Origin of the sequence: Macrococcoides goetzii (genome assembly GCF_002742385.2) — a bacterium.
Taxonomy (GTDB): Bacteria; Bacillota; Bacilli; order Staphylococcales; family Staphylococcaceae; genus Macrococcoides; species Macrococcoides goetzii.
The window spans coordinates 115,343-173,013 of the sequence record NZ_MJBI02000003.1; the positions used below are offsets into that span (position 1 = coordinate 115,343).

Below are 57,671 nucleotides of genomic sequence, written 5' to 3' on the forward strand. Positions count from 1 at the left end.
AATCCTGTGTGTGTAATCCGATTAACGGCATACCATCATCTGCCTGATGCGTATCTAGCCCTGTTAAACCTGCAAGTGCATGATTAAACGTGTACTTCTCATCTTCAGTTAGTTCTTTCCAGCTTGCAATATCTTTTGATACTTTAAATTCAGATTCTACCCACATTTGTGAGATATTTTGACGCCAGAACATATTCGTCATATCTTCTTGTGTATTCCAGTTAACAGCTTTCATTTTGTCAGTCCTTTGTATAATTGATTTTAAAAGCAGTAATAAGAGACCTTGCGGCCTCTTTATAATTTAATTATTCATTATAGTATTCGTTTATTATTAATACAAATATTACACTGCACAGCTCGTACATTCTTCTACACTTAATAATTTATTACGTGTATAGTAAAGAGATTTTAACCCTTTATGATGGGCATAGACATAAAGTCTAGATAATTCTCTTGTAGAAATATCAGAGTTTACAAATAAAATTGTTGATATCCCTTGATCGACGTGTTCCTGAATTGTTGCGATTAAATCAATCAATTTCATTTGGTTCGTATTGAATGCTGATTTATAGAACCACATAGACTCAGGAGATAAGAATGGCATTGGATAGAATGTCTCTGCATTACCATATGTTCTACGTTCAATCTGATCAACTATCGGCATTACTGAACTTGTTGCATTTTGAACATATGAGATACTTTGCGTTGGTGCAATCGCTAAACGATATGCATGGAATAATCCATTTTTCATCACAGCTTCTTTTAATGTCGTCCAGTCTGCTTGTGTCGGTACATCCATACCTTCAAATAAAGCTTTCACTTTATCTGATTTCGGTGCATAATCAGTCGTTTCATATTTCACGAAGTACTCACCTGTTGCATAGTTTGATTTTTCAAAATCCGCATAACATTCGTTGCGTTCCATCGCAATCTGCATTGAACGTTCAATTGAATAATAGTTCATCATCATAAAAAATGTTGCAGCAAATTCCTTCGCTTCTTCACTTTCATAGCCGATCTTATTTTTTGCTAAGTAACCGTGTAAGTTCATCACACCTAGCCCTACAGAATGTAGTTCACGGTTTGCTTTTGCAACACCAGGAGCGTTCTTAATATCAGCAGCATCACTAACTGTCGTTAATGCGTCCATACCGATATGTACTGAATCCTGGAATTTCTTAGATTCCATAACATTAACGATATTAAGTGAGCCCAAGTTACATGAAATATCACGTTTAATTTCATCTTCTATACCATAATCATTAATCACTGAAGTTTCTTGTAACTGGAAGATTTCAGTACATAAGTTACTCATCTTAATTTGACCGATATTAGAATTTGCGTGAACTTTATTCGCGTTATCTTTAAACATTAAGTAAGGATACCCTGATTGTAATTGTGTTTGGGCGATTAAGTTTAACATCTCACGTGCGTCTTTTGATTTCTTCATCACATTCGGATTTTTAACAAGCTCTTCGTACATTACTTCGATATCTAAATCGTCTAATGTTTGCCCATATTCACGCTCTACAGTATGCGGTGCAAACATAAAGAATTCTTTTCCTTCTTTAGCGAGTTCAAAGAATTTCGATGGAACGATTAATCCAGTAGAAATTGTTGATAATCTTAAATCTTCATCCGCATTTACTTTCTTAGTGTCCAAAAATTCTAATACATCATAATGGAAGATATTTAAATATACAGCACCAGCACCCGGGCGTTGTCCTAATTGATCAGCATAGCTAAATCCACCTTCTAAAGCTTTCGCTACAGGTAACACACCTTTTGCTACACCTTTAATACCTTTAATTGCTTCACCACGTGCACGTAACTTTGATAAGTTAATTGCTACACCGCCACCAATTTTAGATAATTGTTTCGCTGTTGAATCAATATAGTTAATTGAATTTAGACTGTCATCTACTTCAAGTAAGAAACAAGACACTAGCTCACCACGACGCGCACGACCTGCATTTAAAAATGTCGGTGTAGCCGGCTGATAACGCTGTTCAATCATTGCAGAAACTAATGCTTTTGCTTTTTCTTTATCGCCTTTTGCTAAGTATAATGCAACGATAATAACGTGTTGTTTATAGTCCTCTAAATATTGTTTCTTATCGTTTGTCTTTAATGCATAATCTTTAAAGAATTTACTTGCAGACATGTAGCTTGCAAACTGGAAAGGAATGTTCTCAGCATATTTAATGATTTCCATTAAATCTAATTCCGAATATTCTTCAAACAAATTATAGTAAAAATCCTGATCTACTAAAAAACGTAAACGCTCTAATGGCGTGTCAAAATGGATTGTAAAGTCATGAATTTCTTCTAAATAAACAGCTAATGCCTCCTGATCTTTCTCTAGATCAAAGAAACCATCTTCACGGCGCTTTGTAACCTGGTTATTTAATTCAATATGATTGTATTGTTTCTCTTCTACTGTTTTCATAACATTCTTCCACCTTTTTATTAAATAATTCTACGTCTCGATTATTTCCATGAAGTTCAAACTTCATAAGAAGCGGAACGTGGTATGTTTCACTAATCGTATCACCAGCTTTGGCGAAGTTTTGTCCCCAATTACGGTTTCCACTTCCTACTACTGCCGTTAAATGATGATGATATCTTTCTAAAAATTGCGATACTGCATCTGGAACTTGTCCAAAACCAATAGTACCAGTGACTATGATAAATGGTTCTGACACACCTTCTTCCATCGCAGTTTCAAGAGGTATCACACGAGGTTGTCCTGACTTTTGAATAAAACGACGCACATTCCCTGTTAATGAATAATATACAATTAACATTGGCCTCACTCCTAACTGTAAGGAATGTTACTAAAAAATACATGAAACATTTCAAACCGATATGTATGTATTATGAAACGTAATTTTCTATTTTTAGTTTAATATTATCTTGTGTCGTTTTTCTTTTTTAACACAAGATATAGTGGTGCGTTCGAAACACACACACAAGATATACGATTAATTATAGCACTTAAAAATTGCTTTTCAATCTTAACAACTCCAAAAAAAATTAATTTTAATGTTGACTTTTTATCAAATTTTTTAATCCATTGATACGTCTATATTTAAATGACTTGAACATTTGTAAGGTTAATAATGAAATTTAATTCTTTAATATCTTATTGAAATTTCACTAAAAAAATGATAATCAATAATAACTTCTATTTCATCATGGGGTATATATGTTTTTTTACATATAACGCGATATCTATTATAATAGAACAATCAAAAATATCGGAGGCAGAAAATGACTGGCAGACAAAAAGAAGAACTTCAAGATATCACATTACTCGGTAACCAAAACAATAAATATCTTTATGAATACGATCCATCAATTTTAGAATCGTTCGATAACAAACACCAGGGCAGAGATTATTTCGTTAAATTCAATTGTCCTGAGTTTACAAGCCTTTGCCCTATTACAGGTCAACCTGATTTTGCAGCTATCTATATCAGTTACATTCCTAATATTAAGATGGTTGAATCTAAATCTCTTAAACTTTATTTATTCAGCTTTAGAAATCATGGGGACTTTCATGAAGACTGTATGAATATTATCATGAATGATTTAATCGAACTTATGGATCCACACTACATCGAAGTTTGGGGAAAATTCACGCCACGTGGCGGCATTTCAATTGATCCTTATACAAATTATGGACGTCCAGGGACGAAATATGAAGAAATCGCGAATTATAGATTAATGAACCATGATCTATATCCTGAAACAATTACGAATAGATAAATATCCTTTATAATATGAACTGAGGTTACTTCTAATATGGAAGTAACCTTAGTTTATTTTTTGTTATTAATACAAAAATCCTTGTTATCTATTTGCTATTTTGACTAATGATTAATCGTTTTAATAACTTATTATCTATCTAGAAGATTTATATTCAAAAAGTGAATTGTCTTAAAATTAAAATAAGTGTATTATATATAAATAGTTTATTTATTATATGTATAAACTATTCGTCTTTTATTTTTACAATTTTATTTGAAACAAGGGGGAAATGGTATGGCGCAACACACGCGCGATGAAGTGGTCAACAGTATGCCGAGAACTGGTTTCTTCGGTCATCCAAAAGGTTTATTCACTTTAATGCTAACTGAGTTCTGGGAAAGATTCAGTTATTATGGAATGAAAGCTATTCTTTTATTTTATCTTTATTATTCTGTTAATAAAGGTGGATTTGGATTAGATGAAGGATTTGCAATGCAAATCGTATCTATCTACGGTGCTTTAATTTATATGAGTGGGGTCATCGGTGGTTGGTTAGCCGATAGATTTATCGGAACACGTAAAGCGATTCTATATGGAGCAATACTTATCATGATTGGTCATATACTATTCTCTTTACCTAATAACTTCACTTTATTACTTATCGCATTGTTATTCATCATTTTAGGTACAGGATTATTAAAACCAAATATTTCAACGAACGTTGGAGAATTATACGAAAAAAATGATCCAAAAGTAGATGCAGCATTTACTTTATTCGTTATGTCAATTAACATGGGTGCATTAATTTCGCCATTACTTGTTGGCTGGTTACAAGATAATGTAGGCTTCCATTATGGATTTGCAGTTGCAGCGATTGGTATGTTCTTCGGATTAATCGTCTTTATGTTACGTTCTAAACAAACTTTAGGACTTTCAGGATTAGATGTTCCTAATCCAGTAACCGAAGCTGATAAAAAGAAAACCATTACAATCACTGGTATCGTTATCGCTGCATTCCTGCTTTATTTCTTAGTAACAGGACTTATGGGTAAATTATCACTTGAAAGTTTTATGAATTTTGTAACAGTACTTGGGATGGCTTTACCATTCTATTACTTTATTACAATGATTGTTTCTAAAAAAACAACAAAAGATGAAAAAGCACGTGTATTTGCTTATGTGCCACTTTTCTTAGCATCTGTTACATTCTGGTCGATTCAGGAACAAGGTTCAACAGTACTCGCGCATTTTGCTGATAAAAATACGCAACTTAATATAGGTATTTTAACTAATAATGCAATAGATTTCAAAATCCCAGCTGCATGGTTCCAGTCACTGAATCCATTATTCATCGTAACTTTAGCACCTATATTTGCCTGGTTATGGGTGAAGCTCGGGCGCTTTAATCCACCGACAGTCATTAAATTTAGTATCGCATTATTTTTAGCTGCAATGAGCTATTTAGTAATGGTTTATCCGTTAACTCATAATGGCGATCAATTAATGAATCCAGGTTGGTTGATCCTTAGCTATCTTCTAGTAACTATGGCTGAACTTTGCTTATCACCTACTGGTTTATCTGTAACAACGAAACTAGCCCCTCAAGCATATACATCACAAATGATGAGTGTCTGGTTCCTGGCAAATACAGTTGCTCAACTCGTAAACAGTAAACTTGTACTTTATTACGAAGCTGTAGAAAATCATCAGTACTTTAACAACATCGGCCTGGTAACACTCGGTATAGCCGTTGTACTACTACTCGTGAGTCCATTTATGAAAAAATTCATGCGTGGTATCCATTAATCAATACAAAATATTATTGAAGTATACTAATTGGTATACTTCTTTTTTATTAGAATATTATTATTTTTAAAATTATTCAGTTATTTAAAAGATAATTAAAAAATAATAAAAAGAAATTCAATCGTTATTTACCCAATTAAATTCTATGTTTGTTACAAAAATTCGAACAAATCTTATTTAGAAAATTTCGACTATTAGATGAATGATTGAAAGTAGTAATATTAATGGTAAAATAATATTCTAAAATAATATAAATTTTCGAAATATTTATAAATCGAAAGGGATGAAAAAATGAAGTATACAAGAGAACAGATGGTTGAAAGTGTGCCTCAAACCGGTTTCTTCGGCCATCCGAAGGGGTTAGGAATTCTTTTCTTCGTAGAATTCTGGGAACGATTTAGTTATTATGGGATGAGAGCGATATTAGTTTACTACATGTATGATACTGTCGCTAACGGCGGTTTAGGAATGAGTGAAACTACCGCTGCGAGTATTGGATCAATGTATGGTGCTTTAATCTTTATGACTGGTATATTAGGTGGATGGCTTGCTGACCGAATATTAGGTTCAAGACGTGCTTTACTATACGGTGCGACACTTATTATGCTGGGTCATATTGCTATGAGTTTACCATTTGGGATTCCTGCATTTTTAGCTTCAATGTTTTTAATTATTGTAGGATCAGGATTAATGAAACCTAATATTTCAAATGTACTAGGTGGTTTGTATCATAAAAATGATAACCGCATGGATGCTGGTTTCGTAATTTTCTATATGTCTGTGAATATGGGGGCATTCTTATCTCCATTAATTGTTGGTGAATTACAAAAGCAATATAACTATCATATCGGATTTTTAGCTGCTGCAATCGGTATGGCATTAGCTTTGATCGCCTATGTTGTATTTAACCGTAAATCTTTAGGTTTAGTTGGTGTTGAACCGACACATATTCTTGAAGGTGAAGAAAAATCAAAATATAAAAAAGTATTTTCAATTGCATTTTTAGTGATAGTTTTACTCGTTGCTATCGGTATTTATAGTGGGTTCCTTACTTTCAATACTTTCTCAATTATAGTAACGATTCTTGGTGTGGTACTCCCAATCATTTACTGGACAACAATGTATCGTAGTAAAGATGTAGATGACATCGAGCGCTCTCGACTAGTTGCATATGTACCATTATTCTTAGCGAGCGTAATGTTCTGGTCTATTCAGGAGCAAGGTGCTAATACGTTAGCAATATTTGCTGCGAAATTTACTCAACTCGACCTTAATAAAGTTTCAGGAATTGATTACTTAGTACCTGCAGCATGGTTCCAGTCACTGAATCCATTATTTGTAGTCGCTTTAGCACCAGTCATTTCTGCTTTATGGTCTAAATTAGGTAAATATAATCCTTCTACACCGATTAAATTTGCGATTGGGATATTAATGGCAGGTATCAGCTTCTTAATCATGGTTATCCCTGCACAAAGTGCAAGTGCAACGAATTTAATCAATCCAATGTGGTTAGTTGCTTCATTCTTTATATGTGTAATTGGTGAACTTTGTTTATCACCAACAGGTTCTTCAACTTCGGTTAAATTAGCACCTATTGCGTTTAACTCTCAAATGTTAAGCTTGTGGTTCTTATCAAACGCGACAGCACAAGGTATTAACGCTCAATTAGTTAAATTAATCGAGCCACTTGGATATGCGAACTACTTCTTATTTATCGGAAGTTTAGCCGTAGCATTGTTTGTTATTATTTTCTTATTAAGTAGATTTATCTCTAGAAAGATGCAAGGTATACACTAGTTAAATCATTATAAAAAGCAGAAATGATCAATCATTTCTGCTTTTTATTTACCATCTATTTTCTTAAATCTTTTATTGCTTTATTCTCTTCCATGTCTAATGGTTTATGATAATGTTCACAGTTCTCCCACTCCAGGTAATCTTTAAATGAATCATAAGAAGCAGTGAAGAACTGTTTTAGTGTTTGAGCATGCTCTGTTGATAAATCGTTTATCGGCAAAATAAATTCTGCCATATCCTCATCGTAGTAACTTCCTTCTGGGAAGTGATGTGTACATTCAAAATTTCTATTTGAAAAAGGATAAGGCAATACAAAGAATGTCGGCCCAGCGAACTTATCGTCTCCGAACCAGAATCCAAACTCAATCATCGATTCATCAAAGGCAGCACGTTCTATTACTTTTTTCGGATCAGGGAAAGGGATATGTTCATTATATAGTAATATACATGTGACATCGAACGTCCCCCAGAATAAACCTGGTTTCACTTTTCTAGCACGCAAAGGATTAATAAATGCTGATTCTGCACGGAATGCAATCTGCATAAGACGTAAAGCTTCCTTTGAACGTTCTTCGTTATAATGGTGATGCACTTCATCTTCTTCAAATGGTATTGTCGTCGACATTTCCTGAGGTTTTGTATTAATTTCCGGATGTACATTAAATTCATTTAGGAATTGCTTTATCTGTAAATAATAATCTTTAATAGATGTGCCATCCTGCAAAGGTATTTCATGTACTTCTTCTTCTACGACTACTACAATTTTGTGTTGTAGCAAATTAACGTCAATCTGGTAATGCTTATCTTCAAAATGCAAAAGTCCTGTTGAAAATCCTTGAGCAGTGATGTCTAAGACAACATGCGCCCATTGAGGCTCCTGGAAAGCTGTTGCTAACTTATGTTTGCCTAAAATTTGTGATATCAGTTGCAATGTTTCTTTCTCTTCTATCCAATCCTTCAATAACATAAAAAACACTCCTTTTATAATATTAACTTCACATGAAAACAGTTATAAATATTGTATTCCATGTTACATCTAGTATAATAAATATATCACAAATTAGAAAATTGGAGGAACAATATGAAAGAACAAAATATTCCAGGTGTCGGAAAACGTTATTCAATGATAAGTAGTGATGGTTCTCGTGCTGATATCATCATGCGCTATAATGGTAAACGTGACATTTATATAACGGATGCCGATGAAGCGCATGAAGCAAGTATCTCATTATCTTCTGATGAAGCTAAAAATTTTGCATTAACCTTAATGGATGTAGACAATAATACAATTGATGAAGATGAATTTAATCGTTTTAATGTCATTCGAAAGAAGATGCTTGTTGACTGGTTAAAAGTAAGCAGTGCTTCCAGTTTAAAAGAAACACCAGTCGGTCTAGCAGAGCAATATGTACCAGATGGTGTTCAAATTGTCGGGATTAATCGTGGAGATGAGATTATCGCTAAGCCAGCTCAAGATTTTTTAATACAAGAAAATGATATATTGCTAGTAATCGGACATTATGAATCAATCAATGCTTTCGATGCTGCATGTAAATTTAACAAAGGATAGACATTATGATTCCTGAACTTTTACACGTAGGTTTGTTGTTACTTATGCTTTTTATCGGTGGATATATCGGTCATAAATTAAATATTCCTGATGTAATCATCTTCTTAGCAATTGGATTAGTATTGAGTTTCTTTATCAAACCTTCTGAAGTGATGTCTTTCGCTGCAGAACTCGGTATTGTCCTAATGTTCTTTATGCTTGGAATGGAATTCCCCTTCCATCAGTTAAAACGTATGGCATTAGATGTTTATAAACCAGGACTTCTTGATTTATTATTATCTTTTGGTATTACACTGATTATTTGCTTATTGCTAAAGTTTGATTTGCCACAATCATTACTTATTGGAGCGGTAGTATATGCAACAAGCTCATCAATCACCGTGAAATTGCTGGAGAAAAGTAAGCGTATGGTTAAACGTGACTCAGACTATCTGCTTGGATTACTCATCTTTGAGGACATTATTTCTCCAATACTAGTAGTCGTTGTTGCAAGCATTTATCTTAAAGGTAACGTCTCCATAACAGAACTTGGTATAACCGGATTAGAAATCATTCTCCTTATTGCAGGTGCATTGATTATCGGCAAGTTCATCTTCAGCAAAGCAGAAGACTTTATTAAACAATATATCGATGAAGATTTCTTTGTATTATTTATCGTCGGAGTGGGCATACTTTACGGTGGAATTGCTGTTGTTATGAACCTCTCAGAAGTATTTGGCGCATTCCTAGCTGGTATCATGCTTGCAGAATCTAAACAAGCACATATTTTACAAAATATGGTGCGTAATTTACGTGATTTGCTCATGCCTATCTTCTTTATTCAATTCGGCATGAATATCGATATCACTCAAATAACGATGTTACCAATATTACTTATCATCCTACTTTGGTCTGTTATCTCAAAAGTTGCGACTGGATATATTGGAGGTAGACAATATGGTTTAACTCGACTCGAGTCATGGCGTGCAGGTTTCTCTTTTACACAACGTGGTGAGTTCTCCATCATTGTTGCCTCAATAGGTGCTGAACAAATTCAGACATTCAGTGGAATATTCATTTTATGTTCTGCAGTCATCGGTGTAATACTATTTCAATTATCACCAAATCTCGCAAAAAAATTAAAATAAAAGCCCGAAAGATGCAGTATTATTAATTTGCATCTTCCGGGTTTATTTATTTTATAGTGATTGATACCACTTTGCAGCATGCTGAACCTCTTCTTGTGTTAAAGAATGTCCTGATTGATGCCAGAAAATCTCAACTTCTGCACCGGCTTCTGTTAACGCTTGTGCAAGTTCTTCAGTTTCTTGTCTCGGTGATATCGGATCATTTACTCCAGCACCGATAAATACTTTCTTGCCTGTTAAATCAGGTAATTCAATATTACGAAGTGGTACCATCGGGTGGAATAGAATTGCTGCATGTAATGCATCTTTATCATGATACATTAAACTTGCTGCAATATTTGCACCATTAGAGTATCCTACTGCTACAACCTTTTCACGGTTTAAATCATTCTCCTGAGCAGCCGTTGTAATAAAATCATTAAGTTCGTGTGTACGTTTCACTAAATCCTCTTCATCGAATACACCTTCAGCGATTCTGCGAAAGAAACGCGGCATACCATGCTCACTTACATTCCCTCTTACACTTAATACATTTGCATCGTTATCAATTAAACCACTAAGTGGTAACATATCTTGTTCATTACCACCCGTTCCATGTAGTAATAATAATGTTGTATCATTATTCCCTTTGTTTACAATATGTTTCATTGTCATATACATCTCCCTCTCATCTTCATTAAAGCAATGTTCTTATTTGATATTATTCCCCTACTTTTGCAAGAATATCATCATATTTACTATCATTTGTCATAACCTTTTTCGCAAACGGACAAACCGGAACCACTTTCAAGTTATTTTCTCTCGCATAATCTGCTGCAAAGTCTACTAATGATTGACCAACATGCTGTCCCTGAAGTTCACTTGAAACTTCAGTATGGTTGATTATCATATGACCTTCTTTTGATTGAAAATAAGTCATTAACGCCTTAGGTGCTTGAATATCACCGATATAAAACTTGCCAGGTGCTGTATTAATATCCATCGTATCACTCCTTATGATTTGTAGTATGCAGTTTTATCTTCACGATCTGCTAAAGATTTCGTATAAAATAATTGATTGCCTTGTGGTTTCAGAGCTGCTCTATTCAAATACAGCATTTCACCATTATGGTGTAATTCAATATTACCTTTAACATACAATTCATCATCCGGTCCGGTTCTAATCACTGTTGTTGGATAACTTTCCATAAAATGATCTTCTCTTGTAAATGTTAATGCACCACTAGGACAACGCATTATTACTTCTGTAATATCTTCTTTCGATGCATTATCAACATTAATCCATGGTCGTTTATCAACATCGAATACTTGCGGCAAACCTCTTACACACTCAGTTGCATGTATACATCTAGAAGCTTCGAAATGAACAGTAATGTCTTTATTACGATATGATTTACTCATCAGGAACCCTCTCAATCATTTTTTGACATTCAATTATTACTTTCTATATGAATCAAATAATGTAACCATATTTAAAGCAAAGTATTTCCCGGCAGCACCGATTGATTTAACACCATGTCCTGCTTTTAAATGATTATACATCGCACCAAGCATAATGACATTGATTAATATTGCTCCGATACGTGCGAATTTTTTATTAAATACAGATAGCATTAAGAATATTGAACCGATAAATTCAAAGTATCCTGCAATCTTCATCATTTCAGGAGATAAATTAAATCCTTCTTTAAATTGTTGCGCCATCGCTTCATCGTTTTTCACTTTCGGTAAGCTACTTTTAAGAATGTCTTTTGCTACGTAACCATTAATAATATGTTTATGCATTTTTATTCCTCCATTAATTTGATATATAAAATATATCACAGTATAATTTTTATATCAACCATTTAATTTTTATTTTATATCTTTCATTATTAGATGATATTTCTAATCTTGATTAATCACTTACAAAACGGGAATAGTACGTTATGAAAAAAATTGAGAATGGGGTGAAACTTTATGCAAAAATTTAAAACAGGTATATTATTCTATCATGATCATGCAGGACAAGGAGATGTTCATCAAATCATTGGTGAAGTATCTAAAAGTTTAACAAGATTTATCGATCATTTAACAATTTATCGCAGTGCAGAACAAGGTGAAATATATACTTACTTAAAAGAAGGTAAATCAGATTTTGATATTTATCTTATACTAGGTGGGGATGGTACTGTACATGAACTCATCAATGGTATTATCGATGGAAATCATCATGTACCTATCGGCATACTACCTGGCGGTACATTTAATGACTTTACAAAAACTTTAAATCTCCATCCAAACCCAGTAAGAGCGGTAGAGCAATTATTAACTGCAGAAGTGAAATATTATGACGTCATGCAAACGAATGAGCGATATGCACTCAACTTTGCAGGAATGGGTCTTATCGTTGAAAATTCAAATAGTGTTAATCCTGATGCTAAAAGTAAAATCGGGAAATTCAGCTATCTTTTTTCAACGATAAAAAATGTTACGAATCCAACTTTCTTTAAATATGTTATCGAGATTGATGGTACAAGATATCATGGAGCATCTTCTATGATTGTTGTAGCCAACGGTGCTTTCGTCGGTGGTAATAAAATACCTTTAATTGAACTATCACCTAATGACGGCAAGCTAAATGTATTTATTTTCAAAGAAAGTGGTTTGAAGCTATTTACTGAAATGATTGCTATGAAGTCAGAAATTAACTGGAATGAAATCAGCCAGAATATCGAACATTATTCGGGAGAAAAAATTACGATCAATACAAATAAAGAGATGGATGTCGATGTGGATGGCGAAATAGACCTTGAGACACCACTTTCAATTAAAGTAATACCTAGTAAACTTAAAATACTCACGGCAACAGATCGTGTTGTTATCAATGAATAATATTTGAGGCAAGTGACTTTTGTCACCTGCCTTTTATTTTTATATTAGATGAACGCATTAATCTTCAAAGAAATACTTCTCTACGTCAAGCCAGCTCTTCATTCTGTCGTATTCCTTTATACTTTGGTTATGCACAGCGTCAAAGATTAAACCCGTACCTTTAAAAGCTGCCAGTTGTCTTGGGTTATCATCAATTAAATAATCTGTTCCTACAACACCTTTATTACCACAGAAAATGAAATGCTGAGGATCTAAAAATGGAAAGTGTTCGCGTAACCATTCATACTTCGCATCAAATGAAGTTGGAACATCCATCGCTGCTGTCGCAATATAAACATCAAAATGCTCATTTAATTTTTCAACGACACGAATTGCATCAGGTAAAACTTCTAAATCTCTAAAAAATGCACGATCAAGTAATAATTCATCTAGTTTATCGACATGCTCTGGATATTCAGTACGCAATTTTTTCTCATATAAATCTTCTTTCGTTAAAGACATACCCGTACTTTCATTAAATTGAAAGATTACTTTCTTCAACGTATCAGCTAATACTTCATCCATATCAATTGCAATTGACTTTTTCATTCTTACACCTCATTTATATTTTTAAAGAAATTTATCGCTTAATTTCTATTATAAATCAATACATCAAAAAAGCTAAACGATACGTTTACCATATCGTTTAGCTTAGTATTATTCACCAAAGAATGCTGTTAAGGCAGCATCAATCTTTTTATTATCCTCAACTTGTCCAATGGTTACGCGAACACCAATTGGCATAGGACGAGATATGACACCATGTTGGATGAAAGTATCAAACAACGCTTGAGGTTGATCTGTCTTAATAAAAATAAAGTTCGTCTGACTCGGCAGAAAATGTTTGCTGTATGGTTTTGCAAATAATTGCTCGCGTTGTGCTTTATTAAATGCAACATATGACTTTAAATGGGCTTGATCTTCTAATGCAGTAATAGCAGCAAGTAATGACAAAGTAGTAACATTAAAAGGTAGTTTTACCTTATTAAATTCACTTACGTATGCTTTTGAAGTCATTGCGTAACCTACACGCATTGCTGCTAATCCATACGCTTTAGAAAATGTACGTAATATAATTAAATTTGGAAATTCTTTTAATAACTTGACGCCATCCGGATAATCTTCTGCATCTACAAATTCAAAGTAAGCTTCATCTAACACAACAGTAATTGATTGAGGTACTTTACTTAAGAATGTTCTTAACTCAGTTTCAGATACATACGTTCCAGTAGGATTATTCGGATTACAGATCCATATTATATTCGTATTATCTGTTATCGCTTCTGCCATTGCATCTAGATCAAAGCAACCATCATTTAACGGAACTGTTTTTAAATGTGTACCTTCAATTAATGCATGTGTAGCGTACTGTACAAAAGTTCCTTCACTTGTTAAAACGTCGCCTTCAGGAACTAGTACTGCTCGAGATATCGACATAATGACTTCATCAAGACCTGCACCGACAAAAATCTGTTCCGCGGGTACATCATAAAATGCAGATAATTTTTCTTTTAATGTATTTGCTTCTGGATCCGGATAATAATTTAAACCTGACAGAGACTTTGCTAACACTTCTTTTACTTTAGGCGTTGGGCCAATTGGATTCTCATTTGAAGCAAGTCTGCTAAATTCACCTTCATAACCGGTCTTACGTTTTAACGCTTCATCAGATAATCCAGCCGAATACACTTGTAACGATTTTAATTGTGGTTTCAAAAATATCCCTACCTTCTCTAATATATAAAAGTATATTAGTATTATGATATATGAAATGACAATTTGATACAAATATTTTGATGGTCTGACCTTTATTACTTAATCAGTTTTTCTTTCTTTAAGTACGTACGCGCTATACTTTCCGGTGATTTATTCTGATAAGTTACAGCATAGTTCATCGTCTGCATTTCTTCATCAGTTATCTTACCGGCTAATTGATTGAGTGCCTTCACGACTTCCGGATGTTCTTTAATCGTTTCAACTTTTAATAATGGTGCCCCTTGATAAGGAGGGAATAGATGTTTATCATCTTTTAATACGACCATGCCATATTTTTTTAATTCAGCATCGGTAGAATATGCATCAATCAAATCAATTTTTCCTTGCTCGATTGCCTGATAACGAATTTTTGGTTCCATCGTTCTTACATTATCAAACTTAATCCCATATTTCTTCTGAATCCCTTTATAACCATCCATACGATCGTTAAATTCTAAAGTAAACCCTGCACGGATTGTGGATTCTACTTTTTGTAGATCACTGATTGTTTTCAATTGATATTTATCAGCATATTCTTTTTTCACAGCCAGTGCATACGTATTATTATATTGCATCGGTTTTAGAAGAGACATCTGATACTTTTTATTGATACTGTCATTTGCCTGTTGATATACTTCTTTTTCAGTCGTAAATTTTGCATCTTCTTTTGTAATCTCACCTAAAACAGTACCAGTAAATTCTAAGTACCCATCAATATCGTCAGATTTTAAAGCATTGAATAGGAATGTTGTCTTGCCCATGCCTGGTTCAATTTCTACATTTACATCAGTTTTGTCTTCAATAATTAATTTATACATATTGGTAATGATTTCTGGTTCAGTACCTAATTTACCTGCAAATTTCATTTGATTATCCTTCTGGAAGAATAATGGCCAAATCGCGACTAATAAAAATGATAATAAAAGTAAACCTGTAACAATCATCATCTTACGATAACTTAATTTCTCCATACGTTTTAGTACAAAATCAAATAACAGCGCAAGTAAGGCTGCAGGTATTGCACCGAGCAATAATATATTCATATTATTTCTATCGATACCCAGTAAAATTAAATCTCCCAGACCACCTGCACCGATAAATGCTGCAAGTGTTGCTGTACCTATGATCAGCACCATAGCAGTTCTTATACCAGCCATAATAACAGGCATAGCAAGTGGAGTTTCTACATTCTTTAACTGTCGGTATGTATTCATACCAATACCTTGTGCAGCTTCTTTTAATGATGGGTCTACTTCCTTTATACCTGTGTATGTATTACGTAGGATTGGAAGTAACGCATAGATTACTAAAGCGATAATTGCCGGCACACGACCAATTCCAAAGAGCGGAATCATTAGACCGAGCAGTGCTAATGAAGGTATTGTCTGCATGATTGCAGCGATATTAATAATCGGTTCAGCGATCTTTGTATGTCTTGTTAGCCATATACCAATCGGAATAGCGATTAAAGTTGCAATCAGTAAAGCAATAAATGATATTTGAATATGCTCAAATAATGTTTGTAGCAATTCCCATTTACGTTCTTGAAAAGTATTAATAAACGCCTTCATTATTTCGCCTCCTGACTTAATTGTTTAAATACATTGTCACGCGAAATAACACCGATTGTTTGTCCCGCTTCAGTAACTGTCAAATATTCATGCTGACTTAATAGTATAAACATTTCTTTAGCAGGTGCATTGGCGTCAATTACAGCAGTAGTAACAACATTTCTATCAGATTCAATATAATTGCGTACGTATGTAACATGATTGGCATTATCACCGATAAATGATTTTACGAATTCATTGTTTGGATGATTGATAAAAGATTCTGGTGTACCAATCTGCTCAATATGTCCTTCGTTCATTAAACAAATACGATCTCCTAATTTCAATGCTTCACTAATATCATGTGTAACAAAAACGATTGTCTTATGTATTTCTGATTGCAGGCGAATTAAATCATCCTGTAACTTCTCTCTTGATAATGGATCAAGTGCGCTAAAGGGTTCATCCATCAGTATAACAGGTGGATCAGCCATTAAAGCACGGACTACACCTACGCGTTGTTGTTGTCCTCCTGACAGTTCACTTGGATATCTGTTTTTAAATTCAGCAGCAGGCAAACCAACCATATCAAGCAGTCGGTCAGCTTGAGCATCTATTTTATCCTTTGACCATTTCTTCATCAATGGCACCTGACTAATATTTTCTTTAATCGTCATATGCGGAAATAATGCAATTTGCTGTAGCACATAACCAATATCCCAACGCATTTCATCCAGCTTATAATCACTTATCGGTTGCTCTTTAAAGTAGATATAACCTTTTGACAATGGAATCAATCGATTGATCATCTTTAACGTCGTTGTCTTACCACTACCAGAAGGTCCTATTAATACAAAAAACTCTCCTTCAGCAATATCAAAAGAAATATTATCAACAGCAATTTTATCATTATACTGCTTTGTCACATTTTCAAAACGTATCATATGCCACCTCTTAAAAAGTTTAATGTTTAACTTATAGCCTATTATATTGAATTAAAACACATATTTTAAAAAAAGACATGACAATTGCTTGTCATGCCGAATATGTCTTGATTGCGTCAATAAATTCTGGACAATAATGTTTTAATTTATATGATCCTACACCTTCAATAAGAATCATTTCATCTTTTGACACTGGTTTTTTCGTGGCAAATAACTGTAGCGTATGATCTGAAAATATCGTAAATGGCGGCACAGATAAATCATCAGATAAACGTTTACGCACATCTTTTAATGTTTTCAGTAATATTTCATCCACTGTTTCAATCGTTGTGATTTTTACACGTTCATTATAAGATGCGTGCTTGTAATATGTCATCACCTGCTTATCTCCGGTTAATATTTCTCTGGCACTTTCGTGACAAAATAGTTTACCTTGCTGTTCAATGATATATCCATTGAATAATAACGTTTCGATAAAAGACTGAATTGCATTTGTAGGATAATCTTTCAATAATCCAAATGTACTGAGCTGATGATATCCCGGATGCGTCACTGAATCATCTTCCTCACCATGCAATACTTTAGTAATCAATAATTTATGAACCGGTTGCTTTATACGAATCATACAGCTTAATATTTTCTTTGCTTCAGTCGTCATATTATAATTTTCTATTTCATGTATACAGTTAGAACATTTCCCACACTTATTAAGATGTTCATCAGGGTTAAAATAATGAATAATGGTCGACTGTAAACATTGTTTCGTCTTTGTATATGCAATCATCTTGTTTAGCTTTTCTTTTTTTAGCTCCTGCACATTTTCATCATTGCTCGTCTCGATAAAAAACTGTTGTAATTTAATATCCTGCTCACCAAACATGAGTAAACATTCACTATCTAATCCGTCACGTCCCGCACGACCTGCTTCCTGATAATAACTTTCGATGTCTTGAGGTAGATTATAATGGACAACGTAACGCACATTGGATTTATCGATACCCATACCAAAAGCATTGGTAGCGATCATGACTTTAACATCATCTTTAACAAACTTTGATTGATGTTCATCTTTCATATCTTTATTTAAACCTGCATGATAGATGACATGATCAATAGCTTCTAAATGTAACACTTCACTTAAACTTTCGACTTGTTTTCTCGTATTGGCATATATAATGCCTGAATCCTCTTTATGTGTTCCAATGAATTCTAATAGTCGCTTTTGCTTCTGATACGTTGGGTCGATCATAAACTTTAAATTATCGCGTTTCGTACTTGTTTCAATCACATATTGGTTTTCAATATGTAATAAATTACATATATCTTCTTTGACATCCACAGTTGCTGTTGCAGTAAGCGCCATTATAGTAAACGGATGCGGCAAGCTCATTACAGCTTTGATCGATTCGCGATAGCTTGGTCTAAAGTCGTGTCCCCACTTTGAAATACAGTGTGCTTCATCAAAAGCTATCAAATTGATATTTAATTGGTACAATAAATGAATAAACTGACGTTGATTAAATCGTTCAGGTGCCACATAAAGAAACTGATAATCACCGTTTATCAAACCAATTTCTATCTGTTTTGTTTCTTTTATTTTTTGTGTTGAATTTAAAAATGCAGCATGAATACCACTCGCATTCAAGCTATCAACCTGATCTTTCATCAAGGAAATCAAAGGGCTTATCACAAGCGTTAATCCACCTTTTAATATACCCGGTATTTGATAACAGATTGATTTACCTCCACCTGTCGGCAAAATACCTAATGTTGCATGATTATCCAATGCATTTTGAATCAATTCGCTTTGACCAGGTCTGAACGTTTCATAACCATAGTACTCTTTTAATACTTTCTCCATGATTTACTCCATTCGCTCACTTAATTCGTCCCATTCTCCATAGTATGCTTCATATTCCTCTTCCAAAGCTTGTCTTTCATTCGTTAATTGATTGAGTTTATCATAATTTGTCGTCTCTGCTGCAATGGATTGATCGATTGCTTCTAACTTAGTTTCCAGTGTTTCAATCGCTTCAGATAGAAACTCAAAACGACGTTTATCTTTATAAGATACACGTGTTGATTGCTTAGCTTGTTCTGGCATTGCTTTCTCCTGAACAAGCGCTTCCTGTTTCTTCTGCTCATCTGCTATTTGTTTAAAACTTAAATAATCGTTAAAATCTCCAAGTACTTTATCAATATGCTGATGATTAACAAACCAGTATGTATCCACTACTTTATTTAAGAAGTAACGATCATGACTAACAGTAATGACTGCACCACTAAAATTCTCTAAATAATCCTCTAAAATCGTTAATGTCTCTGTATCAAGATCATTTGTCGGCTCATCCAGTAATAAAACATTTGGTCCTTCAATCAATATACTGAGTAGATATAATCGTTTACGTTCTCCACCACTTAAACGATGAATATATGTACCATGCATACTTGAAGGAAATAAGAATCGTTCAAGTAGTTGGGTAACAGATATTTTTTCTCCAGTCGATGTCGTTGCAGCTTCTGCCTTTTCACGCAGGAAATCGATGACACGTAAATCCTGATTTAACTTAACATCTTCCTGTTTATAATAACCGATCTTTACTGTCTGACCTGTGATCATCTCTCCGTATGTTGGCTTCATTACGTTTGCAATAATATTTAGCAATGTAGATTTTCCAGTACCATTTTGTCCGACGATACCGATACGATCTGATGTTTGAACGATTGTGCTGAAATCTTTAAATAAGATTTTATCTTCAAACTGCATTCCGATTGATTCGAATTCAAAGACTTGTTTCCCTAAACGTTTGTGCGCAAGATTGATTTCCATCGTCTCTTTCGTTTGATGCTGTTTAACTTTATCCTCAATATTTGAGAAACGGTCAATACGTGCCTGTTGTTTTGTAGTACGTGCCTTTGCACCTTTTCGCATCCAGTCGAGCTCTTGTTTATATAGCTGTTTCTCTTTTTGTTCCTGTTTGCTTTCAATGATTTCTAATTCTGCTTTGTGTGTGATGTAATCGTTGTAATTACCTTTATATAAATAAAGTTTTCCGTTTCTTAGTTCGACGATACGATTCATTACTTCATTCAGGAAATAACGATCATGTGTCACAACTAATACAGACTTTTTATACTGTTTAATAAACGTAATCAACCAGTGAATCGATTCGAAATCAAGATGGTTTGTAGGTTCATCAAGCAGTAATAAATCTGGTGCTTTTAAAAGTGATTTCGCCAGTGCTACACGTTTTTTCTGACCACCAGAAAGTGAAGTAATGGGCTGAGATAAATCTTTTATACCAAGTTTCGTTAAGATTGATTCTGCTTCAGCACGATAACTGAAACCATCTAGCTGTTCTATTTGTTGTTGAATAATACTTAACTGTTCAATAAGTTGATCATTCACTTCTGTTTCCATTTGCTTGAGCAGTGCATCATACTTTTTAAATTTCTGCATAACCGGATGTGTTTCATCGATAACGTTATCCACGATTGAAAGCGATTCATTTAACACTGGTTGTTGCGCTGCATACTCAATCGTAAAATCTTTCGGATGCGTTACTACGCCATGGTGATCTTCAATTTCTGCAATACACTTCAGAAGTGCACTTTTTCCTGTTCCATTTATACCAACAAGTGCAATTTTATCTCCAACAGATATGCTTAATGATATATCATCAAATACTGTTTTAAGACCGTATTGCTTCGATAAATTTTCTATTTTATATGCTTCCATAATCGCTCTCCTCACATATAATACATTTCACTATCTCATAGTATGATATTCAAATTTGATATTCTGGTTTGTTTTTTTATGATATAGTAATGTATTATAAACTTCAGTATTATATTATACACTTTTTTACTATAGGAGGTACACATGTTAGAATGGTTTAGTCAATTATCTCCTGTTGCTCAGGCCGGTATAGCCGGATTATTTACCTGGTCTATGACTGGACTTGGTGCAGCAGTTGTATTTTTATTTAAATCTGTAAATATGAAAGTATTAAACACAATGCAAGGATTTGCTGCAGGCGTGATGATCGCAGCATCATTCTGGTCACTATTAGCACCTGCAATTGAATTCAGTGAAGAAAATGGACAGATTCCCTGGATTCCTGCAGCAATCGGATTTCTATTAGGTGGTGTGTTTATCAGATTACTTGATGTCATCATCCCACATATCCATCCGAAAGCTCAGCCTAGCCATATGCACGAAGGTCCAAAAACGAATTTAAAGAAGTCAACTTTATTATTCTTAGCGATTACTATGCACAATATACCTGAAGGACTTGCACTTGGTGTTGGGTTTGGTGGTGTTGTTTCAGGCAATGAACAGATGCTCCTAGCAGCAATTGGTCTTGCTATCGGGATTGGTATTCAGAATATTCCTGAAGGAAGTGCTTTATCATTACCGATACATGGTGACGGTAAATCAAAATGGTTTTCTTTTAATATGGGGCATGGATCCGCAATTGTAGAGCCTATCTTTGCAATGATCGGTGCTGGTGCTGTGTTATTAATCACCCCGATGTTGCCCTATGCATTAGCATTTGCTGCTGGCGCGATGATATTCGTTGTCGTTGAGGAGTTAATTCCTGAATCACAATCTGGAAATAATACGGACCTTGCAACTTTAGGTTTGATGCTTGGTTTTACAATCATGATGATATTAGATGTGTCGTTAGGATAATCATTACACAGAAAAAGACGAGGAAAATTTTCCTCGTCTTTTTGTATTTTATTTTTCTTTCCCTTTAGTACCATTGATGTACTCATATTTTGATGGGTCAACTTTTTTGAAGTCTTTATTTTTATAGAAGCGTAATAAGTCACCATTTAATAATGAATCTGACATTTCTAATTCTTTTTCTACACTTCTTTTAATTTCAACTGCTTGTTGCTTTTTAGCTTCATCTTCAATCGGTAAGTTCGTTTTATTATCATAATAAATGCCATTGATAGATTTAACTTCTGGACTAATAAAGTCACCATTTCTAAACACGACAGTATCTTTATGCGCTTTAGAAAGTAAGTCTGTACCAAACATAACGTATGGTTTAGCATCAATTCCTAATAAGTGTAATAGCGTCGGTGCGACGTCGACTTGTCCGGCATACGTATGATCAACTCTTCCTTCTATGCCTGGTACTTTCATAAATAATCCAGTACGTTGTAAATCCATAAATTTAGTAGGCGTAATCTCTTCACCTAATAATTTTTCCATCGCTTTGTTATGATTTTCAGAAATACCGTAATGGTCACCGTAAATAATGATTACAGAATCATCATACAGACCTTCTTTCTTCAAATCATCGATAAAATCATGTACAGCTTCATCTAAATAACGTGCTGTCTGAACATATCCATCAACCGTTGGATTACCTGTATTCGGTGAATCAATCGTTGCTTCTGTTTCATCGATAGTAAATGGATAATGATTTGTTAAAGTAATTAAGTGTGAATAGAATGGTGCTTTCTCTTCTTTTAGGAATGGAATAGATTCATCGAAGAATTCTTTATCTTTTAATCCTAAATTTTCTAAGTTCTTTTCTGACATATCATAATAAGAAGCATCATAGAATTTATCTACACCGAAATGCTTATAAATTTGATCGCGGTTCCAGAATGTTTTATAGTCTCCGTGCATCACTGAAGTTGAATATCCTTGTTGTTGATGCATGATTGCCGGTAATGACTGATATGTGTTATCGCCTTTTAAGCTGAAGGCTGAACCTTGAGGTAAACCATATATACTGTTATCCATAGTAAGTTCTGAGTCACTCGTCTTACCTTGTCCAGTTTGATGGAAGAAATTATCATAATAGATAAAATCTTTTTGACCACTTGCTAGTGAATTTAAGAAAGGTGTGACTTCTTCACCATTGACTTTGTAATTGATTAAGAAAGTCTGGAAACTTTCTAAATGAATTTTAATCACATTTTTCTCTTTAGCAATCCCGAATGTTGCGCCATTTGGTGCAGCATATTTTGTCTTTGTATAAGATTGTACTTTTGCTAAGTCATCTGAACTTGCTAATGCTTTTTGCTGGTTATTTTGAATCGTCTTTACCCCGTCATACACCGTAAAATTAAAGGGTCCTAAATATTTCACTAAATATTTATGGTCAAATGTTCTTGTTAAAAGCTCTGGTCTGTCTGTTTCAGCAAAAGCTAAATTTAAGAAGAATAAAGAAATTGAAACTCCCATTAATACAGGGACATATTTTTTCTTAAATGATTTAGTTGATAACGTCTCTTTTCTAAACAATAAAATAAACAGAAAAGCAAAAGTATCAATAAAGTACATAAAATCATACCATTCAAATGAACTCCATAAAGCTCCGCTCATTGATTCAACGTTACTTACTTGATTTAATGTACTGAAAGTAATGAAATCCGAGAAAAATCTAAAGTAAACGACATTAGCATACAATAAGAATGTCAGTAAGAAACCACCAATAAACACAAACCAATAAGATTTTCTACCTTTAAAAAATAGAAAAACACTTAAGATTAATGCTACTAAACTATAAGGGTTCATGAGTAATATTAAATTTTGAACAAGTCCTTTAACACCTAGTGACAAATCAATATAATATGCAAAATATGTTTTAAGTGAGACAGCAAGTACTGTCAATAAAAAAAACATAAATATCGATATTTTCTTTTCTTTCATACGTTTTCCTCCATTAAACAAACATTTCTTTCGTGATGCTATTTATAATATTAATCATAACTTAGTAACATTTACACTTTATTATATATTGTAACATATACGTAATGTTTTTTTCTGTGTACAATATATTAATTTATACCGTTTGCACAAAAATTTCAAGTGTTTTTACTTAATAAGTATCTTTTTCGTGTAAAAAGTGACCGAATTGTGACGAACATGTCTATACATTCAATTCCTTTTGATGGAGAAACTCAATTTGCGCTAATACCGTCTTTAGCCAGTTTTCATAACTCTTTTGTTGTCGTTCTAATTCACTTTTAGAAACCCATTTAAAATACAATTTTGACCCTGGCTTCTTTTGAGATAGTTTAGGTAAATGATACGGTGCAATATTAGCGATATATGAGAAATCATTGTCCTGATGCATACTCTTTAATACAATAACAAGATCACCGTCCTGTGTGAGTTGTAAAGCTCCGCTTTGTTTTATACGGATGTTTGTTGTACATGCCGGGCAAGTTATCGTATTCCCTTCAAGAATAAAGCCGGTTCTATCAAAACGATTTGTTACGATATAAATATCTTCCTGTAATGCTTGTTTCGTTTCACCTGATAATTCATTCTCACTTACTGATTCCAGATGAAAAACATCCGAATAATAAATGCGTGCCAATGAATAAGCATCAATGCCCCATGTCGTTTCTTTTCGTTTTGCTATATTTTCGAACAATTTTTTCTGAAATGGTGTGTAACTACGTGCCAATTCAAATCGTGCACCTGCTTGAATAATATAATCTTCTGTATCCTTTAAGCGACAACTATCGATTTGCAGACCACCGGCAATTGCCATATAAACACGAGTACCTTTTTTAGGTTGACCAAAGTAAAGGGTTTCTCCTCTTTCCATAAGATGCACTTTCATTGGCATAATACGTCTTTCATCAGTATAAGCGTAAAACTCAGCTCCCATTAAAGCGATTAACGTCGGTTCACGAAAGTGTATGGTCGGCGCCTGGAAAGTCATTTCAATCGTTGGTGTATTAACTGGATTACCTACTAATGCATTTCCTAATATATGAGATAATGCATCACATGGGCCATTTAAAGATAATGAAGCATTTTCTTTAGTTTCTAACTGTTGAAAAGTTGTATAAATACCTGCTGTTTGAAATATGATAGACATCGTTATATTTCCCTTCTCATTAAATTTACAATATTAATATAACCTTTACATCGGCCTAAAGTCGTAAAAAAATTCTACCGCTTATGATCGGTAGAATATATTGGTAATATCAATCAATATGGTTCTAAAACAAAAAGCGATAAACGTAACAATTATTATAGATGCGATCATCGTCACATATAACATCACCAGAGCGTTATTCGTCTTATCATCTTTAAAAAGTTTGATGATATATCGATTCATTATATAGACTAATAGCGATAAGCCTGCTAATAGAAATAAAATCATGAGGAAATTCATCATTCGCTTCACCTATTTTTCGGATTTTACACTTTAATAGCATTTATTATAACGCTTTTGAGTGTATTAATAAACCAGGAATATATTATTTTAATTGTAATGCTACCTGAACCCATTCTCTTAAGCTATTAATCATATATAATTTAACATCTCCAGCACGATACTTTTCAATAAAAGTTGCTAATTCAATTTCCGCTTCTTTCACTTCACCACGATCCAGTAGCGCACTTCTCATACACCCATTCAGTATGTAGTCATGCTTTGGGGTGTAGTACATCCCATCACTTTCGATAATTGCATTTCCTATATTAAACTCAAGTAGATATTTACCATCATGAAATAATGTTAAGCCATCAGATGCATATTGACTACGCACGGACGTTTTATTTTGATGGAACGCTTTTTTATTAAAATGCATCAAACGTAATGCTGCTTTATGATTAAATGTGCCGATGGATTTAATTGATGAAGAAATATTACCATTACAATCAACTGTTATTCGCAACATAAAAGGTTGATCTTCATTTATATCCTGAAAGGTTGAATCAAAAAGACTATCCAGTTTATTTTCATCATAATCAATTTCAAAATGATTTAATGCTTTCATCAATCGAGCTTTATGATACGCTTTTCTTTTAATTTCTCCACATTCAACACGCATCGTTTCAATAAGATGGAAATCATCTGGTAAAGTTACGCTTGTATCACGGATATAATCTAGTATTTTGGACTTGGCCACCATTTCGTCATACTCAAGTTCAGGATTCGAATCAATTGTGATTCCTCCACCGACGCCATACGTCACTACTTCCTCATTATGCTTATATTCAAGCGTTCTAATCGGTACGTTAAAGATTGCAACTTCATTTGGTACGATTAAACCAATTGTGCCGCAATATACTGAACGTTCTGTGTCTTCAAGACGATTGATAATGTTCATCGTAGACTGTTTCGGTGCTCCTGTGATCGAACCACACGGAAACAATGCTTTCATGATATCATATAAACCTTTGTCTTCTAATGTAGCAGTGATTGTTGAAGTCATTTGGTAGACCGATTTAAATCGCTCAATCGTAAAGAGATGTGGTACCTTTACACTACCTTTCTTTGCGATTTTACTCAAATCATTGCGTAATAAGTCGACAATCATCACATTTTCAGCTCTATCTTTGACTGAGTCTTTTAAAAACTGAAAGTTTTGTATGTCTTTTGCTGGATTGCTGTCCGTTGGCATCGTACCCTTCATCGGTTTCGTCAGAACCTCTTTTGTGTTGAAATCATACTGAAAGAAAAGTTCTGGAGAGATGCTGACGATTGTTTGTGTGTCATCTTCAATATATGCAGTATAATCACCATGCTGTTTTGAGAGCTTTTCGTATACGTGATAAAGATTGTGTTTATTATTCTTGGCCAGCAATCTTGTCGTGTAATTCACCTGATACGTATTGCCTAATCTGATTTCCTGCTGAATAGCTTCAATCTGATTTATGATATGTGCTTTATCATGCATAAATTGAAAATCAAGGGTTATATTTGGTGCCCCTTCATTGAAAGACTTATTTATCACACGCTCACGATTGAAATAATATAATTTTATTAACTGATCGCTATCTTTTGTATTAAGCAAAGGATCGAACAGTCTACTCGCTTCATATTTCATTACAACAAGTACAATATATCCACTTGTTTCCGCTTCATGCAGCGCTGCTTCAACTTTATCTGCATCATTAACAACGACCACTTTCGATGGTTGCTCGAACTTAAAATGATAGTTCCTATCTTCTTCAGCAATATATTTAAAGTTAATTTCAGCTTTCATATATATCTCCTTTAATGAATGATGCTAACATCTTTAATCCATCGGTTGTAAGAATCGATTCCGGATGAAACTGAATACCATATATCGGTAACGCTTCATGACGTACGCCCATAATAATATTATCTTCTGTCCAGGCAGTCTTTTTAAGCGGTAATTCTACTTTTCCCTTTTGTCCTAACGAGTGATATCTAGCTACTTTTGTAGGTGAAGCAATGTCTTTAAAAATCATATTACCATCATGAAAGATATCTACCTGATGGCCGTGTACCGGTCTTAATTGCTTTATTACATTATTATAATGCATCATAATAACCTGAAACCCTAAACAGACACCAAGTATGGGTATTGTTCCACCAAATTTATCTAAAATGTCATGCGCCAATTTCGCATCTCTAGGATGACCTGGTCCAGGAGATAAAATAATATGCGATGGATTTATTTTTCTTATATCTTCTATAGTGATTTCATCTATTGTTTTTGTCACGACATTTTCATCTAACTGCTCTATGTAATGCACAATATTATATGTAAACGAATCGTGATGATCAATCATAAGTATCATTTAAATGCCTCATTTATTATTTTAATGTAAAATGCTTTATTAATTTTCGTTTATTAATTTAATGATTTTATTATATCTTTAATATGTTATAATGAGAAACGAAATTTAATAAGAGGTTCCTAGCACATACCCTCTATAAAAAACTAGTTTGACATCTTGCTAGGGGAAGGTGTCTTTTTTTATTGAAAAGAGGAATGATAATGGAAAAACAATTAAACAGCAACAAAGCACTTGTCGTATTCAGTGGTGGCCAAGATAGTACAACTTGTCTATTCTGGGCGATGGAAAGATATAGTGATGTTGAAGTTGTAACATTTAATTATGGTCAACGACATGCTCTAGAAATTGATATCGCTAAACAAATTGCAAATGAGCAAGGCATAAAACACCATATATTAGATATGTCATTGTTATCTCAGCTGTCACCTAATGCTTTAACAAATCATGATGTTGCAATCACTCATGATAATAATGTTCCGAATACGTTTGTGCCGGCACGTAATTTATTATTTATGAGCTTTGCAGCAGCACTGGCCTATCAAATAGAAGCAAAACACATTATTACAGGTGTGTGCGAAACAGACTTCTCAGGATATCCTGACTGTCGTGATAACTTTATTAAGTCATTAAATGTAACGATAAATTTATCGATGGATGTTAACTTTGAAATTCACACACCTTTGATGTGGCTCAACAAGAAAGAAACATGGGCACTTGCTGATGCACTCGGTAAACTAGACTACGTTAGAAATAAAACGCTCACTTGTTATGAAGGGATCCCTGCAGACGGATGCGGAGAATGTCCAAGCTGTAAACTCCGTAACAAAGGACTCAATGATTATTTAAATGAAAAGGAAGTTTTATCATGATGCAACAGATATATCCTCAAGTTAACCATACCTATGCTTTCGAATTAAATAAAGATATGAACTTTTCAGCAGCCCATTATATTCCTGACGAACGCGCTGGCGTATGCAGCAGAACGCACGGACATACGTACTTTGTCAATGTGACAATCGCTGGCAATCACTTGGATGAAATGGGATTCTTAGTGAATTTCAGAGATATTAAATCAATAATTAATGATACCTTTGATCATACTCTAATCAATGATTTACCCGAGTTAAAAGATAAAATGCCATCAACAGAACTTGTCGCGAAAACAATATTCGATATGATTGACAATCATTTAAATACACTGCCACATGCACCAAAAGTATTACAAGTCTTCTTACGTGAAACACCAACAAGCTATGTTATTTATAGAGGTGTACGATGAAAATACCAGTACTCGAAATATTTGGTCCTACGATACAAGGTGAAGGTGCAGTCATTGGTCGTAAAACAATGTTTGTAAGAACAGCTGGCTGTGACTTTAAATGTGACTGGTGTGATTCTAAATTTACATGGGATGGTAGCGCAAAAGACGACATAGAAATGCTTACAGCAGATATTATCTTTGAACGCCTGCAGCAACTCGCACCGAATAACTTTAATCACGTAACGATTTCCGGTGGTAATCCTGCATTAATTAAAAATATTGCTACACTCGTCGAATTATTACATGCACATAATATAGAAGTTGCACTTGAAACACAAGGGAGTAAGTTTCAGTCATGGATGACTGATATTGATCAATTGACCCTAAGTCCAAAACCGCCAAGTTCAAAGATGAAGCAGGATATGCATCAACTCGATTTTGTCATCAATCAATTAGAATATAATAAAGTCTCGTTAAAAATAGTAATTTTTAATGATGATGACTATAAGTTTGCACAGATGATTCATCATCGTTATCCGAATATAAAATTTTACTTACAGGTTGGTAATCCATATTTAGATGAAACTGTTAATGACCACACAGAAAAATTACTCGCTAGATATGAAGCATTAATTGATAAAGTAATGCAGGATAATACGATGAATGATTGCTATGTTTTACCTCAACTACATACATTATTATGGAGTAATAAAAAAGGCGTTTAATCTATGCATTAAACGCCTTACTTGTTATAATTCTTTTATGTGGCTAAAAAAGGAGGTAGAAATGATGGAAAAAGTAATATTACTCAATATTTTCATTACATGCACCTTATTTCTATACTTCTATAAAAAAGAATTAAAAAATTCCTATATACCACTCATATTTAGCAGTTTGCTTGTAACGCTCATCAACTATCCTGTCATTGGAACAAGTAACTTTATATCAAAGACAGTTGTATTATTTGTAATGGTGACAAGCATCGTTCATATTTATTTAAGATATTATCATTATGAACATTATCATATTTATATTCATAATCGTTTCATACATTTTATATTTGCGATAGTATTTAATATATCTATACCATTTATCTTGATAACATCACCACAATCTATCTATCAATCTAGTGCATATTTAAGTGTGTCAGTTTTTATACTTGGTTTAATTCTGTATCAGCTTTCAGAAATCGATCGTCCTGTACGCTGGTTCCAAATCGATCGTATGAATACATATCGTTATATTAAACACCCTAAACAATTAGGTGAGATATTTTTTGCAATAAGTTATTGCTTACTCACGCTATTTCTACCTTATAGTTTCATCTATATTATTACCGGTATAACATACATATTCTATATAAAGAAAACATGCCTATTCAAGGAAACCTAAATAAATTGCATATAAATGTTTATACAATTTTCGTAAGGGTATTAACTACTATAAGCAAAAGCTTATTATGTTTTTATTCTATACTTAAATTATTAGGAGGTTTATCATATGGGCTTAATTATTATGTTAATTGTCGGTGGACTTGTAGGTTGGGTTGCCGGAATGATTATGGGAACTGATATCCCAGGTGGAAAAATTGGTAACATTATCGCAGGTTTACTTGGCGCATGGATTGGTGGACAACTTATCCCTGGTTTCGGACCTGAGTTCGGTGGCGTTTATATTATTCCAGCATTAGTTGGTACAGTATTATTAATCGCTATCCTGTCTATCATTTTACAAATGATGCACAAACGTCGTTAATTAAAAAAAGCCCATTTGGGCTTTTTTTATGCATTAATTTAAATATTGTGTGATAAAGATTCCAACAAAGACAGTTATAAATACTGCATTCGCAATTTCTACAATCCCGATCTTCATTGGTTTCATCTGTTTACCATAAAACGCGACTGCTCTCATCAAACTTGGAATAAATGCGACACCTATTAGTGGATGTACAATAAATGCAAGTATTAGCCCTATTAAATGATAACTATATGAAATATATTTATATTTAATATTTTTCTTCTCTCGAATCATCGTCTTCACATAAAATGTTGTTCCTACAAAATAAAGAAAACTAATCAAAAAGATATAAATCATCTTTGTATCAAATTGCCCTTCTCCGATAAAGTATGATAGTAATCCCGCAATCGAAAAAATTGTAATTGCACTAAAGTCATTGAGTAGATGACGTTCATTACGTTTTGAAGCAAAATATAAGTTGATCGCTCCAAACGGAAGCATTGCTGCAAAAAATAATAATATACGGTAATCATATAAAACAACTGGAATAAGCAATACAATAGCAATCGTCAAAAATAATAGACTTCCTTTAATATAGGCAAAATTTTTCTTACGCTGTTTGACATAAAATAATACATTATCGATAAAGAAGAAGATCATAAACCAGGCAGCAAAAAATAATAATTGATACACATTAAATTGACTTGCAAACATTCCGAACAATACCGGCATAATAATCATTGCCCATGCACCGTGTTGATTTGGCTTTTTAAATTTCATCATTATCACCTCAACACCTATTGTACTAAAAGATGTATATAAAATACCTCTTTAAATATATCAATTTAATGACGATATTTAAGAGGTATGAAAAATATGAATAAACATTAGCAATTATTTCAAATCTCCCATATTCACTACATCAGGATCTTTAAACTGTCTTTCATTCTTGTTTAGTGTGTCAATTGCTTGTATATCCGCTTCATTTAATTCGAAATCAAAAATATCATAATTCTCTGCTATTCTTTCAGGATTCCTGGATTTAGGAATAACGATACGACCACTATCAATATGCCAACGTAAAATAATTTGAGGCACAGTTTTGTTATATTGTTCTGCGATACTTTGTAACACTTCGTTATTAAACAGATCGCCACCTCGCATTAACGGACTCCATGCAGTCACTAAAATATCCTGCGCCTTACAATACGCTTGTAAATCTTTCTGATTAAATATCGGATGATATTCTATTTGATTGACTACAGGTTTAACTTTAGCTACTGCTAGTAATTTTTCCAGGTGATGTTGTTTAAAGTTCGCAACCCCTAAAGATTTTATCTTACCTTCAGCGTATAACGCTTCCATCGCCTGATAACTTTCGATAAATAGATCATTATCCGGACATGGCCAATGTATTAAATATAAATCGATATAATCAAGTCCTAACTTCTCTAAAGAATCATTGAACGCTTTCTTAGTATTCTCATAGCCTTGATCATCATTCCAGAGTTTAGTTGTCACAAATAAAGATTCACGCGGTACACCACTACTTTTCAATGCTTTACCAAGAGACGCTTCATTAAAATAAAAGTGTGCTGTATCAAATGCTCGGTACCCTGCTTTGATTGCAGCGTCAACTGCATCCTGCATCTCTTCATCCGTTATTTTGTATACACCTAGCCCTAACATTGGCATTTCAATACCATTGTTTAATGTCACAGTCTTTGTCATAAGATTCACTCCTTTACTTAATAGTACGACTAACATATTATTTATTCAAAAGTTATGGGTTTATATAAGCGAAGAAATCAATTGTTTTGTATAATGAAAGTGAAATAATATAATTGGAGGCGACTATTGTGAATAACCACGAAATTGATTACAAGATTTACGGCGATGATATGCAATATGTAGAAATCGAATTAGATCCGAACGAAACTGTCGTTTCAGAAGCTGGATCAATGATGATGATTAATCCATCGATTGAAATGCAAACTATCTTTGGTGATGGTTCTTCATCAGGTGGCAGTGGATTTATGGATAAATTATTTGCGGCAGGTAAACGAACGTTAACTGGTGAAAGTTTATTTATGACAACATTTACGAACCGGGGACACGGCAAAGAACATGTATATTTTGCAGCGCCATATCCAGGTAAAATCATACCTATAGATTTATCTGAAGTAGATGGGGAATTTATTTGTCAAAAAGATGCGTTCTTAGCGGCAGCTCAAGGTGTAAGCGTTGGAATCGCATTCCAAAAAAGATTAGGTGTAGGATTCTTCGGTGGTGAAGGTTTTATTATGCAACGCTTGCAAGGTGACGGTATGGCGTTTATTCATGCAGGTGGGGCAATCATGCGTAAGAATTTACAACCTGGGGAAGTATTACTTGTCGATACAGGATGTCTTGTAGGTATGTCTAAAGATGTTGATTATGATATTCAAACAGTTCCTGGACTTAAAACAAAATTATTTGGTGGCGAAGGTATCTTCTTAGCAAGACTTCAAGGCCCAGGTACAGTGTATATTCAATCTTTACCATTCTCTAGATTTGCATCAAGAATCTTCGCTGCAGCACCAGTGACAGGTAAACAAACAGGTGAAAGCGGTATTGGTGGTATATTCGATATGTTTAGTGATTAATTGATGAATTATAATATTTGAAAAAGCATCCCTTGGTTGAGGGATGCTTTTTTGGATGGTAAAACTTAAGTTAGTTATTATTTGCTTTATTGAAAGAAATGATATTACATTGCTTTCTTCATAAAACACCCTCGTCTATCGCTTCGGTGTATATCCTAACATATCAAACAGTTCATTTTTCTCGCTATCCGTTAAATCTTTCCACTGCCCTAACTTCAAGTCATCAACTAGTATATTCATCACACGTAGTCGACGTAACTGCTTTACTTCATATCCTAACGCTTCACACATACGTCGAATCTGTCTGTTAAGTCCTTGCGTGAGTATAATTTTAAAGGTCTTAGCATTCACTTTTGTAACAACAGCAGGTAAAGTTACTGTGTCTAAAATTTCAACACCTTCAGACATTTGCTTAATAAAGTCCGCTGTTATAGGCTTATCTACTGTCACAATATATTCTTTTTCGTGTTTCCCTTCTTTACGCAGAATTTCATTAACAATATCTCCGTCATTCGTCAGTAATATTAAACCTTCACTATCCTTATCTAAACGCCCAATATGAAATATACGTTCAGCGTGTCCAACGAAATCCACAATATTGCCTTTTATATGACGTTCTGTTGTAGATGTAATACCACGTGGTTTATTGAGTTTAATATAAACATAGCCCTTATCAGTATTTAAAGTCACTACTTTATTATCAACTTCAACAACATCACTTTCTGAAACTTTGCTACCAAGTTCAGCTTTCACACCGTTTATCTTAATGCGTCCCGCTTCAATCCATTTATCCGCACCACGTCTCGAACAAATGCCTGCTTCAGATAAAAATTTATTGATTCTCATCATAAATGCCTCCAAAAAAAGAAAGAGCATTTCAGCTCTTATCTTTAATAGTATTTAGAACGTACAAAATAGTGATCATATATAAATGTACCAAAAGGTATAAATGCGACAATAAAACCTGCAAGTGGCCATTTAAAATTCCACTTCACCTTAATCGTCATCAACACTAAAGTCACAATATAGATCGTAAATAAAAATCCATGAATTGATCCTACTACTGTCACTACTTCAGGTTTACCAGCCATATATTTTAATGGCATTGCAATCCCCATTAACAATAGTAGTGATCCACCTTCTAAAAATCCAAAAAATCGAAATACACTTTTTAATGTTTGATTATTCATCTATAACGTCCTCATCTACTTCTGTTACTGAACGAGATGCATTAAATTCTTTGTGTAATGCAACAGATTTAATCTGATGGTTTTCAGCATCCAATACAACCCATTTATCATATTTAGTATCAACATAATCATCTTTATCGATATCTGGATTTTGAGCCTGCATCCACCCACCAATCGTATCAATATCTTCTGAATCTTCAAAAACGATGCCAAATTTCTCTTCGATATCATCTAATAATACACGACCATTTATCTGATAAGTGTTGTCACCAGTTTTGATAATATCATTGACCTCATCTTCGTCAAACTCATCACGAATTTCACCAACGATTTCTTCTAAAATATCTTCCATCGTCAAGATACCAGCTGTTCCACCATATTCATCAATCACTAATGCGATATGTACACGCTCGCGCTGCATCTTAATCAGTGCATCACTAATACGCGTTACTTCATGAATCAGCGGCAGGTCATGAATATGATCTTTAATACGTACAGGATCCCCTGAAGCATATTTCGTTAAAAATTCTTTCACGTTAATAAACCCGATAATATGGTCTTTATCACCATCTTCTGAAATTGGATAACGTGTAAATTGATGTTCATTAATAACTTCTAATAATTCATCAATATTAAATGGTTGTGTTAACGTAATCATTTGTGTACGTGGTACCATAATATCTTTTGCTAAACGTTCATCAAAGCTGAAGATATTTTGCATATACGCAAGTTCAGTATGATTGATTTCTCCACTTTGATAACTTTGCGTCATAATTATCTTTAACTCTTCTTCACTCATTGCCTGATCATGATCAGCAGGCTGAACACCAAAGATGCGTAAGATTAAACGCGCAGTTCCATTCATTGACCAAATAAGTGGCTTCATAATAAAACCAAAGAAATACAATGGACGCGCAAATGCTAATGTCATTTTCTCAGCATATTGAATCGCTAAAGTTTTCGGTGCTAGCTCTCCGATAACAACATGTATAAACGTAACGATAAAGAAACTTAAAAATACAGTAATCGGCTTACTCATATCAGTTGGAATGTGTAACAAATGAAGCACCGGGTGAATTAAAGATTCGAATGTCGATTCTCCAATCCAACCTAAACCTAATGCTGTTACTGTAATCCCTAATTGACATGCAGATAAATAGTAATCTAAATGATGGACCATATGCTGTACAATTTTAGCAGCACTATTCCCTTCACTAACAAGTTGATCTATACGTGACGTTCGAACCTTTACTAAACTAAATTCTGATCCAACGAATAAAGCAGTAAGTAATATTAATAAAGCAAATAATAATAAATTTGATATGGTATGTATGTCCAATTAATTCCCTATGACTAGGGATTCACCTCCGGTTTTTGTTTAGTGACTACTGAAGTCACAAATGTTTGTTTGATATTTTTTAAAAGATTAAAAGGAATGAAGTTAGTATCAAGCTGTAAATTTATGGCCTTCCCAATAGTAGTCACCTCCTGAGATAAAATTGAAAGACTAGGGTTATTTTAACACAAAAATACTCCTTTGTGTGAGAAAGGAGTATTACAATCCTTACGAATATGTAGAGATAAATTTTTGACTTAAGGTATTAAAAGCTTCTGGCTGATCTATATTGCATACATGTCCAGAATCTTTAATAATTTCTAAGCCGAAGTTGGAATAGTTATCAACTACTTTTTGTACAGGTGGAATAAATAAATAATCTTCGTCACCCATTAAAAAAAGTGTTGGAATCTTTTTCGTTGAAACTTGTAAATGACTTAAATATGGATTGATCAGTCGCGTTAAACTGAACCATTTCACAAATTGTTTCTGACTCATTTTCTTAGCTTCATTGATAAAAGCAAGACGAGATTCCTCATGCTCTTTACGAGGCATAATAATATAAGCAAAAAGTTTATATAATAGCATATACGGAATAAAATTCTTTGAAATACGACCAACCATTAACAAAAACTTTGTACGAATATCCAGACTGATAATCGCACCACCTAATACAAGAGAACGTACTCTATCCGGATATTCATCAGCAATCGTCTGAGCAACGATTGTCCCTAAACTCAAACTAATGATATGCGTACTTTTAATATTTAATTCATCAAGTACTTCAATTACCTCTGCAGCAAGTGTCTTAAATGAATCTGTCTTCTTCCATACAACTTCTGTCGACTTCCCGTGACCTCTTAAATCTACGAGTAAAATATTATAGTCCTTGCGAAAGTATCTGATTTGTTTAAACCAAATGGTTGAGCTCCCGCCAGCTCCGTGGATAAAAGTAATCCAAGGTGCGTTTTCATCTTTTATATACGTTTTATGATATAACATATCGATCATCCGTTCTCTAATTATGTAGCTTTAATTAATAATACTAAATATACCCTAATATCATTATATTATACCACGGTTTTAAATATTTTTTTGTGAATGTTTTCAATATTTCTCAGGAAATATGGTAAAGTTTTATAAATCAAAAAGAACACCTGATGTCAATTCAAGTGTTCTTTTAAAGATAATATATGCTTTTATAAATTATGCTAATTCTGCTTCTTCTTCTAATTCCGCTTCTGTTGGTTTCTTTTTAAGCAAGCCATAAATCACTGCTGACACAACAACACCAATTAATAATGCTAATAAGAACATTGGCCAATGACCTTTATCTAAACCTACTACGAAAATACCACCATGTGGCGCAGGTACACGACATCCAAATGCCATAGCGAGTGCGCCTGCTGTTGCACTACCAGCAATCATTGATGGAATTACACGCGCAGGATCAGCTGCTGCGAACGGAATTGCACCTTCAGTAATAAATGATAATCCCATAACGATATTTGATAATAATGAACCTTTTTGAGTTTTTGTAAATTTATTTTTGAAAATAATCATTGATAATGCGATAGCTAGTGGTGGTACCATACCACCAATCATAGCTGCAGTAATCGGCGCATAGTTACCTGCTTCAATTGCTGCAAATCCAAATGCGTATGATGCTTTGTTAAATGGACCACCCATATCGATGGCCATCATACCACCTAATACTAAACCTAGAATTACAATGTTTGTGCCGTTCATGCTGTTTAATGTATCCGCCATTAATTTATTTAACCAGCTTGCTGGTGGATTAACAACATAGTACATTAATAATCCAGTACTTGCTACACCTAATAATGGGAATAATAATGTTGGTTTTAAACCGTCTAATGATTGAGGCATACCACTTAATAACTTTTTAATACCTTCAACTAAATAACCTGCTAAGAAACCTGCAATTAATCCTCCTAAGAATCCTGAACCACCACTTACCGCTAACATACCACCAACCATACCTGGTGCTAAACCTGGACGGTCTGCAATACTCATAGCGATGAAACCTGCTAAGATGGGTACCATTAATGCGAAAGCTGATTTGTTACCAACAGCCCATAATGCTTCAGCAAATGGATGATAGTCATCTGCTTTTGGATCAAATGAAGTAATACCGAACATAAATGCAAGTGCCATTAAAATACCACCAGCTACAACAAACGGTAACATATTTGATACACCTGACATTAAGTGTTTATAGAATCCTTTTTTCTCTTTGCTGCCTGAAGATTTCGCTTGTCCGCCTTTTGCTTCAAATAATGGACGTGTGTCATCCTGAGCCATATTGATTAACTCCTCAGGTCGTTTAATACCATCTGCTACAGGTACCATGACAACGTTCTTACCATGGAAACGATTTGTTTCAACGTTAACGTCTGCTGCTACAATGATTCCTTTAGCACGTGCTATTTCTTCATCAGTCAGACGGTTCTTAATACCACCAGAACCATTCGTCTCAACTTTAATCGGTACACCCATTTTCTTCGCCTGGTTTTTAAGTGCATCTGCTGCCATATACGTATGCGCAATTCCTGTTGGACATGCTGTAACTGCTAATACTAAATTGTCATTTGTAGCATTGCCAGTTGGCGCTAATACTACTTCTTCTTTTGTTTGTACTTCATCATTTTGTTCAATAATTTCTAATACTTCTTCTGCTGTTGCTGCATGTAATAATTGTGCACGCACTTCTTCATTCATCAATATGCCTGATAATTTAGCTAATGCATCTAAATGTGTTTGTGCTCCACCGGCTGGCGCTGCAATCATAAAGAATAATGTCGCAGGTTGCCCATCAAGTGATTCGTAATCAACACCTTCAATTGATTTACCGAAACCAATCGCAGGTTGAGCCACTGCATCCGTCTTAGCATGGGGAATTGCCACACCTTCTCCAACACCTGTCGTACTTTGTGCTTCACGTGCATGTATTGCTTCTTTATAGGCTTGTTTATCGTTTAAGACACCGGCATTATAAAGTGTCTCAACTAATTCATCGATAACACCATCTTTAGTTGTAGCCGATAAATCCATTGCAATCGTAGATTCTTTTAATAAATCTGTTATTCTCATGTTTACACCCCTATTTTCCTTCAATTTTTGTAATACTGACTTTATTTATTATTGCAGCGATTTGCTCGCTTGTTGCCAAATCTTCTGTAAATGCAGTTGCGGTGCCGCATGATACTGCCTGTCTGAAACTTTCTTCTATTGACTTATTTTGTGCAAGCCCAGCAACCATACCAGCGACTGTTGAGTCTCCTGATCCTACTGTATTAATGACCTTACCGTTAGGCACTGTAGCTTTATAACAACCATCTGCTGTAACAAGTATGGCACCTTCTCCACCAAGAGATACAAGAACATGCTTGGCACCTTGTTCCATCAATAAACGTGCTGCCTGAATCGTATCATGATCATCCTTTATAGTAAGATTAAACATTTCTTCTAACTCAACTTTATTAGGTTTTACGAACTCTGGATGATACGGTAAAGTTTGAGTTAGCAATGATTTCTCTGCATCTACGACAAATGGAATATGTTTCTCAGCACAAATTTGAGCAATCGTAGCATAAATATCGCCAGGCATTGATTTCGGGACAGATCCTGCAATGATGACATAGTCTTCTGTCGTGAGTGCTTTTATCTGATTCAGTAATGCTTCAAGGTTCGTTTCATTGATATCTGGTCCTGCAGCATTAATTTCTGTTTCAGTATCACCTTTTAATTTAACGTTAATGCGTGTATCTTCTTCAACAAGAATAAAGTCAGTGTGAATGTCTGCAGATTCAAGTTCATTCTTAATAAATGCGCCAGGAAATCCTCCGATATAGCCGAGTGCGGTTGATGTTTGATCTAGTGCTTTTAATACACGAGATACGTTGATACCTTTTCCTCCAGCGAACTTGTGGGTCGTTGTAGCACGATTTAAACCACCTAAATCAAAATCTTGTGTAAACATGACATAATCAATCGATGGGTTTAATGTTATTGTATAAATCATATGTGCTCCTTTAAATTAAGTATTTTTCATAGGGCTTAGTCTTTTCATTTTGCGCATTCGTAACAATAATGGTCTTTCCTTTTTCCAGATCGCAAATCTTTGCAAAAGTATATTCATCAAATTTTGAATCATCTATGAGAAAAAAAGATTTCTGTGCAATATTCACTGCAAGTTGCTTTATATAAGCTTCTTCAATATCCGGTGTAGTTAATCCATGTTGAATGTGGATACCATTTGCTCCCATAAATGCTTTATCAAATCTAAATTGCTTTAAATTTTCAATTGCCTGAACACCGATAGATGCATATGTATCTTTTTTAATAAATCCACCGATCATATAAACTTCTATCCCTTTATCAACAAGCTGCGGAACATGTGTTGCTCCATTCGTAACAACGGTAATATGTTGCTGTGTTAAATACGGAATCATTGCAAGTGTAGAACTACCAGCATCTAAATAAATACAATCATGATCTTTGATTTGTAAAGCAGCGATTTTTGCAATTTCATTTTTCTCTTCTACTTTGGTTGTTGACTTGACTGAAAATGCAATATCCCGATGTTTTTCAGTGAGTTTCTTCGCGCCACCATGGACACGAATGAGCTTGCCTTCATTTTCTAATGTAGATAAATCTCTACGAATCGTTGATTCACTACTTGAAGTAACTTCCATCAGTAACTGTAGTGATATCACATCATGTGCCTCTAATAGATTAAGGATGGTTTCATGTCTTTTAATCGTTAGCACGTTCATCCCTCCTTGAATACACTCATATCTTAATTTATCCCAACACCAAAGTCAATCTTTTTCATCCAAATTCATTCATGATAATTTATTTTTCTTAAAAAACGTCATAAAACGGTCATAGTTTATGAATAGATATAAAAAAACGTATGTTGTCAGTTAACAACATACGTAATTTATTCCTAGCATATACTATGTTTACAGAATATCTCTGCCTAATGCTGCAGTATAGATCATAAACCATTCATTATCAGTCAGACTTTGATTTTGTGCATGTAAAGCAACTTTTGTGCGTTCTAAACTTTGTGAACCGACAATCGGATGTATATTGTATGGCAAATGATTAATGAAACGATATGCAATATCATCAACTGTTGTGTTGTATTGATTCGCAATACCATTTAATACAGTCTGTACTTTTCCAGTCTCAAATATTTTGCCACCTGCTAGTGGGCTCCATGCCATGATATCAACCTGATTCGTTTTCATCGTTTCTAATGTGCCATCTTCAATATTTTCAAGATTGAGTGGTGATAATTCAACCTGATTATAATCAAGCGACAATCCTTCATGCTGCATTGCTTGATTTAAACGGTCAAACTGATGTGCTTTAAAATTTGAAACGCCAAATTGTTTAACATAACCTTTTTGTTGTAACTGCTTTAAAGTTCCAGCCACCACTTCAGCATCAAGTAATGGAGAAGGGCGATGTAATAATAATAGATCAATTTCATCCACCTTAAGTTCTTTCAAACTTCTTTCAACAGATGCTTCAATATGCGCTTTACTATAGTCATATTTATGAAAATCAAATTGTGGCATTGTCTTTGATCGTAACACAATACCACATTTCGTAACGATCTGCATTTTCTTTCTTAGTTCCGGTGTTAAGCTTAGCGCATCACCAAAAATCGTTTCACACGTATAGTCTCCATAAATGTCTGCGTGATCCATCGTAGTTACGCCTAGTTCAATGAGTTCGTGTAAATATCTATTTAAAGCTTCCTTATTATATTGCCATGTATTCAACCTCCAAAATCCCTGAACTACTTTTGACATTTCCATAACGTATTCCTCCGCCTTTTATCCGAATTGTAATAGATCTAATTGATTTAATAACTTTTCTTTATTTAATTGTTCACCGATAATGACTAACTTTAATGGTAGATTCATCATTTCTTCTTCGTATTGAGGTATGCCATATGCATATTGGAACAGCACAACCTGTGCAGGATTTTCTCTAAATTTAATAAATCCTTTTATCCGAAGAATTTCATCCGGTAAAGTTCTTAGCCACTCTACGAATTGTCGTGCATCTACTGCGCCACTAAACTCATATACGATTGATTGTATACCGTGATGCATATGTTTATGTTCATCAATATGAGCACCATAATAGTCAAGTTGTGCTGTGTCTAACGCACAATATGTAGTTTGTATCTGCTTTGCACTTGGATTGAGTTGTGTTACTTGCTGAACAATTTGTTGCTGCTCATCTTCAGTGACTAAATCCATCTTATTTAATATGACAATATGTGCATATTTCACTTGTTCTTCCATTAAATGCTTCACAGTGTAAGAGAATTTATTACGATCTAAAAATCTTGAGCAATCCAGAATCGTCGTTATATTTAAAACTTGAGCAATTTTAGTCACTGTTGGTTCGGTGCATGCATCGTAAATTTCTACAGGATGAGCCACTCCAGTTGCTTCTATAATAATAAGTTCAGGATGATGACGATGATAAAGATCATTTATTTGAATTGCAACATCACTTTTAAGATCACAGCAGATACATCCATTTAACAACTCATTATATGGGGTTTCCTCACCAAGAATTTTAGAATCAATATTAAAACCACCTAATTCATTCATAAGGATAGCAATTTTTTTGTTTTGATTCCTTTTTATGATTTGTGCAAGTAAGGTTGTTTTTCCACTTCCCAAAAATCCACTTATAATTAAAATATTCATTTTTCTCTCTTGATTCAAATCATTCATCTCCATTATTTAAATAATATGTATTATATTTAAAAACTTATTTATGTAATAAGTATAGACCTTTGAACTTATTAACAATTTATATACAAAAAGATTGTAAATTAGCTTGAAAAATGTTTATAAATATAATATGTTAATTAAGAACAAATTAGGTTATTTCGTGTTTATAGAGTATACTGATATTAAGATGTATACCTTTACATGACATTAATTGTTTAGCATACATATATAGGAGGCACAAAATGACAGAACATTTCAAGCTAGACAATCAGCTTTGTTTTAGCTTATACAACGCGCAAAGACAAGTAAACCGATATTATTCCAACAAGATCTTTAAGCAATATAACCTAACATACCCACAGTATCTTGTTTTACAAATACTCTGGACATCTTCTCCAGTTAACGTTAAAAAGTTAGTCACTGAACTTTCTTTAGATACAGGTACAATTTCACCGTTACTAAAACGTATGGAAACGAATGGTTTAATTACGCGTGTACGTTCAGAATTAGATCAACGTGAAGTATTTGTTCATCTTACAGATAAAAGCAAAGAAATTCAATCACACCTTGAAGGTGTTACAGATATATTAAAAGAAGTTTCTCAATTTACTGATGATGAATATAATGAATTCAGTAAGTTGCTGAATAAATTAATTCACAGCTTACGAGAACAAGAATAAATGAAGATACCGAACACAAATTTAAAATTTGTGTTCGGTATTTTATTATCGTTTAATCCATGAGATACCAATTGTACCATAACCCAAGTGTACACCTGCTACAGGTACTAATATTTCACTGACGATATTAATTTCAGGATACGCTTCTTTTAACCACTCGATATAAATATTCGCTTCTTCTTTGTCGCCACCATATACAACACAAATTTCTTTCGGTTTAAATTCAGCAAGATTTTTCTCAACCTGCTTTTTTACAGCATCTACTACTTTTTTCTTCGTTCTTACTTTATCTACTGGATATACACTGCCATCTTCAAATTGTAATACTAAATGAATATTCAATAATCCAGCCATAAAACTTTGTGTTTTTGACACACGACCACTTTTCTTCATTTGATCTAAATTTTTAGGATTTAGTACTAATACTGCATCTTCAGCATATCTTTTTAAAGTTTCTACGATTTCTTCGAATGATTTACCTTCAGCATTCATCTCTTTACCAGCTTCAATCATTGCTTTTATCGGATAACTACCGATCTTACTATCTATTACTGCTGAAGTAACATTTACTTCCTGACTCGCTATTACTGAACTTTGAAATGATCCAGTTAATTTACTTGAAGGATGTACTGCGATAATATGCGTATATCCTAATTTTTCTATTTCTTCATACACATCGTGAATCGCCTGAAAATTTGGTTGTGTCGTTTTTGCACCATCACCATATTCTTTAAGTAATGTGTAAAATTCTTCAACAGATAATTCTGCCTGATCCTGATAGTGTTTATCATTCAATATAACGCCCATCGGCACTACAAATGTATCTTTTTCACCAATAATACAGCCAGATGCCGTATCAGTAACCCATGCAATCTTGTTCATCATGTACCTCCTTTTATTTATTTTCATCATATCATAAAATGATTCAAATATTTAATTTATATAACAATATTTTATTTTAAAAGTTGCAATCTAGGTTCTGAATTAGATTATAATTAATATATTATTTTATACTGATAACAATTGTTTCTGAAGTAACTGATAAAACCTTGAATTTTGTTCGTGTAATATGGATCCTGGACCCTCTTCAATCATTTGCCCATCCTCAATGAGATAAAGCTTATCACAATGATTAAATACCGATAAATCATGCGAAACCATTATAATCGTTGTTGATTGTAATTGATTTAAATAATCAAGCATAATCTTCTGATTCGCTTTATCAACACCATTAAATGGTTCGTCCATTATCCAGACATCTTTATTGCGTAAAATCATACGTATAAAATGTAATCGTTTCTTTTCTCCACCTGATAAATTTTCGCCAAATGAGTGTATCACTGTTTCACTGTTAAACGGCAATTGAAAGTGTTCTAAAAGCTGATCTAACTGATGAGGATTTACATCTACAAACATATTTTCTGCAACAGTTCCATTGATAAAATGATTATGCTGTTCCATTACATTAAACATCTGTAAAAGATTAGCCGGTGTTTTTATCAACTTTCCGTTTAATAAATAATCACCTTTTATTATTTCTAATCCAAGCATAGTTTTTAATAACGTAGATTTACCTGCACCACTTTGTCCGGCGATACCCACAAATTCACCTTGATGAATAGTCATATTAATATTAGAAAGGCGTTGATCGACGGTTACATCTTTCAGCTGAATTGTATGAACCTTTTGTTCTATATTTTGATAGTAAACGCGTTCATTTAATATATCAAGATGATGTATCGATTGGTCCGTTTCTACTTTATGATATGGATAGTGAATCATAGGAATACTCATTTCAAAAAGTGTTATCGCTACCATAACGATGCTTAAATACATCAGTGTATTTCGTGTTGGATCAAACATCATTACATATATTACTAAAAATATAGCAATCATCGCGATAAGATTTAATAAAAAATCATACAGGATGATGATACTATGTTCTTTCTTAATTGCTTGTTCCATATTGCGTTGTTTTTGTACAAGCTGTTGCTGATAATTATCCGATTTATCAAATACTGCCAGTGCTTCCTGAGCAAGATGATAATCTAAAAGATGATGTTCAAATTGATTTGTTGTTTCTATTTTTTTATTCACTACCCTTTTTAGAAATCTTGTAATCACAGTCGGCAATAAGACGGTTAATAACAACATCGCAATAAATAATACGATAACTGCGTACATACTATACTGAGCATAAATACATACTACAATGACTGTAGTAATCATAGCGATGACAGGTGGATAAATCACTCTGAGCAGAAGATTCTGTAGTTTCTCAACATCATTTACAGTACGATTTAATAATGTTGATAAATGATATTTTGAATGAATTGTTATAAAATTTTCGAGTAAATGACGTACAGTTGTTACACGCACATCTTTTAACATTTCAAATGTAGCTTCATGACTAATGAGTCGTTCGAAATATTTACAGACCGCACGTACGACGCCAAATAATTTAATGGTCGCTACTAACGTCATTAAAGTATAGAGCGGTACTTGATAGGCACTTTTTGACAACATTAGTCCGCTAAGACTGAACATCCCGATTGCAGTGAGACCACCAATCGTTCCTATGATTATAGCGATGATAAGTGATTTTCTTGTCATTTTTGAAATATAGCGCACTATATCACCTCCGAAACTTTCACTTTGTCATGTATACTTACGCGACCATTCTTTACGCGCACTACATGTGATGCTGATTCTATCGTATGCTTATTATGGGCAATAATGAATACAGTACTTATGTCTTTTAGTTTATTGATTGCTTCATTTATGATGCGTTCACTGTCTATATCTAACATCGCTGTCGGTTCGTCAAAGATAACAAGTGCTTTAGGTTGAACGAAGACTCTCAATAACATTAATCGTCTTGCTTCACCACCTGATAATTGTCGGGCACCTTGACCGATGATGGTATCGTATCCTTCAGGCATATTCTTAAACAAGTCATGTAATTTTAATTGTTCTGCATATTGATAAACTATATTCTCGTCAATGTTCTGAAACATCGTAATGTTATTCATTATGGTAGTGTTTAATATTATTGGGTCCTGAGATAAATAGACGATATTATCTTTCAAATATTCTGGTAAAGTCATTTCACCTGTTGCATACTGCAGCTGAGCAATAACTTTAGCGAGTGTCGATTTACCAGCGCCACTCGGTCCTGCAATTACATAATGATGCATCGGTAATTCAGTATCGATTGATAATAGATAATCACTATCTGGATATGTCACATTCATATTGTTAAATGCGATTGTGTTTTTTTGGTGATACGAAATATTTGTTGTCTGCACCTGTTCATCTAACGAAGATTCAATAAGGTCACCGTATCCACTTGATTGTTTCCCGGTATGAAATGCGAGTCCTAAATCTTTTAAGGCATTGTAAAATTCAGGTGCTAACATAAGCACAACTACCGCCACATAAAATGATACTGTTTTAAATACGATGAGTGATAATCCAATTTCCAGAGCAATTATACCGATGGATAACATAGATACAAATTCAAGCATCAACGTAGATAAAAATGCCGTCTTTAATATTTTCATTGTATTATCTTTGTACTGTACGGAGTAATCTTCAATTTTCCCCATCGCTTTATCATCATATTTAAATAGTTTAATCGTCATAATTCCTTTCATGACATTTAAAAAATAATTTGAAAAATGATTTAATGACAGCATCTGATCCGTTGCTTTTTTAGCAGTATTGATACCGATGATAATATAAAAAATGGGTATAAAGGGCGCTGTGATACACATAATTAGTGCTGTCTGATAATGAAATTTAAATAGAAAAATGATGATGATTATTGGAATTAACATCGATTTATATACTTGCGGTAAATAATCAGCAAAAAATGGATGAACTCCTTCCACCCCCTGCTGACTTAAATTCATCAGTTCACCTGCATCATTATTTTTAAATAAAATCCTATTTCTTAATTTATTTTTTATCTTATGACTTAATAGATGCCCACTGTACTTTATTAGAGACTGGATGACCGCTCTGGAGACTAATATCAATAAAATTACAACTAAAGTCTGAGAGATTTGATATTGGTGGTTTGTTAAAATAAAATCAATGACTTTACCAATTTCTAAACTTTGTGTAATGATAATGACACTTAACATGATACTTAATATGAATAACAGTATATGAATACCGATAAATGGTTTAGTAAGTTGTGTTAAAAATTTCACATAATCCCTCCTCAAATGCATTATAGCATTTATTCTTCATTAAGTATAAATAGTGCATTCTGACGGATTATGCTATAATTTTATAGAATTTAAAAAGTATATTAAAGGTGGTTCACTCATGGAATTTTTCGAATTAATTAAAGCGCTCATCCTTGGTATCGTTGAAGGATTAACAGAGTTCGCTCCCGTATCATCAACCGGACATCAAATACTTGTTGATGATATGTGGTTACAAACAAAAGAAGTACTTGGTAGCCAGGAATCTGCAAACACATTTAAAATTGTGATTCAGCTTGGTTCAATTTTTGCGGCAGCCTGGATTTTCCGTCATCGTTTCTTAGAAATGTTTCATCTTGAAAAAGATAAGACACCACATCCATCCGGAAAAAAACTAAATTTATTACATGTCTTTATAGGACTATTACCTGCAGGAATCATGGGTTTATTATTTGATGATTTTATCGATGAGCATTTATTTTCTGTACCAACTGTATTAATCGGTTTAGCATTAGGGGCATTCCTAATGATCGCTGCAGATCTTTATGCTAAGAAAGTCCCTAATCCAACAACAGTAGATGAAATCAGTTACAAAAATGCATTAATTATCGGTATCGCACAATGTTTAGCATTGTGGCCAGGTTTCTCAAGATCAGGTTCTACTATTTCTACAGGTGTTCTGTTGAAGATGAATCATAAAGCAGCAAGTGACTTTACTTTTATTATGGCAGTACCCATTATGTTTGCGGCAAGTGCTAAAAGTTTAATCAGCAATATCGATTATATCCAGAGCAATCAGATTATGTTCTATATCGTAGGTTTCATCGGTGCATTTATTTTCGGTGTATTATCCATTCAATTATTCTTAAATTTAATCAGTCGCGTTAAACTAATTCCTTTCGCAATTTACCGTTTAGTATTAGTTGCTGTCATCGCAATTTTATATTACGGATTCGGCATTGGACATGGGATTTAACGATACTTTTTAATACAACTCACGCGTGAGTTGTATTTTTATTTCACTTTTTCATAGTGAAAAAAGTGATTTTTATTATATTTCTGATTCAATAAGTGATATAATAAATATATTATTTACTCAACACATTTAAGGAGCATTTATGCCACAAAATTCGTTAGACTATCAAATGTATCTTGCACAGCGTGAGATTATTAAATTTTATAATCGAAATTTATTAAAAAACAAACAATTAAGTTACCAACATTATCTTGTCTTAATGGTTTTGCATGAAGAAAAGGTGATGCCGGTACTTCAACTCGGAGAACGTTTAGCATTTCAATCCGGTACAATTACTCCCATCTTAAAAAAGATGGAAGCGCGTGGTATCGTCTCCCGTCATAGAAGTGATACTGATGAACGTATCGTGATGATTCAACTGACTGAGGAAGGTGAGTCATTAGTTAAAGAATTATTTAAAGTACCTCTTCAAATGTTTAAAGCGAGTAAATTAGAAGCTGAAGACTATAAAAAACTTATGGCATATAGTAAGAAAATAGTAGACAATGTCACATATGAATAGTTTTAAAAGATAACGAAGTTATATGAATAACTTCGTTATCTTTTTATATATAAGGGTAAATACTATATAATAATGACTATTAATAGGTTAAAAGGAGAATCAGGCTATGAAAAAAGAAACGATAAAATCAGTAGTTAATGTAGCTGCTTTAATATTAGTACCCCTTTATAATGAACGTCATCGCATAAAAGATCATGAAGAAGTTCAAAAAGCGACTGCCTTATCTTTGAAAGCGATGGATACTACAAAAGAAGTTGGCGTTAAAACGAAAGACAAAGTTGTACATACTTCTCATAATGTGGCGAAGGCTGCTCATACTGTTAAAAGTGCAACAGTGGGTACAGCTCAATTTGTGAGCCAAAAAACACAGGATAGTAAGAAAAAACATCAATATAACCAACAAATGAATTTATATAAAAAGAACGAGAAATTAGCTCAAAAAAATGAAAAGAAACTTCAAAAAGAAATTAATAAGTTAGACAAGAATTTATCTAAACATATTGAAGATCGTCGTAATGAAGAAGATAAAAATATAAATGCACGACAAAAAGAGCTAAAAATAGAAATGAAACAATATAAAAACTATGAAGCAAAACTACCTGAGGAAAATATTAATTTTGCGCCTGTACAAGTGAAAAAGGTAAATCGCAAAGATCAAAAAGCTATCAATCAGCTTGCAAAGAAATTAGAAGCAACAATGAACACACGTCACGCAGAAGAAGATAAAATAATCAAAGCGCAACAAAGCGCGATGATCAAAGAAATGAAAAAATACAAAAACTATAAGTTTAAAACCCCGAAACAAAAGCGTCCTCTATTTAACTTTAGTAAAACCGTATCAAACAGTAATGAAGAAGCAAATGCTAGTAATAATATACAGACACTATCACAACCATCTGCAAACACTCAAAATGTATCTGCATCTGCTACACCACAAAAAGAAAAGACACAAAAAACTGCTGTAAAAGCTGAAGAAAACTATGATAATGCGCAGTTATTTGAAAAGCATCGTCAGTTGATGGCGCAGCAAATTGACAATCGTTAATCGGATTATTGTCGATGCAGATAGTTCTCCTGTCATTCAGGAAGTGATTCATGTTGCAGAAAAATACGCGCTTAATGTGTTGCTCGTTAAAGACTTCGCACACTTTACAATGCAGGATTTTCCTGATTTTGTTGATACGAAATATGTTGATACAGGGAACGATAGTGCAGATTACGAAATTAAAAGGATTGCTACGAAGCATGATATTGTTATCACCGGAGATTATGGCTTAGCAAGTCTATTAATCAATCATGCTATCGTTATGCATCACAATGGCAATATGTATACGAAAGATAATATCGATTTATTGCTATTAACACGTTATCACAATCAGATTGAACGCAATGCAGGAAAACGAATTAAAGGTCCTTCAAAGTTTACAATGAATAATCGCCATACTTTTGTATCTCATTTAGAACAATGTATCGAAAAAAACTTAGCACCTTAAATGCTAAGTTTTTTTGATAATACTTTTAATTTTGATAATCCTTGACGCACAATGCGTTTCTCATCTTTAAATCCTGATTTTATAAAAGCATAATAGGCATCATTATTTACATTTACCATTAAATAAATCGCTGTAATTTCTGGATAATGTTCTAATAAATATCGCTCTAGTGCAGCGAGGGATGCTTTAAAATAACCTTTATTCTGCTCAGAAAAATTAATTGAAAGACCACGTAAGTAAATTGCATGTTGAGGTGCACCAATCGTCTCTAATATCTCGCCTGTCTCTAATGCAAATACACCGATGAGACGGTCCTGTTCTTCAATGATAAATGGGATGTATTGTGGTTTATTTCGTGATAGTATAAATCTTGGATGACCTGCATACACCATTTGTCTTACTGGTAATTCATAATGACTCAAATCGATGTCATTTACTGTGTCTACCGGTTTAATATTAATCAAGATATTCACTCCATTTCATTACAACTTATAATACCATAAAAGAAAGGATTTTTTACATGAAAAATATCGCTGTATATTGCGGATCAAATAAAGGGGTTCATCCTAACTATGAAATATTTGCTTCTGAACTTGGTAAAACACTCGTTAAAAATAATATAGGTTTAGTGTTTGGAGGCGGTAAAGTTGGTTTAATGGGTGTCATCGCTGATAGTGTCATCAATAACGATGGTCGCGCAATTGGCGTAATCCCAAACTTTTTACAGGAAAAAGAAGTGGCACACCCAAATCTAACGGAACTTTATACAGTAGATACGATGCATCAACGTAAAGATATGATGTCTTCATTATGTGATGGTTATATCATGATGCCAGGTGGCGCCGGAACACTTGAAGAATTTTTCGAAATATTTACTTGGGCGCAACTCGGCCTGCATCAAAAACCAATTGGCATACTGAATGTCGATGGTTTCTATAATCCATTAATCGAAATGTTAGAAAAAATGATTCAGGATGGATTTATCGGTGAACATTATCGTCATCTTGCCATCGTTGAAAGTGATCCTGATACATTGATTGACAAGATGAACAATGCAACACCCGTAAGTGTTAAGCGTTATGATGAAAAATAATCTTGTTCGCTCAACACTTTAATACCATTTCTAATTAACAAGGCGGTTGTAACACCTACGCCTTGTTTTTTTGTACCGCTAAATGTGCCATCATAGATTTGATCGTTACCACAACTTGGACTATTAGCCTTTAATATAACAGTATCTATATTTTCAGTTAATAGTATCTTTAATGTTGCTTCTGCACCTTTTACAAATGCTGCAGTTACATCTTTATTGTCAACCGTCACCACTTTTGCCTGTCCATCTAATACATCAAATCCGTCTCCATCAATAATCTCTGCTGGTTCACGTGGTACATTTAAGCCACCCAGAAGTTCGGGACAAGCATGTATCGCCTTACCTTCATTTATGAGTTCTATAAGACGTGTATCACCTTGCGAGCCACCATCATATCTTACATATGCTCCTATTAAACAACTACTGATTAATATCATTTATCTCACTTCCAGATAGATATTTGTGAAATAATACTTGTTCACAGAGTGGATGATTTTCTCTGATCAATGGATGCTGAAACGAACGTACATATGTCATATTTAACTTTTCCATAATTCTTCTGCTCGGTCTATTTATCAGGCTCGTATAACTATATACTTCTTTGATTCCTTTTTGCTGAGCATAGTGTAATACACCTCGTGCTCCTTCAGTAGCATAACCTTGATGCCAGAATGCTTTTCTTAGACGCCAGCCAATCTCATAACATGGCATAAAGGGTAGATTAAAATGCCTTGTCGGAATTAAATACTGCATCCCGATGAACCCGATAAATTCATTTGTTTCTTTTAAGGAAACTGCAAAAAGGCCAAGCTCATGTTGTGCAATTTCTGACTGCATCATATAAAAGGCAATTTCACTTCTCGCACTGCTCATTACATCCGGAAAATAACGTCGTACATCAAAATCACTATTCATTGCCTGAAATTTCGGTAAATCACTTTCCTGCCAATCTCTAAATAATAATCTCTCGGTCTCAAAATATATCATGATATCCTCCTGTTGATATAAATATACCAAATTCAATGTCCAACATAAATGAAGAGATGAAAAAAGAGTGAAACAAATAAATTTGTTCCACTCTTTCATTGAATTACTTATATACAATAATCTTCGCTGTCGTTTTATCTTTCGATTCGCCAACAACTTTTACTTTTAATCCATGTTTCGGTAAGATTTTACCTGCATGAGGTTGTGCTTTATTTGAATAATCTTTGCTGTCATCAAATAAAGCATTTGCAACTAATGATTTATCCACTAACGTAGATGTTTCATCTAATGTAACTTTAAGTGGATCTTGTTTTGTTAAACTAAATGCTGCATCACGCATCTGCCATTGTGTTGAAGCAGGTCCCGGACTTTCTCCATCCCAAACAAGTGCGTTTTGATCGGCATCAACGACACCTACATAACCTTCACCTGGATGTTTACCGACGTGGTTGTCACTAAATGATTCATCGACATATTCTACGATTAAACCTGGATTGTATGTTAAGAAGCCGTCGCCACGTTTAATATGTGCTAAACCACCATCAATCTTATTATGACTTCTCCATTGTAATAAATAATAGTTTTTACTGTATTTTTTACCGTCAGATACACTGAATCCATTTAATTCAAACTTCGGTGTAGTTTCAGCGCCATCTTCTAAGACGACCTTACCATCTGCAGTTACTTTTAAGTTATCTAAATATAATCCTGGTGCAATAAATCCACTATCAGTTTTATAAAGTACACGCAACTGAACTTTTTGACCGGCAAACTGATCTAGATTGAATTTAGCTTCAACAAATCCATCACTTTTACCATCGATACCATTACCCATATTAGATCCGCTATTTTCAGGATCATCATTATTCGTAATATTACCTTCTAGATTCGTCCATTTCTCACCATCAGTAGAAGCTTGAACATATGCATAGTCATAACCTTTTTCAATGTCATACCACGCATCAAATGTGAATTCAGCAGATTTAGTGCCTGTTAAATCAACAGAAGTTGACAGTGTTGTTTCTAAATCATTATCAGAACCACTATGATACAATTTAGAACCAGATTTAGGCGTTACAATGTTAGTAACTTTATCTGGTAACGTTACTTTCACTGCATCATCATTCGTACCTTTCGTTGTCGCTTCATCCAATAAAAATTCCTGTGGTACACTCGTTACATCTTTAATATCTACCTCACTACCTGTTTGCCAGTTACCACCATGAAAATCCTGTAACATTTCCTTCATGTATGGATCAAATCCTGTTGGCTCTGTACCAGGGATTTTACCAGCCCAGCTACCACTTGACATGATTGACCAGAATGAAACAGGTTCACCTTTACCTGAGTAAATTGTATCGTACTCATCTGGCAAGCCTAAGTCATGTCCAAATTCATGTGAGAATACGCCTGCAGCACCATCTTCAGGTTGAATCGTGTAATCAATTACTGCAAGCTCTCCTCCGAAGCGATCCTGACCTGATTTCGTATTTGGAATAGTATATGGCTCACCTTGTTCGTCAAAGTCTAAACTCCAGCGATGACTCCAGATAGCATCTGTACCTAGACGACCTCCACCAGCATCTTCACCAGGTGATGCGTGGATGATCATAACGTGGTCGACGATACCATCTTTTTCATTTAATACACCATCCCCATCAAGATCATATCGATCCCACTGATCATATTCCTCTAAATTGACGTTAGGATCTTTCGCTGCTGCTTCAAGCGCTTCTTTCACAAGTTCCTTCGGTCGTTGATCATTTCCATCAGCATCCGGATAATTTCCACCGTAATATGCTGCTTCATGTTTTGCTGTATACCAGCCATGCACTTCTCCTTCTAACGCGTAGCTGCCACCTGACTGATTATTATAATATTGCTGCATACTTACTAATGTTTCACCATTAGGACCTTTATATCCATCTTTACTAAACACCATGTCCTGGAAATGACTCATCGGATAATCTTCATAGAACATATCTGACTCTTCTTTAGTAATTGTAGAGTTTTTATAATCTGGAAAGTCGATTGCTAAAAGTAAGACTTTGTCTGTACGTTTTTCACCTGAATATACTTCAGGTACTACTGATGGTAAATTTTTAGCGTGTCCTAATTTTTTCCCTTTACCTTTTGTATATTTATTTTGTGCATTTTTTGCATTTTTCTTTGTTGTGACTTTATTATATTTCTTATCGAATGCACCTTTATTTTTTATGTATTTATTAGACTGTTCCTGCTTATGTTTTAGAAATTGTTGTACTGCTTTCTCTGCTTCAGCTCTCGATGCTGTTTTAGAAAGCATCCCTTCTTTTTGTAACATCTTAATTAATCGTTCTTCATTTGCAACACCCGCATCGAAACCACTGCCACTCATCGTCTGTACTTTCGTATCAGCATATGCTGCACCGCTTGTTAAACCAAGACTTGAAAACCCTAAAGATAACGCAAGTAGTGAAGAAAATAATTGTTTTTTTCTCATCGCTTAGCCCCCGAATGTTTTTAAATTTTTGTTTCTGAAATTATTATCTTCTAAATTTTCAGAATTGTAAATATATTTTTTAACATTTTTATTATTACAAATATGTAACAAAAAACAGGACAAGTTTGTTTGTCCTGTTTTTAAAATAATTATTTAAATATGCTAATCTTAGCAACCGTACCGTCTTCATTTTGATCTTCAACTTTAATCTTTATACCAAGTTGTGGCAATATACGACTACTGTCTGGTACCTGCATGCGATCTCTAGCAGATAAACTATAGCGTTTATCTGTAAATAAAGTTACAGGTTTAGTTGATTTTTTCTTAAAGAAATAATTTTTTGCTTTGTTAAACTGACCATAACTCTTCGTATTAAATGGTGCATCAAACACTTGCGTATCCGACATTGGTATTAAACCATCTGGTGTTGTGATATTTGATGGACTAGCATCAACGACACCAACTAAACTTTTACCGAAGTGTTTGGATAAATTTGCGTTATCCGGGTACGTTTCATTCACATACCAGATTAATAAACCTTTACCATATTGATTGATGCCAAAAGGATCTTTAATATGCGAAAGTCCTCTATCCACACCGTTATGTGAACGCCATTCTAACAGATAATAATGATTATAGTTTTTCACTTTGCCATTCTTATCTTTCTTTCGTATTGGTGGTAAGTTCACTTTCACAACATCATTATTCACACCTTTAATACTTGCCTGATCTAATAGATAATATCTTTTTTTCGAAGAGATATTCTTATAGTTCACTTCACTGCCTAGTATCCAGTTTCCACCGTAAATTTGTTGTAAATCTGACTTTGCAAATGGACTTAAACCGACTGGTTCCATACCAGGAATAATGCCGGCATCTGCGCCATAACTCATTAATGACCAGAATCTTACCGGTTCTCCGGCATGACTATTTGCATTCGGTGCTGTATCATACTCATCAATCAAACCAAGCATATGTCCAAATTCATGTGCGAATGTACCTACTGTACTATCTTCAGCTAATATACCGTATTCAGCGATACCAAGACGATTTTTATAGAATTTTGAATGCTTGCTATAAGTCCCTGGAATAGATTTTGGATTACCATTTTTTGAAAGCTCTACTTCAGAAACATGTTCCCAAATTGAATTCTGTAAGAACTTACCGCCGCCTTCACTCTCACCGATACCACTAAATACAACGACAAATTTATCGACGATGCCATCCGGTTCTTTCATATTACCATCCTGGTCTAAATCATAATAGTCATATTGGTCGTATTTACTCATATCGATACTTTTATCTTGAGCTGCATGCGTAGCTGCTTCCATAATTAATTCAGTTACTTTTTCATCTTCATTATGTCCATAGTAATTTAGAGGATGTTTCGCACGATACCATCCTGTTACTTGACCTTGTAGTTCTAAACTATTTCCAGACACGTTCTGATAATACTTTTTAATAGAATCATACTTTTTCTGATCAGGTCCTGTAATTGAATCTCCAAAGAATAACTGTTCATAATATGACTTATCATAAACTTTACGATAATTTTCAGTATCAGCTTTCGTCAAAGTAGATGCTGGACTATTGCTAAAATCCATCATCACGACGAGCACGTTTTCTTTCATCGGTTGTTCACGATAAATCCTTTTCTTAAATGCCGGCACTTTATTTGCAACAGTAGAACTCGATTTAAGTACTGGTTCATTCACTTTAATCTTATCGGTATTATCAAACTTAATTTCTTCTTCTGTCTTTGGTACTTGTGTATTTGTGGCATATGCCATACTCGTTGGTAACAATACAGTTGAAATAGCTGCTATTGATAATGTTTTAATGAATTTATTCACTGCCTTACCTCACAATCATCTTTTCTTTTTGTATTAATTGATTTTTTGCATATATATTAATCGTTATCTCATCGTTCGCCTCTCTTGCTATCTTACCATGAAAATAGCTATGAAAACGATTTTCATTTCTTTTAGTATCATAAGCACGGGACTGTCCGGGCGGATTGCCGTCAAAAAGACCGACTTGCTCTCCATCTGCATCAATCAGTTCAATTGAAACTTGATTTAGCTGTTCCTGAGTATATACATCCACGGTGAAACGCTGACCGATACTTACCGTCTTTGGATACTGTACGTCGATTTTACTTCCCGTTATCGTTTTATCCTGTGTGGTTTTATTATCTGTATTATCTTTTTTATTTATTGATTTATTATTCTGTTGATGCTCGTTACCTGGTACAGCTACATGCTTTGTATCTTTACCAAAACTACCCGGTTCAAAAGTTGATGGATCATACCATTTATAATCATGTCCAGGTGTTCCCCAAGGCTCACGTTTCGGTTCAGTCGATTGCTCTGGTATTTCAAATTTTAGCACTTTTGTTGGTTTATCTAAAGAAACCTTACCCTTCAAGGAAGAATAGTCTTCCTGTTTCATCATCCATTGTAT

Annotated in this window: 57 protein-coding genes (2 of these 57 running past the window's edge); 19 read left to right on the forward strand and 38 right to left on the reverse strand. The window is 34.0% G+C overall.

Translation table 11 applies throughout. The annotated features are described in order from the left end of the window. The 3 genes from nrdF to nrdI form a co-directional block, all read right to left on the reverse strand. Positions 1-235 carry the start of a class 1b ribonucleoside-diphosphate reductase subunit beta gene (gene nrdF / locus BFS35_RS08525; protein ID WP_099580294.1) on the reverse strand. It extends 734 nt beyond the left edge of the window, so the window shows 235 of its 969 coding nt (coding positions 1-235); it begins with the start codon at positions 233-235; its stop codon lies beyond the left edge, outside the window. Between the two features lie 108 nt (positions 236-343). Next, positions 344-2,449 (reverse strand): class 1b ribonucleoside-diphosphate reductase subunit alpha, encoded by a 2,106-nt coding sequence (nrdE, locus tag BFS35_RS08530; RefSeq protein ID WP_099580292.1) that lies wholly within the window; start codon positions 2,447-2,449, stop codon positions 344-346. Further along, positions 2,412-2,807, reverse strand: coding sequence for a class Ib ribonucleoside-diphosphate reductase assembly flavoprotein NrdI (gene nrdI, locus BFS35_RS08535; RefSeq protein ID WP_099580290.1), 396 nt, complete (start codon positions 2,805-2,807; stop codon positions 2,412-2,414). The genes nrdE and nrdI overlap by 38 nt, the downstream gene beginning before the upstream one ends. A gap of 466 nt (positions 2,808-3,273) precedes the next feature. Here nrdI and queF point away from each other — a divergent pair, with 466 nt between their 5' ends. From queF to BFS35_RS08550, 3 genes are all read left to right on the forward strand, one after another. Further along, complete coding sequence (gene queF / locus BFS35_RS08540) at positions 3,274-3,771, forward strand: preQ(1) synthase (protein WP_099580288.1); 498 nt, start codon at positions 3,274-3,276, stop codon at positions 3,769-3,771. 276 nt (positions 3,772-4,047) lie between these two features. After that, positions 4,048-5,559 (forward strand): peptide MFS transporter, encoded by a 1,512-nt coding sequence (locus tag BFS35_RS08545; protein WP_099580286.1) that lies wholly within the window; start codon positions 4,048-4,050, stop codon positions 5,557-5,559. 291 nt (positions 5,560-5,850) lie between these two features. Next, complete coding sequence (locus BFS35_RS08550) at positions 5,851-7,356, forward strand: peptide MFS transporter (protein ID WP_099580284.1); 1,506 nt, start codon at positions 5,851-5,853, stop codon at positions 7,354-7,356. Positions 7,357-7,411: 55 nt separating this feature from the next. On the opposite strand, the gene BFS35_RS08555 is transcribed toward BFS35_RS08550, so the two are convergent. Continuing rightward, positions 7,412-8,323, reverse strand: a complete 912-nt coding sequence (locus tag BFS35_RS08555; RefSeq protein WP_099580282.1) for a DUF5996 family protein — start codon at positions 8,321-8,323, stop codon at positions 7,412-7,414. Between the two features lie 114 nt (positions 8,324-8,437). Between BFS35_RS08555 and BFS35_RS08560 the strand changes: the two genes are divergently transcribed. Then, a complete protein-coding gene (locus BFS35_RS08560; protein ID WP_099580280.1) occupies positions 8,438-8,926 on the forward strand; it encodes a cation:proton antiporter regulatory subunit in 489 nt (162 codons plus the stop codon). A gap of 5 nt (positions 8,927-8,931) precedes the next feature. Further along, on the forward strand, positions 8,932-10,053 hold the full coding sequence (locus BFS35_RS08565; protein ID WP_099580278.1) for a cation:proton antiporter: 1,122 nt from the start codon (positions 8,932-8,934) through the stop codon (positions 10,051-10,053). Positions 10,054-10,104: 51 nt separating this feature from the next. Here BFS35_RS08565 and BFS35_RS08570 read toward each other — a convergent pair whose 3' ends face one another. The 4 genes from BFS35_RS08570 to BFS35_RS08585 are packed head-to-tail and all read right to left on the reverse strand — an operon-like array spanning position 10,105 to position 11,838. Further along, positions 10,105-10,701 (reverse strand): alpha/beta hydrolase, encoded by a 597-nt coding sequence (locus BFS35_RS08570; RefSeq protein WP_170137308.1) that lies wholly within the window; start codon positions 10,699-10,701, stop codon positions 10,105-10,107. A 52-nt stretch (positions 10,702-10,753) separates the two neighbouring features. Then, positions 10,754-11,035 carry a GNAT family N-acetyltransferase gene (locus tag BFS35_RS08575; RefSeq protein WP_099580274.1) on the reverse strand — a complete coding sequence of 94 codons (282 nt, stop codon included), beginning with the start codon at positions 11,033-11,035 and terminating at the stop codon, positions 10,754-10,756. A gap of 11 nt (positions 11,036-11,046) precedes the next feature. Beyond that, positions 11,047-11,454 carry a (4Fe-4S)-binding protein gene (locus BFS35_RS08580; RefSeq protein ID WP_099580273.1) on the reverse strand — a complete coding sequence of 136 codons (408 nt, stop codon included), beginning with the start codon at positions 11,452-11,454 and terminating at the stop codon, positions 11,047-11,049. 36 nt (positions 11,455-11,490) lie between these two features. Next, positions 11,491-11,838 carry a DoxX family protein gene (locus BFS35_RS08585; RefSeq protein WP_099580271.1) on the reverse strand — a complete coding sequence of 116 codons (348 nt, stop codon included), beginning with the start codon at positions 11,836-11,838 and terminating at the stop codon, positions 11,491-11,493. Positions 11,839-12,012: 174 nt separating this feature from the next. Between BFS35_RS08585 and BFS35_RS08590 the strand changes: the two genes are divergently transcribed. Next, positions 12,013-12,927 carry a diacylglycerol/lipid kinase family protein gene (locus BFS35_RS08590; protein WP_099580269.1) on the forward strand — a complete coding sequence of 305 codons (915 nt, stop codon included), beginning with the start codon at positions 12,013-12,015 and terminating at the stop codon, positions 12,925-12,927. A 57-nt stretch (positions 12,928-12,984) separates the two neighbouring features. Here BFS35_RS08590 and BFS35_RS08595 read toward each other — a convergent pair whose 3' ends face one another. The 6 genes from BFS35_RS08595 to BFS35_RS08620 form a co-directional block, all read right to left on the reverse strand. Then, positions 12,985-13,515 (reverse strand): 5' nucleotidase, NT5C type, encoded by a 531-nt coding sequence (locus tag BFS35_RS08595; protein WP_099580267.1) that lies wholly within the window; start codon positions 13,513-13,515, stop codon positions 12,985-12,987. A gap of 108 nt (positions 13,516-13,623) precedes the next feature. Then, the gene (hisC, locus tag BFS35_RS08600) at positions 13,624-14,682 is read right to left on the reverse strand and encodes a histidinol-phosphate transaminase (protein WP_099580265.1); all 1,059 of its coding nucleotides are present in this window, start codon (positions 14,680-14,682) and stop codon (positions 13,624-13,626) included. Positions 14,683-14,777: 95 nt separating this feature from the next. Beyond that, positions 14,778-16,292 carry an ABC transporter permease/substrate-binding protein gene (locus BFS35_RS08605; protein ID WP_099580263.1) on the reverse strand — a complete coding sequence of 505 codons (1,515 nt, stop codon included), beginning with the start codon at positions 16,290-16,292 and terminating at the stop codon, positions 14,778-14,780. Then, entirely contained in the window at positions 16,292-17,215 is a 924-nt protein-coding gene (locus BFS35_RS08610) for an ABC transporter ATP-binding protein (RefSeq protein WP_099580262.1), read from the reverse strand. The genes BFS35_RS08605 and BFS35_RS08610 overlap by 1 nt, the downstream gene beginning before the upstream one ends. 91 nt (positions 17,216-17,306) lie before the next feature. Next, the gene (recQ, locus tag BFS35_RS08615; protein WP_099580260.1) at positions 17,307-19,076 is read right to left on the reverse strand and encodes a DNA helicase RecQ; all 1,770 of its coding nucleotides are present in this window, start codon (positions 19,074-19,076) and stop codon (positions 17,307-17,309) included. 3 nt (positions 19,077-19,079) lie between these two features. Beyond that, entirely contained in the window at positions 19,080-20,954 is a 1,875-nt protein-coding gene (locus tag BFS35_RS08620; RefSeq protein ID WP_099580258.1) for an ABC-F family ATP-binding cassette domain-containing protein, read from the reverse strand. 144 nt (positions 20,955-21,098) lie between these two features. Here BFS35_RS08620 and BFS35_RS08625 point away from each other — a divergent pair, with 144 nt between their 5' ends. Then, positions 21,099-21,911: a ZIP family metal transporter gene (locus BFS35_RS08625; protein WP_099580256.1), complete on the forward strand. Its 813-nt coding sequence runs from the start codon at positions 21,099-21,101 to the stop codon at positions 21,909-21,911. Positions 21,912-21,959: 48 nt separating this feature from the next. Here the strand turns inward: BFS35_RS08625 and ltaS are convergent, their stop codons facing one another. From ltaS to BFS35_RS08645, 4 genes are all read right to left on the reverse strand, one after another. Then, positions 21,960-23,897: a polyglycerol-phosphate lipoteichoic acid synthase LtaS gene (ltaS, locus tag BFS35_RS08630; RefSeq protein ID WP_099580254.1), complete on the reverse strand. Its 1,938-nt coding sequence runs from the start codon at positions 23,895-23,897 to the stop codon at positions 21,960-21,962. A gap of 220 nt (positions 23,898-24,117) precedes the next feature. Beyond that, on the reverse strand, positions 24,118-25,080 hold the full coding sequence (locus tag BFS35_RS08635; RefSeq protein ID WP_099580252.1) for a 5-oxoprolinase subunit C family protein: 963 nt from the start codon (positions 25,078-25,080) through the stop codon (positions 24,118-24,120). 385 nt (positions 25,081-25,465) lie between these two features. Then, positions 25,466-27,199 (reverse strand): bifunctional chorismate-binding protein/class IV aminotransferase, encoded by a 1,734-nt coding sequence (locus BFS35_RS08640; protein WP_117945998.1) that lies wholly within the window; start codon positions 27,197-27,199, stop codon positions 25,466-25,468. Next, positions 27,189-27,761 carry an anthranilate synthase component II gene (locus BFS35_RS08645; protein WP_099580250.1) on the reverse strand — a complete coding sequence of 191 codons (573 nt, stop codon included), beginning with the start codon at positions 27,759-27,761 and terminating at the stop codon, positions 27,189-27,191. Before BFS35_RS08645 ends, BFS35_RS08640 begins: the two co-directional genes overlap by 11 nt. A 200-nt stretch (positions 27,762-27,961) precedes the next feature. Here BFS35_RS08645 and queC point away from each other — a divergent pair, with 200 nt between their 5' ends. The 5 genes from queC (at position 27,962) to BFS35_RS08670 (ending at position 30,777) form a co-directional block, all read left to right on the forward strand. Continuing rightward, entirely contained in the window at positions 27,962-28,630 is a 669-nt protein-coding gene (queC, locus tag BFS35_RS08650) for a 7-cyano-7-deazaguanine synthase QueC (RefSeq protein ID WP_099580248.1), read from the forward strand. Further along, a complete protein-coding gene (gene queD, locus BFS35_RS08655) occupies positions 28,630-29,040 on the forward strand; it encodes a 6-carboxytetrahydropterin synthase QueD (protein WP_205757157.1) in 411 nt (136 codons plus the stop codon). The genes queC and queD overlap by 1 nt, the downstream gene beginning before the upstream one ends. Continuing rightward, the gene (queE, locus tag BFS35_RS08660) at positions 29,037-29,747 is read left to right on the forward strand and encodes a 7-carboxy-7-deazaguanine synthase QueE (protein ID WP_099580244.1); all 711 of its coding nucleotides are present in this window, start codon (positions 29,037-29,039) and stop codon (positions 29,745-29,747) included. Before queD ends, queE begins: the two co-directional genes overlap by 4 nt. 61 nt (positions 29,748-29,808) lie before the next feature. After that, entirely contained in the window at positions 29,809-30,414 is a 606-nt protein-coding gene (locus BFS35_RS08665) for a hypothetical protein (protein ID WP_158554286.1), read from the forward strand. A 108-nt stretch (positions 30,415-30,522) separates the two neighbouring features. Then, on the forward strand, positions 30,523-30,777 hold the full coding sequence (locus BFS35_RS08670; protein WP_099580240.1) for a GlsB/YeaQ/YmgE family stress response membrane protein: 255 nt from the start codon (positions 30,523-30,525) through the stop codon (positions 30,775-30,777). Between the two features lie 33 nt (positions 30,778-30,810). Here the strand turns inward: BFS35_RS08670 and BFS35_RS08675 are convergent, their stop codons facing one another. Beyond that, entirely contained in the window at positions 30,811-31,542 is a 732-nt protein-coding gene (locus BFS35_RS08675; RefSeq protein WP_099580238.1) for a YwiC-like family protein, read from the reverse strand. A 111-nt stretch (positions 31,543-31,653) separates the two neighbouring features. Next, positions 31,654-32,490, reverse strand: a complete 837-nt coding sequence (locus BFS35_RS08680; protein WP_099580235.1) for an aldo/keto reductase — start codon at positions 32,488-32,490, stop codon at positions 31,654-31,656. Between the two features lie 128 nt (positions 32,491-32,618). Between BFS35_RS08680 and BFS35_RS08685 the strand changes: the two genes are divergently transcribed. After that, positions 32,619-33,404 carry a TIGR00266 family protein gene (locus BFS35_RS08685; RefSeq protein ID WP_099580233.1) on the forward strand — a complete coding sequence of 262 codons (786 nt, stop codon included), beginning with the start codon at positions 32,619-32,621 and terminating at the stop codon, positions 33,402-33,404. A gap of 135 nt (positions 33,405-33,539) precedes the next feature. Here the strand turns inward: BFS35_RS08685 and BFS35_RS08690 are convergent, their stop codons facing one another. The 9 genes from BFS35_RS08690 to BFS35_RS08730 form a co-directional block, all read right to left on the reverse strand. After that, the gene (locus BFS35_RS08690) at positions 33,540-34,250 is read right to left on the reverse strand and encodes a pseudouridine synthase (protein ID WP_099580232.1); all 711 of its coding nucleotides are present in this window, start codon (positions 34,248-34,250) and stop codon (positions 33,540-33,542) included. A gap of 44 nt (positions 34,251-34,294) precedes the next feature. Further along, a complete protein-coding gene (locus tag BFS35_RS08695; protein ID WP_099580230.1) occupies positions 34,295-34,594 on the reverse strand; it encodes a DUF3817 domain-containing protein in 300 nt (99 codons plus the stop codon). Continuing rightward, positions 34,587-35,933 (reverse strand): hemolysin family protein, encoded by a 1,347-nt coding sequence (locus BFS35_RS08700; RefSeq protein ID WP_099580228.1) that lies wholly within the window; start codon positions 35,931-35,933, stop codon positions 34,587-34,589. Before BFS35_RS08700 ends, BFS35_RS08695 begins: the two co-directional genes overlap by 8 nt. Positions 35,934-36,158: 225 nt before the next feature. After that, positions 36,159-36,932, reverse strand: coding sequence for an alpha/beta fold hydrolase (locus BFS35_RS08705; RefSeq protein ID WP_099580497.1), 774 nt, complete (start codon positions 36,930-36,932; stop codon positions 36,159-36,161). 204 nt (positions 36,933-37,136) lie between these two features. After that, positions 37,137-39,044 carry a PTS fructose transporter subunit IIABC gene (locus tag BFS35_RS08710; RefSeq protein ID WP_099580227.1) on the reverse strand — a complete coding sequence of 636 codons (1,908 nt, stop codon included), beginning with the start codon at positions 39,042-39,044 and terminating at the stop codon, positions 37,137-37,139. A gap of 10 nt (positions 39,045-39,054) precedes the next feature. Next, positions 39,055-39,975, reverse strand: a complete 921-nt coding sequence (gene pfkB / locus BFS35_RS08715) for a 1-phosphofructokinase (RefSeq protein ID WP_099580225.1) — start codon at positions 39,973-39,975, stop codon at positions 39,055-39,057. Positions 39,976-39,985: 10 nt separating this feature from the next. Beyond that, positions 39,986-40,723 (reverse strand): DeoR/GlpR family DNA-binding transcription regulator, encoded by a 738-nt coding sequence (locus tag BFS35_RS08720; protein ID WP_099580223.1) that lies wholly within the window; start codon positions 40,721-40,723, stop codon positions 39,986-39,988. A gap of 195 nt (positions 40,724-40,918) precedes the next feature. Continuing rightward, positions 40,919-41,785, reverse strand: coding sequence for an aldo/keto reductase (locus tag BFS35_RS08725; RefSeq protein ID WP_099580221.1), 867 nt, complete (start codon positions 41,783-41,785; stop codon positions 40,919-40,921). A gap of 18 nt (positions 41,786-41,803) precedes the next feature. Beyond that, on the reverse strand, positions 41,804-42,694 hold the full coding sequence (locus BFS35_RS08730) for a CobW family GTP-binding protein (protein ID WP_158554287.1): 891 nt from the start codon (positions 42,692-42,694) through the stop codon (positions 41,804-41,806). A gap of 269 nt (positions 42,695-42,963) precedes the next feature. Between BFS35_RS08730 and BFS35_RS08735 the strand changes: the two genes are divergently transcribed. Next, positions 42,964-43,401, forward strand: coding sequence for a MarR family winged helix-turn-helix transcriptional regulator (locus BFS35_RS08735; protein WP_099580216.1), 438 nt, complete (start codon positions 42,964-42,966; stop codon positions 43,399-43,401). A gap of 45 nt (positions 43,402-43,446) precedes the next feature. Here BFS35_RS08735 and BFS35_RS08740 read toward each other — a convergent pair whose 3' ends face one another. The 3 genes from BFS35_RS08740 to BFS35_RS08750 form a co-directional block, all read right to left on the reverse strand. Beyond that, positions 43,447-44,283, reverse strand: a complete 837-nt coding sequence (locus tag BFS35_RS08740; protein WP_158554288.1) for a DegV family protein — start codon at positions 44,281-44,283, stop codon at positions 43,447-43,449. A 126-nt stretch (positions 44,284-44,409) separates the two neighbouring features. Next, positions 44,410-46,032, reverse strand: coding sequence for an amino acid ABC transporter ATP-binding/permease protein (locus BFS35_RS08745; protein WP_099580212.1), 1,623 nt, complete (start codon positions 46,030-46,032; stop codon positions 44,410-44,412). Next, positions 46,032-47,618 carry an ABC transporter ATP-binding protein/permease gene (locus tag BFS35_RS08750; protein WP_158554289.1) on the reverse strand — a complete coding sequence of 529 codons (1,587 nt, stop codon included), beginning with the start codon at positions 47,616-47,618 and terminating at the stop codon, positions 46,032-46,034. The genes BFS35_RS08745 and BFS35_RS08750 overlap by 1 nt, the downstream gene beginning before the upstream one ends. 118 nt (positions 47,619-47,736) lie before the next feature. Between BFS35_RS08750 and BFS35_RS08755 the strand changes: the two genes are divergently transcribed. From BFS35_RS08755 to BFS35_RS08770, 4 genes are all read left to right on the forward strand, one after another. Beyond that, positions 47,737-48,591, forward strand: a complete 855-nt coding sequence (locus BFS35_RS08755; protein ID WP_099580208.1) for an undecaprenyl-diphosphate phosphatase — start codon at positions 47,737-47,739, stop codon at positions 48,589-48,591. 142 nt (positions 48,592-48,733) lie between these two features. Beyond that, entirely contained in the window at positions 48,734-49,153 is a 420-nt protein-coding gene (locus tag BFS35_RS08760; RefSeq protein ID WP_099580206.1) for a MarR family winged helix-turn-helix transcriptional regulator, read from the forward strand. A gap of 106 nt (positions 49,154-49,259) precedes the next feature. Beyond that, the gene (locus BFS35_RS08765) at positions 49,260-50,198 is read left to right on the forward strand and encodes a hypothetical protein (protein WP_099580204.1); all 939 of its coding nucleotides are present in this window, start codon (positions 49,260-49,262) and stop codon (positions 50,196-50,198) included. Further along, positions 50,185-50,646, forward strand: coding sequence for a YaiI/YqxD family protein (locus BFS35_RS08770; protein ID WP_099580202.1), 462 nt, complete (start codon positions 50,185-50,187; stop codon positions 50,644-50,646). Before BFS35_RS08765 ends, BFS35_RS08770 begins: the two co-directional genes overlap by 14 nt. Here the strand turns inward: BFS35_RS08770 and BFS35_RS08775 are convergent. Beyond that, on the reverse strand, positions 50,643-51,110 hold the full coding sequence (locus BFS35_RS08775) for a GNAT family N-acetyltransferase (RefSeq protein ID WP_099580200.1): 468 nt from the start codon (positions 51,108-51,110) through the stop codon (positions 50,643-50,645). The two genes, BFS35_RS08770 and BFS35_RS08775, sit on opposite strands and share 4 nt — an antisense overlap. A 56-nt stretch (positions 51,111-51,166) precedes the next feature. Between BFS35_RS08775 and BFS35_RS08780 the strand changes: the two genes are divergently transcribed. After that, positions 51,167-51,739 (forward strand): LOG family protein, encoded by a 573-nt coding sequence (locus BFS35_RS08780; protein WP_099580198.1) that lies wholly within the window; start codon positions 51,167-51,169, stop codon positions 51,737-51,739. Here the strand turns inward: BFS35_RS08780 and BFS35_RS08785 are convergent. From BFS35_RS08785 to BFS35_RS08805, 5 genes are all read right to left on the reverse strand, one after another. Further along, the gene (locus tag BFS35_RS08785) at positions 51,724-52,176 is read right to left on the reverse strand and encodes a 2-thiouracil desulfurase family protein (RefSeq protein WP_099580196.1); all 453 of its coding nucleotides are present in this window, start codon (positions 52,174-52,176) and stop codon (positions 51,724-51,726) included. The two genes, BFS35_RS08780 and BFS35_RS08785, sit on opposite strands and share 16 nt — an antisense overlap. After that, positions 52,160-52,729, reverse strand: a complete 570-nt coding sequence (locus BFS35_RS08790) for a GNAT family N-acetyltransferase (RefSeq protein WP_099580495.1) — start codon at positions 52,727-52,729, stop codon at positions 52,160-52,162. The genes BFS35_RS08785 and BFS35_RS08790 overlap by 17 nt, the downstream gene beginning before the upstream one ends. 100 nt (positions 52,730-52,829) lie before the next feature. Further along, positions 52,830-55,208: an immune inhibitor A domain-containing protein gene (locus BFS35_RS08795; RefSeq protein WP_099580194.1), complete on the reverse strand. Its 2,379-nt coding sequence runs from the start codon at positions 55,206-55,208 to the stop codon at positions 52,830-52,832. Positions 55,209-55,357: 149 nt separating this feature from the next. After that, positions 55,358-57,061 carry an immune inhibitor A domain-containing protein gene (locus BFS35_RS08800; protein WP_099580192.1) on the reverse strand — a complete coding sequence of 568 codons (1,704 nt, stop codon included), beginning with the start codon at positions 57,059-57,061 and terminating at the stop codon, positions 55,358-55,360. 4 nt (positions 57,062-57,065) lie between these two features. Beyond that, positions 57,066-57,671 carry the 3' end of a DNA-binding protein gene (locus BFS35_RS08805; protein ID WP_099580190.1) on the reverse strand. Its footprint extends 942 nt past the window's final position, so only the last 606 of its 1,548 coding nucleotides appear in the window; its start codon lies beyond the right edge, outside the window; its stop codon occupies positions 57,066-57,068.

Coding starts and splice junctions, on each gene's coding strand:
- nrdE (WP_099580292.1), bottom strand. CDS start 2,449: ATGAAAACAGTAGAAGAGAAACAATACAATCATATTGAATTAAATAAC.
- nrdI (WP_099580290.1), bottom strand. CDS start 2,807: ATGTTAATTGTATATTATTCATTAACAGGGAATGTGCGTCGTTTTATT.
- queF (WP_099580288.1), top strand. CDS start 3,274: ATGACTGGCAGACAAAAAGAAGAACTTCAAGATATCACATTACTCGGT.
- BFS35_RS08545 (WP_099580286.1), top strand. CDS start 4,048: ATGGCGCAACACACGCGCGATGAAGTGGTCAACAGTATGCCGAGAACT.
- BFS35_RS08550 (WP_099580284.1), top strand. CDS start 5,851: ATGAAGTATACAAGAGAACAGATGGTTGAAAGTGTGCCTCAAACCGGT.
- BFS35_RS08555 (WP_099580282.1), bottom strand. CDS start 8,323: ATGTTATTGAAGGATTGGATAGAAGAGAAAGAAACATTGCAACTGATA.
- BFS35_RS08560 (WP_099580280.1), top strand. CDS start 8,438: ATGAAAGAACAAAATATTCCAGGTGTCGGAAAACGTTATTCAATGATA.
- BFS35_RS08565 (WP_099580278.1), top strand. CDS start 8,932: ATGATTCCTGAACTTTTACACGTAGGTTTGTTGTTACTTATGCTTTTT.
- BFS35_RS08570 (WP_170137308.1), bottom strand. CDS start 10,701: ATGAAACATATTGTAAACAAAGGGAATAATGATACAACATTATTATTA.
- BFS35_RS08575 (WP_099580274.1), bottom strand. CDS start 11,035: ATGGATATTAATACAGCACCTGGCAAGTTTTATATCGGTGATATTCAA.
- BFS35_RS08580 (WP_099580273.1), bottom strand. CDS start 11,454: ATGAGTAAATCATATCGTAATAAAGACATTACTGTTCATTTCGAAGCT.
- BFS35_RS08585 (WP_099580271.1), bottom strand. CDS start 11,838: ATGCATAAACATATTATTAATGGTTACGTAGCAAAAGACATTCTTAAA.
- BFS35_RS08590 (WP_099580269.1), top strand. CDS start 12,013: ATGCAAAAATTTAAAACAGGTATATTATTCTATCATGATCATGCAGGA.
- BFS35_RS08595 (WP_099580267.1), bottom strand. CDS start 13,515: ATGAAAAAGTCAATTGCAATTGATATGGATGAAGTATTAGCTGATACG.
- BFS35_RS08605 (WP_099580263.1), bottom strand. CDS start 16,292: ATGAAGGCGTTTATTAATACTTTTCAAGAACGTAAATGGGAATTGCTA.
- BFS35_RS08610 (WP_099580262.1), bottom strand. CDS start 17,215: ATGATACGTTTTGAAAATGTGACAAAGCAGTATAATGATAAAATTGCT.
- recQ (WP_099580260.1), bottom strand. CDS start 19,076: ATGGAGAAAGTATTAAAAGAGTACTATGGTTATGAAACGTTCAGACCT.
- BFS35_RS08620 (WP_099580258.1), bottom strand. CDS start 20,954: ATGGAAGCATATAAAATAGAAAATTTATCGAAGCAATACGGTCTTAAA.
- BFS35_RS08625 (WP_099580256.1), top strand. CDS start 21,099: ATGTTAGAATGGTTTAGTCAATTATCTCCTGTTGCTCAGGCCGGTATA.
- ltaS (WP_099580254.1), bottom strand. CDS start 23,897: ATGAAAGAAAAGAAAATATCGATATTTATGTTTTTTTTATTGACAGTA.
- BFS35_RS08635 (WP_099580252.1), bottom strand. CDS start 25,080: ATGTCTATCATATTTCAAACAGCAGGTATTTATACAACTTTTCAACAG.
- BFS35_RS08640 (WP_117945998.1), bottom strand. CDS start 27,199: ATGAAAGCTGAAATTAACTTTAAATATATTGCTGAAGAAGATAGGAAC.
- BFS35_RS08645 (WP_099580250.1), bottom strand. CDS start 27,761: ATGATACTTATGATTGATCATCACGATTCGTTTACATATAATATTGTG.
- queC (WP_099580248.1), top strand. CDS start 27,962: ATGGAAAAACAATTAAACAGCAACAAAGCACTTGTCGTATTCAGTGGT.
- queD (WP_205757157.1), top strand. CDS start 28,630: ATGCAACAGATATATCCTCAAGTTAACCATACCTATGCTTTCGAATTA.
- queE (WP_099580244.1), top strand. CDS start 29,037: ATGAAAATACCAGTACTCGAAATATTTGGTCCTACGATACAAGGTGAA.
- BFS35_RS08665 (WP_158554286.1), top strand. CDS start 29,809: ATGATGGAAAAAGTAATATTACTCAATATTTTCATTACATGCACCTTA.
- BFS35_RS08670 (WP_099580240.1), top strand. CDS start 30,523: ATGGGCTTAATTATTATGTTAATTGTCGGTGGACTTGTAGGTTGGGTT.
- BFS35_RS08675 (WP_099580238.1), bottom strand. CDS start 31,542: ATGATGAAATTTAAAAAGCCAAATCAACACGGTGCATGGGCAATGATT.
- BFS35_RS08680 (WP_099580235.1), bottom strand. CDS start 32,490: ATGACAAAGACTGTGACATTAAACAATGGTATTGAAATGCCAATGTTA.
- BFS35_RS08690 (WP_099580232.1), bottom strand. CDS start 34,250: ATGAGAATCAATAAATTTTTATCTGAAGCAGGCATTTGTTCGAGACGT.
- BFS35_RS08695 (WP_099580230.1), bottom strand. CDS start 34,594: ATGAATAATCAAACATTAAAAAGTGTATTTCGATTTTTTGGATTTTTA.
- BFS35_RS08705 (WP_099580497.1), bottom strand. CDS start 36,932: ATGTTATATCATAAAACGTATATAAAAGATGAAAACGCACCTTGGATT.
- BFS35_RS08710 (WP_099580227.1), bottom strand. CDS start 39,044: ATGAGAATAACAGATTTATTAAAAGAATCTACGATTGCAATGGATTTA.
- pfkB (WP_099580225.1), bottom strand. CDS start 39,975: ATGATTTATACAATAACATTAAACCCATCGATTGATTATGTCATGTTT.
- BFS35_RS08725 (WP_099580221.1), bottom strand. CDS start 41,785: ATGGAAATGTCAAAAGTAGTTCAGGGATTTTGGAGGTTGAATACATGG.
- BFS35_RS08730 (WP_158554287.1), bottom strand. CDS start 42,694: ATGAATATTTTAATTATAAGTGGATTTTTGGGAAGTGGAAAAACAACC.
- BFS35_RS08735 (WP_099580216.1), top strand. CDS start 42,964: ATGACAGAACATTTCAAGCTAGACAATCAGCTTTGTTTTAGCTTATAC.
- BFS35_RS08740 (WP_158554288.1), bottom strand. CDS start 44,283: ATGAACAAGATTGCATGGGTTACTGATACGGCATCTGGCTGTATTATT.
- BFS35_RS08755 (WP_099580208.1), top strand. CDS start 47,737: ATGGAATTTTTCGAATTAATTAAAGCGCTCATCCTTGGTATCGTTGAA.
- BFS35_RS08760 (WP_099580206.1), top strand. CDS start 48,734: ATGCCACAAAATTCGTTAGACTATCAAATGTATCTTGCACAGCGTGAG.
- BFS35_RS08765 (WP_099580204.1), top strand. CDS start 49,260: ATGAAAAAAGAAACGATAAAATCAGTAGTTAATGTAGCTGCTTTAATA.
- BFS35_RS08780 (WP_099580198.1), top strand. CDS start 51,167: ATGAAAAATATCGCTGTATATTGCGGATCAAATAAAGGGGTTCATCCT.
- BFS35_RS08785 (WP_099580196.1), bottom strand. CDS start 52,176: ATGATATTAATCAGTAGTTGTTTAATAGGAGCATATGTAAGATATGAT.
- BFS35_RS08795 (WP_099580194.1), bottom strand. CDS start 55,208: ATGAGAAAAAAACAATTATTTTCTTCACTACTTGCGTTATCTTTAGGG.